The sequence below is a fragment of the Desulfoscipio geothermicus DSM 3669 genome, from assembly GCF_900115975.1.
Taxonomy (GTDB): Bacteria; Bacillota; Desulfotomaculia; order Desulfotomaculales; family Desulfallaceae; genus Desulfoscipio; species Desulfoscipio geothermicus.
This window is the reverse complement of sequence record NZ_FOYM01000001.1, coordinates 230,686-287,603: the sequence shown is the minus strand read 5'-3', so window position 1 is coordinate 287,603 and position 56,918 is coordinate 230,686. Positions and strand designations below refer to the sequence as shown.

At 52.8% G+C, this 56,918-nt stretch carries 56 protein-coding genes, 6 tRNA genes, 2 other RNA genes and 1 riboswitch (1 of these 65 running past the window's edge); of the genes, 40 read left to right on the top strand and 24 right to left on the bottom strand.

The genetic code is table 11. The features are described from left to right. Positions 1-209 carry the 5' end (the start) of a DUF4912 domain-containing protein gene (locus BM299_RS01385; protein ID WP_092481654.1) on the bottom strand. It extends 295 nt beyond the left edge of the window, so 209 of the gene's 504 nt are visible here — the first part of the coding sequence; its start codon is at positions 207-209; its stop codon lies off the left edge, out of view. Positions 210-499: 290 nt separating this feature from the next. Here BM299_RS01385 and glgP point away from each other — a divergent pair, with 290 nt between their 5' ends. Together glgP and BM299_RS01375 are read left to right on the top strand one after the other, a co-directional pair. Further along, on the top strand, positions 500-3,055 hold the full coding sequence (glgP, locus tag BM299_RS01380; RefSeq protein WP_092481653.1) for an alpha-glucan family phosphorylase: 2,556 nt from the start codon (positions 500-502) through the stop codon (positions 3,053-3,055). 182 nt (positions 3,056-3,237) lie between these two features. After that, positions 3,238-3,828 carry a uracil-DNA glycosylase gene (locus BM299_RS01375; RefSeq protein ID WP_092481652.1) on the top strand — a complete coding sequence of 197 codons (591 nt, stop codon included), beginning with the start codon at positions 3,238-3,240 and terminating at the stop codon, positions 3,826-3,828. Between the two features lie 4 nt (positions 3,829-3,832). Here BM299_RS01375 and BM299_RS01370 read toward each other — a convergent pair whose 3' ends face one another. The 7 genes from BM299_RS01370 to BM299_RS01345 form a co-directional block, all read right to left on the bottom strand. After that, complete coding sequence (locus BM299_RS01370) at positions 3,833-4,084, bottom strand: SHOCT domain-containing protein (protein WP_092481651.1); 252 nt, start codon at positions 4,082-4,084, stop codon at positions 3,833-3,835. Between the two features lie 31 nt (positions 4,085-4,115). Beyond that, on the bottom strand, positions 4,116-4,538 hold the full coding sequence (locus tag BM299_RS01365) for a putative ABC transporter permease (RefSeq protein WP_245779592.1): 423 nt from the start codon (positions 4,536-4,538) through the stop codon (positions 4,116-4,118). 133 nt (positions 4,539-4,671) lie between these two features. Beyond that, a complete protein-coding gene (locus tag BM299_RS19165) occupies positions 4,672-4,848 on the bottom strand; it encodes a hypothetical protein (protein WP_165608126.1) in 177 nt (58 codons plus the stop codon). Positions 4,849-4,962: 114 nt separating this feature from the next. Then, the gene (locus BM299_RS01360) at positions 4,963-5,205 is read right to left on the bottom strand and encodes a hypothetical protein (protein WP_092481650.1); all 243 of its coding nucleotides are present in this window, start codon (positions 5,203-5,205) and stop codon (positions 4,963-4,965) included. A gap of 140 nt (positions 5,206-5,345) precedes the next feature. Then, a complete protein-coding gene (locus BM299_RS19035; RefSeq protein ID WP_131820591.1) occupies positions 5,346-6,218 on the bottom strand; it encodes a hypothetical protein in 873 nt (290 codons plus the stop codon). A gap of 137 nt (positions 6,219-6,355) precedes the next feature. Next, complete coding sequence (locus BM299_RS01350; RefSeq protein WP_092481648.1) at positions 6,356-7,942, bottom strand: ABC transporter substrate-binding protein; 1,587 nt, start codon at positions 7,940-7,942, stop codon at positions 6,356-6,358. A gap of 448 nt (positions 7,943-8,390) precedes the next feature. After that, positions 8,391-9,086 (bottom strand): PspA/IM30 family protein, encoded by a 696-nt coding sequence (locus BM299_RS01345; protein ID WP_165608125.1) that lies wholly within the window; start codon positions 9,084-9,086, stop codon positions 8,391-8,393. 163 nt (positions 9,087-9,249) lie between these two features. Between BM299_RS01345 and BM299_RS01340 the strand changes: the two genes are divergently transcribed. Further along, on the top strand, positions 9,250-10,107 hold the full coding sequence (locus tag BM299_RS01340; RefSeq protein ID WP_092481646.1) for a TIM barrel protein: 858 nt from the start codon (positions 9,250-9,252) through the stop codon (positions 10,105-10,107). Between the two features lie 41 nt (positions 10,108-10,148). Here the strand turns inward: BM299_RS01340 and BM299_RS01335 are convergent, their stop codons facing one another. After that, on the bottom strand, positions 10,149-10,619 hold the full coding sequence (locus BM299_RS01335) for a general stress protein (protein WP_092481645.1): 471 nt from the start codon (positions 10,617-10,619) through the stop codon (positions 10,149-10,151). A 180-nt stretch (positions 10,620-10,799) separates the two neighbouring features. On the opposite strand from BM299_RS01335, the gene BM299_RS01330 reads away from it, so the two are divergent. The 13 genes from BM299_RS01330 to BM299_RS01270 all read left to right on the top strand — a co-directional run bounded on the left by BM299_RS01330 (position 10,800) and on the right by BM299_RS01270 (position 17,897). Then, complete coding sequence (locus BM299_RS01330; protein WP_092481644.1) at positions 10,800-11,258, top strand: pyruvoyl-dependent arginine decarboxylase; 459 nt, start codon at positions 10,800-10,802, stop codon at positions 11,256-11,258. A gap of 30 nt (positions 11,259-11,288) precedes the next feature. Next, positions 11,289-12,119, top strand: coding sequence for a polyamine aminopropyltransferase (speE, locus tag BM299_RS01325; protein WP_092481643.1), 831 nt, complete (start codon positions 11,289-11,291; stop codon positions 12,117-12,119). Positions 12,120-12,132: 13 nt separating this feature from the next. Then, a complete protein-coding gene (gene speB / locus BM299_RS01320) occupies positions 12,133-13,008 on the top strand; it encodes an agmatinase (protein WP_092481642.1) in 876 nt (291 codons plus the stop codon). A gap of 130 nt (positions 13,009-13,138) precedes the next feature. Beyond that, positions 13,139-13,215, top strand: a tRNA-Asp gene (locus BM299_RS01315). Positions 13,216-13,221: 6 nt separating this feature from the next. Next, positions 13,222-13,297: transfer RNA gene (locus BM299_RS01310), tRNA-Phe, on the top strand. Between the two features lie 20 nt (positions 13,298-13,317). Beyond that, a tRNA-Gly gene (locus BM299_RS01305) sits at positions 13,318-13,392 on the top strand. A gap of 267 nt (positions 13,393-13,659) precedes the next feature. Continuing rightward, on the top strand, positions 13,660-14,988 hold the full coding sequence (locus tag BM299_RS01300; RefSeq protein WP_092481641.1) for a S8 family peptidase: 1,329 nt from the start codon (positions 13,660-13,662) through the stop codon (positions 14,986-14,988). Positions 14,989-15,044: 56 nt separating this feature from the next. Further along, a tRNA-Cys gene (locus BM299_RS01295) sits at positions 15,045-15,119 on the top strand. 92 nt (positions 15,120-15,211) lie between these two features. Then, positions 15,212-15,299: riboswitch (cyclic di-GMP riboswitch) on the top strand. A gap of 211 nt (positions 15,300-15,510) precedes the next feature. Next, complete coding sequence (locus tag BM299_RS01290) at positions 15,511-15,879, top strand: DnaJ family domain-containing protein (RefSeq protein ID WP_092481640.1); 369 nt, start codon at positions 15,511-15,513, stop codon at positions 15,877-15,879. Then, the gene (locus tag BM299_RS20150) at positions 15,880-15,987 is read left to right on the top strand and encodes a DUF1848 family protein (RefSeq protein ID WP_092481682.1); all 108 of its coding nucleotides are present in this window, start codon (positions 15,880-15,882) and stop codon (positions 15,985-15,987) included. Between the two features lie 511 nt (positions 15,988-16,498). Next, positions 16,499-16,717 (top strand): hypothetical protein, encoded by a 219-nt coding sequence (locus BM299_RS01280; protein WP_092481639.1) that lies wholly within the window; start codon positions 16,499-16,501, stop codon positions 16,715-16,717. A gap of 178 nt (positions 16,718-16,895) precedes the next feature. Continuing rightward, positions 16,896-17,198 carry a late competence development ComFB family protein gene (locus BM299_RS01275; RefSeq protein ID WP_165608124.1) on the top strand — a complete coding sequence of 101 codons (303 nt, stop codon included), beginning with the start codon at positions 16,896-16,898 and terminating at the stop codon, positions 17,196-17,198. Positions 17,199-17,450: 252 nt separating this feature from the next. Next, positions 17,451-17,897, top strand: a complete 447-nt coding sequence (locus tag BM299_RS01270; protein ID WP_092481637.1) for a LysM peptidoglycan-binding domain-containing protein — start codon at positions 17,451-17,453, stop codon at positions 17,895-17,897. 275 nt (positions 17,898-18,172) lie between these two features. Here BM299_RS01270 and BM299_RS01265 read toward each other — a convergent pair whose 3' ends face one another. Continuing rightward, positions 18,173-20,407: an alpha-amylase family glycosyl hydrolase gene (locus BM299_RS01265; RefSeq protein WP_092481636.1), complete on the bottom strand. Its 2,235-nt coding sequence runs from the start codon at positions 20,405-20,407 to the stop codon at positions 18,173-18,175. Between the two features lie 201 nt (positions 20,408-20,608). Between BM299_RS01265 and BM299_RS01260 the strand changes: the two genes are divergently transcribed. Together BM299_RS01260 and BM299_RS01255 are read left to right on the top strand one after the other, a co-directional pair. Further along, a tRNA-Asp gene (locus BM299_RS01260) sits at positions 20,609-20,685 on the top strand. A 5-nt stretch (positions 20,686-20,690) separates the two neighbouring features. Continuing rightward, a tRNA-Gly gene (locus tag BM299_RS01255) sits at positions 20,691-20,765 on the top strand. A 228-nt stretch (positions 20,766-20,993) separates the two neighbouring features. Here the strand turns inward: BM299_RS01255 and BM299_RS01250 are convergent. Further along, positions 20,994-21,416 (bottom strand): YaaR family protein, encoded by a 423-nt coding sequence (locus BM299_RS01250; protein ID WP_165608123.1) that lies wholly within the window; start codon positions 21,414-21,416, stop codon positions 20,994-20,996. A gap of 159 nt (positions 21,417-21,575) precedes the next feature. Between BM299_RS01250 and BM299_RS01245 the strand changes: the two genes are divergently transcribed. The 3 genes from BM299_RS01245 (at position 21,576) to BM299_RS01235 (ending at position 24,075) form a co-directional block, all read left to right on the top strand. Further along, complete coding sequence (locus BM299_RS01245) at positions 21,576-22,337, top strand: patatin-like phospholipase family protein (protein ID WP_165608122.1); 762 nt, start codon at positions 21,576-21,578, stop codon at positions 22,335-22,337. Positions 22,338-22,424: 87 nt separating this feature from the next. Continuing rightward, the gene (locus BM299_RS01240; protein ID WP_092481633.1) at positions 22,425-23,576 is read left to right on the top strand and encodes a THUMP domain-containing class I SAM-dependent RNA methyltransferase; all 1,152 of its coding nucleotides are present in this window, start codon (positions 22,425-22,427) and stop codon (positions 23,574-23,576) included. 67 nt (positions 23,577-23,643) lie between these two features. Then, positions 23,644-24,075, top strand: coding sequence for a peptidylprolyl isomerase (locus BM299_RS01235; RefSeq protein ID WP_245779591.1), 432 nt, complete (start codon positions 23,644-23,646; stop codon positions 24,073-24,075). Positions 24,076-24,184: 109 nt separating this feature from the next. Here the strand turns inward: BM299_RS01235 and BM299_RS01230 are convergent, their stop codons facing one another. Next, on the bottom strand, positions 24,185-24,472 hold the full coding sequence (locus BM299_RS01230) for a hypothetical protein (protein WP_092481631.1): 288 nt from the start codon (positions 24,470-24,472) through the stop codon (positions 24,185-24,187). A gap of 78 nt (positions 24,473-24,550) precedes the next feature. On the opposite strand from BM299_RS01230, the gene BM299_RS01225 reads away from it, so the two are divergent. Both BM299_RS01225 and BM299_RS01220 read left to right on the top strand, forming a co-directional pair. Then, a complete protein-coding gene (locus tag BM299_RS01225) occupies positions 24,551-25,138 on the top strand; it encodes a hypothetical protein (RefSeq protein ID WP_092481630.1) in 588 nt (195 codons plus the stop codon). 317 nt (positions 25,139-25,455) lie between these two features. Beyond that, positions 25,456-25,719, top strand: a complete 264-nt coding sequence (locus tag BM299_RS01220) for a hypothetical protein (RefSeq protein ID WP_092481629.1) — start codon at positions 25,456-25,458, stop codon at positions 25,717-25,719. Between the two features lie 62 nt (positions 25,720-25,781). Here BM299_RS01220 and BM299_RS19160 read toward each other — a convergent pair whose 3' ends face one another. Both BM299_RS19160 and BM299_RS01215 read right to left on the bottom strand, forming a co-directional pair. After that, positions 25,782-25,925: a hypothetical protein gene (locus tag BM299_RS19160; RefSeq protein ID WP_165608121.1), complete on the bottom strand. Its 144-nt coding sequence runs from the start codon at positions 25,923-25,925 to the stop codon at positions 25,782-25,784. Between the two features lie 23 nt (positions 25,926-25,948). Beyond that, a complete protein-coding gene (locus BM299_RS01215) occupies positions 25,949-26,815 on the bottom strand; it encodes a Gmad2 immunoglobulin-like domain-containing protein (protein WP_092481628.1) in 867 nt (288 codons plus the stop codon). 279 nt (positions 26,816-27,094) lie between these two features. Here BM299_RS01215 and BM299_RS01210 point away from each other — a divergent pair, with 279 nt between their 5' ends. Continuing rightward, positions 27,095-28,342 carry a methyl-accepting chemotaxis protein gene (locus BM299_RS01210; protein ID WP_092481627.1) on the top strand — a complete coding sequence of 416 codons (1,248 nt, stop codon included), beginning with the start codon at positions 27,095-27,097 and terminating at the stop codon, positions 28,340-28,342. Positions 28,343-28,470: 128 nt separating this feature from the next. Here BM299_RS01210 and BM299_RS19155 read toward each other — a convergent pair whose 3' ends face one another. Then, positions 28,471-28,635 carry a hypothetical protein gene (locus BM299_RS19155; RefSeq protein WP_165608120.1) on the bottom strand — a complete coding sequence of 55 codons (165 nt, stop codon included), beginning with the start codon at positions 28,633-28,635 and terminating at the stop codon, positions 28,471-28,473. Positions 28,636-28,790: 155 nt separating this feature from the next. Between BM299_RS19155 and rnpB the strand changes: the two genes are divergently transcribed. The 8 genes from rnpB (at position 28,791) to BM299_RS01170 (ending at position 40,057) form a co-directional block, all read left to right on the top strand. Next, an RNA gene (rnpB, locus tag BM299_RS01205) (RNase P RNA component class B) lies at positions 28,791-29,137 on the top strand. A gap of 108 nt (positions 29,138-29,245) precedes the next feature. Next, a non-coding RNA gene (gene ssrS, locus BM299_RS01200) (6S RNA) lies at positions 29,246-29,428 on the top strand. A gap of 110 nt (positions 29,429-29,538) precedes the next feature. Next, positions 29,539-33,018: a helicase-exonuclease AddAB subunit AddB gene (gene addB, locus BM299_RS01195; protein WP_092481626.1), complete on the top strand. Its 3,480-nt coding sequence runs from the start codon at positions 29,539-29,541 to the stop codon at positions 33,016-33,018. Further along, positions 33,011-36,751 (top strand): helicase-exonuclease AddAB subunit AddA, encoded by a 3,741-nt coding sequence (addA, locus tag BM299_RS01190; protein ID WP_092481625.1) that lies wholly within the window; start codon positions 33,011-33,013, stop codon positions 36,749-36,751. Before addB ends, addA begins: the two co-directional genes overlap by 8 nt. 276 nt (positions 36,752-37,027) lie before the next feature. Then, complete coding sequence (locus BM299_RS01185) at positions 37,028-37,348, top strand: SCP2 sterol-binding domain-containing protein (RefSeq protein ID WP_245779590.1); 321 nt, start codon at positions 37,028-37,030, stop codon at positions 37,346-37,348. Positions 37,349-37,712: 364 nt separating this feature from the next. Next, entirely contained in the window at positions 37,713-38,276 is a 564-nt protein-coding gene (locus BM299_RS01180; protein ID WP_245779589.1) for a carbon starvation CstA family protein, read from the top strand. A gap of 190 nt (positions 38,277-38,466) precedes the next feature. Beyond that, entirely contained in the window at positions 38,467-39,633 is a 1,167-nt protein-coding gene (locus tag BM299_RS01175) for a CaiB/BaiF CoA transferase family protein (RefSeq protein WP_092481623.1), read from the top strand. A gap of 166 nt (positions 39,634-39,799) precedes the next feature. Further along, positions 39,800-40,057 carry a DUF3243 domain-containing protein gene (locus BM299_RS01170; RefSeq protein ID WP_092481622.1) on the top strand — a complete coding sequence of 86 codons (258 nt, stop codon included), beginning with the start codon at positions 39,800-39,802 and terminating at the stop codon, positions 40,055-40,057. Here BM299_RS01170 and BM299_RS01165 read toward each other — a convergent pair whose 3' ends face one another. The 3 genes from BM299_RS01165 to BM299_RS01155 form a co-directional block, all read right to left on the bottom strand. Next, entirely contained in the window at positions 40,058-40,597 is a 540-nt protein-coding gene (locus BM299_RS01165; RefSeq protein WP_092481621.1) for a hypothetical protein, read from the bottom strand. It abuts the gene before it with no gap. Continuing rightward, positions 40,581-41,837, bottom strand: coding sequence for an HD-GYP domain-containing protein (locus BM299_RS01160; protein WP_245779588.1), 1,257 nt, complete (start codon positions 41,835-41,837; stop codon positions 40,581-40,583). Before BM299_RS01160 ends, BM299_RS01165 begins: the two co-directional genes overlap by 17 nt. Positions 41,838-41,911: 74 nt before the next feature. Next, positions 41,912-44,212, bottom strand: a complete 2,301-nt coding sequence (locus BM299_RS01155; RefSeq protein ID WP_245779587.1) for a DNA translocase FtsK — start codon at positions 44,210-44,212, stop codon at positions 41,912-41,914. Between the two features lie 221 nt (positions 44,213-44,433). Between BM299_RS01155 and BM299_RS01150 the strand changes: the two genes are divergently transcribed. Next, positions 44,434-45,477 (top strand): HD domain-containing phosphohydrolase, encoded by a 1,044-nt coding sequence (locus tag BM299_RS01150; protein WP_092481620.1) that lies wholly within the window; start codon positions 44,434-44,436, stop codon positions 45,475-45,477. A 16-nt stretch (positions 45,478-45,493) separates the two neighbouring features. Here the strand turns inward: BM299_RS01150 and BM299_RS01145 are convergent, their stop codons facing one another. Then, the gene (locus tag BM299_RS01145) at positions 45,494-47,533 is read right to left on the bottom strand and encodes a cell division protein FtsA (protein ID WP_092481619.1); all 2,040 of its coding nucleotides are present in this window, start codon (positions 47,531-47,533) and stop codon (positions 45,494-45,496) included. Between the two features lie 187 nt (positions 47,534-47,720). On the opposite strand from BM299_RS01145, the gene BM299_RS01140 reads away from it, so the two are divergent. The 5 genes from BM299_RS01140 (at position 47,721) to BM299_RS19815 (ending at position 50,680) form a co-directional block, all read left to right on the top strand. After that, positions 47,721-48,119, top strand: coding sequence for a DUF2680 domain-containing protein (locus BM299_RS01140; protein WP_092481618.1), 399 nt, complete (start codon positions 47,721-47,723; stop codon positions 48,117-48,119). A gap of 308 nt (positions 48,120-48,427) precedes the next feature. Next, positions 48,428-48,787, top strand: coding sequence for an ABC transporter permease (locus BM299_RS01135; protein ID WP_245779586.1), 360 nt, complete (start codon positions 48,428-48,430; stop codon positions 48,785-48,787). Between the two features lie 97 nt (positions 48,788-48,884). Further along, positions 48,885-49,334: a MarR family transcriptional regulator gene (locus tag BM299_RS01130; protein ID WP_092481617.1), complete on the top strand. Its 450-nt coding sequence runs from the start codon at positions 48,885-48,887 to the stop codon at positions 49,332-49,334. 3 nt (positions 49,335-49,337) lie between these two features. Then, on the top strand, positions 49,338-50,183 hold the full coding sequence (locus tag BM299_RS19820; protein ID WP_220427518.1) for an MATE family efflux transporter: 846 nt from the start codon (positions 49,338-49,340) through the stop codon (positions 50,181-50,183). Continuing rightward, a complete protein-coding gene (locus BM299_RS19815; RefSeq protein ID WP_220427519.1) occupies positions 50,183-50,680 on the top strand; it encodes an MATE family efflux transporter in 498 nt (165 codons plus the stop codon). Before BM299_RS19820 ends, BM299_RS19815 begins: the two co-directional genes overlap by 1 nt. Before the next feature lie 246 nt (positions 50,681-50,926). On the opposite strand, the gene BM299_RS01120 is transcribed toward BM299_RS19815, so the two are convergent. After that, complete coding sequence (locus tag BM299_RS01120) at positions 50,927-51,280, bottom strand: hypothetical protein (protein ID WP_092481616.1); 354 nt, start codon at positions 51,278-51,280, stop codon at positions 50,927-50,929. 89 nt (positions 51,281-51,369) lie between these two features. Here BM299_RS01120 and BM299_RS01115 point away from each other — a divergent pair, with 89 nt between their 5' ends. Then, positions 51,370-52,500 (top strand): S1C family serine protease, encoded by a 1,131-nt coding sequence (locus tag BM299_RS01115; RefSeq protein WP_092481615.1) that lies wholly within the window; start codon positions 51,370-51,372, stop codon positions 52,498-52,500. A 153-nt stretch (positions 52,501-52,653) separates the two neighbouring features. On the opposite strand, the gene BM299_RS18805 is transcribed toward BM299_RS01115, so the two are convergent. The 3 genes from BM299_RS18805 to lgt all read right to left on the bottom strand — a co-directional run bounded on the left by BM299_RS18805 (position 52,654) and on the right by lgt (position 55,198). Continuing rightward, positions 52,654-52,752 carry a MetS family NSS transporter small subunit gene (locus BM299_RS18805; protein ID WP_114340110.1) on the bottom strand — a complete coding sequence of 33 codons (99 nt, stop codon included), beginning with the start codon at positions 52,750-52,752 and terminating at the stop codon, positions 52,654-52,656. A gap of 35 nt (positions 52,753-52,787) precedes the next feature. Next, positions 52,788-54,275 carry a sodium-dependent transporter gene (locus BM299_RS01110; RefSeq protein WP_092481614.1) on the bottom strand — a complete coding sequence of 496 codons (1,488 nt, stop codon included), beginning with the start codon at positions 54,273-54,275 and terminating at the stop codon, positions 52,788-52,790. Positions 54,276-54,424: 149 nt separating this feature from the next. Next, positions 54,425-55,198, bottom strand: coding sequence for a prolipoprotein diacylglyceryl transferase (lgt, locus tag BM299_RS01105; RefSeq protein ID WP_092481613.1), 774 nt, complete (start codon positions 55,196-55,198; stop codon positions 54,425-54,427). On the opposite strand from lgt, the gene BM299_RS01100 reads away from it, so the two are divergent. After that, a complete protein-coding gene (locus BM299_RS01100) occupies positions 55,180-55,380 on the top strand; it encodes a hypothetical protein (protein ID WP_092481612.1) in 201 nt (66 codons plus the stop codon). The genes lgt and BM299_RS01100 overlap by 19 nt on opposite strands. Before the next feature lie 112 nt (positions 55,381-55,492). Here the strand turns inward: BM299_RS01100 and spoIIP are convergent, their stop codons facing one another. Continuing rightward, entirely contained in the window at positions 55,493-56,707 is a 1,215-nt protein-coding gene (gene spoIIP / locus BM299_RS01095; protein WP_092481611.1) for a stage II sporulation protein P, read from the bottom strand. Positions 56,708-56,918 lie beyond the last annotated feature (211 nt).

Genomic DNA, 56,918 nt, shown 5'->3' with positions numbered 1-56,918 from the left:
CTGCGTATCAATCGTGGTTCGCATTCTTCACTTACACTGGACGGCACATCATAGAGATTTAAAACGAGAATGCATTGTTGCAGGGCTTTCCACTGTCCAAAGGCAAGCTCCCAGTAAAGGTGAACGGTTGTCGGGTTGACCGCCATCATATTCATAATATTTTCGTCATACCATTGCGGCAATTCCAGCCGGTCGATGTAATGAAGCATGAATACTGACCCCTTTCTTTTTACTTGGCAGTATTATATTAATATAATATTATAAATTGAAGTAGAATTGGAAAAAAATGTTTAAAAATTTTATAAAATTTCCTTGGAATACAAATTAATTTATTGATGGAACTATTTACTTTGTTATATTATAATAAATAGTGAATAATATCACAACCGGTTGGTTGAGCAAATTTAATTTTCTATAATTTTTTTATGGATGGGGCTCTTATTTTAAGCATTTTTTGTTTGCCCGCTGATATTATTTAATTTAACGGGGGTGTATTTTAATGTATGCGTTTCGTACGATATCTGTTATTCCGCGCTTGCCGGATTCTATCGGTCGACTCAGGGAATTGGCATATAACCTCTGGTTCAGTTGGAATGATAAGGCCACGGGCCTTTTCCGGTCCATTAATGCCGAATTGTGGGAGGAAGTTTACCACAACCCGGTGCAATTCTTATTACGGGTTGACGAATCCGAGTTGAAAACGGCGGCGGGAAATGAACAATTTTTAAAGCAATACAGTGAGGTCATTGCTGATTTCGATCACTACATGCAGAGTAAAACCTGGTATGACAGGCAAAACTGCCAAAATAACGGGAATAACCATTTGATTGCTTACTTTTCGGCTGAATTCGGGCTGCATGAAGCGCACCCCACCTACTCGGGCGGGCTGGGCCTGTTAGCCGGTGATCATTGCAAAACGGCCAGCGATTTGGGGCTGCCCTTTGTGGGCGTGGGATTGCTCTACAAGCACGGTTATTTCACTCAGCGCATAAACCGGGAAGGACGGCAGAAAGCTCATTACCAGTATCAAAATTTTGATGAAATGCCCATAACTTTGGTGACGGATGAAGGCGGGCATGACCTGGTGGTGGCCGTGGAACTGCCGGGCCGCCGGGTACATGCCCGGGTATGGCGCATGCAGGTGGGTCGGGTCAGTATTTTTTTCCTGGATGCCAATATAACCGCCAACAGCCTTGAAGACCGGGAACTCACGGGGCAGCTTTACGGGGGCAACCGGGATACCCGCATCAGCCAGGAAATACTTTTGGGTATGGGCGGGGTTCGTGCACTGCGGGCCATGGGTATTCACCCCACTGTATGGCACATTAACGAAGGGCACGCCGCTTTTCTCATGGTGGAACGGCTGCGGGAACTGGTGGAGGAAGAGGGCCTCTCGCCGGGTTCCGCCCTGGAGGCGCTGCGGGCGGATACCCTGTTTACCACCCATACCCCCGTGCCCGCCGGGCATGATGTTTTCAGTCTGGAAATGGTGGACCGGTATTTCGGGCACCTGTATAAGCAACTGGGCATGAGCCGGGAGCAGTTTAACGCGCTGGCTCATGACCGCGAGCGGAACGGGTTCAACATGACCATGCTGGCCCTGGGCGCCAGCGGTTTTTGCAACGGGGTCAGCCGGTTGCACGGGGGGGTGTCCCGGACTATGTTCGGGCATCTGTACCCCGGAATACCGGGTGAGGAAGTCCCCATCGGGCATGTGACCAACGGCGCGCATACCCTCACCTGGCTGGCGCCGGAAATGCGCAGTTTGTTTGACAAATACCTGGGATCGCAATGGAGCAGCAACATTTCCCGGGCAGCGGTCTGGGATAAAGTAAATAATATTCCCGACCGGGAACTGTGGGAAGTGCATGTTGGCCGCAAGGAAAAAATGCTGCGATTTGTGCGTGGGCGGCTGGTCAAGCAGAGGATGCGCAACCAGGAAACAGTGAACCGGATAAATGAAGTGGGAAGCTATTTAAGACCCGATGTGTTGACCATCGGCTTCGCCCGCCGGTTTGCGACCTATAAACGGGCCGGGTTGCTGTTCCGGGACAGGGACCGGCTGGATGCTTTGGTCAATAACCCCAAACGCCCGGTGCAGTTTATTTTTGCGGGCAAGGCCCACCCGGCGGACAAACCGGGGCAGGAGTTAATCAAGTTGATAAACGATATCGCAGGGGATGACCGCTTTCAGGGTAAGGTTATTTTTATCGAAGATTATGATATTAATGTTTCCCGTTACCTGCTGCAGGGTGTGGATGTCTGGCTCAACACCCCCCGCCGGCCAATGGAAGCCAGCGGCACCAGCGGCATGAAAGCCGCTGTCAACGGCGTTTTGAACTGCAGCGTCCTGGACGGCTGGTGGCCCGAAGGTTATAACGGGCAAAACGGGTTTGCCGTGGGTGCGGACTGGGATTTCCCCGATGAGGAAAGCAACGACCGTTATGATTTTCATTCACTATACACCCTGCTGGAGGAAGTAATTGTACCCGCTTACTATGACCAGGCGGCCGGTGTGCCCAGGAAATGGGTGCGCCGGATGAGGGAGGCCGTCAAAACCATTGTTCCGCGGTTCAGCACCGAACGGATGGTGCTGGAATACGCTGACAAATACTATTTGCGGGCCATGGAAAGAAATAAAATTTTCAGCGCCGATGCATACCGGGTGGCCGGGGAACTGTACGAGCTTAAACAGTTTTTGCGGGAAAACTGGCATCATGTGAAAATTACCGGCGTGACTACCAACGGCGCCGAAAGCATGCATTTGGGTGAAGAAATGTCGGTGCGCGCGGTCGTGGAGTTGGGCCCCATCCCCAGGGAAAATGTTCGGGTGGAAATTGCTTACGGAGAGGCATACGAGCGGGGCCTGCGCCATATTGAAACCGTGCCCCTGGCTATTGATGCCGGTGCCGGTGACAATGGCGGTCATGTATATACGGGAAGCGTTGTTTTGCCCCAGGGTATTTTTGGTTATACGGTACGCGTGCGCCCTTACAGCCCGCATTTCGCCCACAAATTTGAGTTGCCTCTGGTGTGCTGGGCGCCGGTTTTTTAGTGGTTGGCGGCCGATGGTTGGTAAGACACTGAAATGCGCGCAAAAAGGGACTGGCTCCATTTTCGCTCTTTGAAAATGGTGCCTGTCCCCTTTTTATTTTTTGTTGACACGGATATCTTATAGTGATAATTTTTATCTGGAATTGTCTAAAATCATTTCTGCAAACTAGGGATGAAGTGCTTATGAAGGAGCAGGCGTTAAACCAATTATATGCGCGGGTCACGGGCTGTTGCTGCGATTGCCCCGGGGAGCGGGAAGGCGCCGGGTTGGTCAGGGACCGCAGCAACCCGGACGTGGGGATTGTATTATTGGGGGAGGCCCCGGGCGGTGAGGAAATTAAAAAAGGAGTGCCCTTTGCGGGGCAGGCCGGCCGCAAACTGGTTGATTACCTGGCGCTGGCCGGCCTGACCCGGGCGGATGTTTTTATAATCAATTCAGTCAAGTGCCGGCCTACCAAAAACAACGACCGGGCCAACCGCAAACCCAATGCCTGTGAAATAAAAGCATGCGCCCATTGGCTGGACGAGGAACTTGCCATACTTTCGCCCGTGACAGTGGTGACCCTGGGTGATGTGGCCCTGAAAAAGTTCGGCGGCAACGCCGTACGCATCGGCAACTATCACGGTCAGCCGCTGGTATGGGGAGAATTGACGGTTTTTCCTATGTACCACCCGGCGGCGGCCATTTACCGGCGGGCCCTGGAAGACGTGATAGCGGAGGATTTTGCCAAGTTGGGACGCTGGTTGCAGCGCAAAAAATTAAAGGGGGCGTAATCCCTTACTCATTTTTTAGTTCTTCCTTCATGGATAAAAATTCTTCCCGGTTAATTTCCCCGGCGGCATAGCGTTTTTTTAATACATCCATGGCGGAATAATGCTGCTCTAAATCGCCCGGGGTATTTTGTCGCCTGATCAGCCAGTATATGAAGTAAATTATTCCACCTATAACCAGCAGCCATAAGAGCATGGAAATTATCATACCGCCCCAGCCCCACCCCCAGCCACCTCCGGGTCCGTAAAACATGTGCATTTCGGCTAGTCCTCCTTTTGCCGCTTTTTCTTCAGGAAGCAGAAAAGTCAATTTTCGTAAACAGGTCGTGAATCCTTTCAAACAGCAGTCCGGCCATAAACCATAACGGGGCCATGTCCAGGCGGATCAAATTGGCCACCTGCCACCCGTCCCGGTAAATCCACGGGCTGGTGCCCATAAGCCAGCGAATTAACCCGCCGGTGGTGAGTTCCACCGCCCATATTACCAGCACCCAGGTCAGGCCCCGAAGATACCAGTGCAGGGGGCGCATTAATTCGTGCAGCGGTTCGAGGAAAACGGCCAGCCCGTAAATGGGAAACATCCAGAGATAGGTGTGGGCGATCAACCTGGGGTTGCCGCTAAGGCCGGACATGATACCGGTAAACAACACTTCCATGTTCCAGCCTAAAAGGCCGTAAATTGCAAACCGGGTAAGTACATTGCGCATAACCATATTGTGCGCCCGCCGGGAAAGGTTATGCGAGGAATTTTTATCACCACAGCCCATTCCATATTAAAAGCGACAAGCCCCGAACGGCGGTCTTGTCGCTTTATGACCGGGCACCGGCACGCTCGCCGGTGCCCGGTCATTGTTGTTGTTCGGTTTTGAGCGCGGGCCTGAACATATCAAGGATGCCAAGAAGTATGTGGGCCAGACCGAAACCCAGGATACCCGCTCCCCAGTATCCGCCTACGTACCATCCGATCAGGGCGACAATTACCCCCAGGCCGGCCACAATCCAGCTGGTTGTTGCTCCTTGCAAATGAATCGCCTCCTGTGCGTTGAGATTCGTTACTATCCTTTCCCGGCAATTTTTTATTTATACAATGAGGTATACTCAAAAAAATAACGTCCGGTGGCTGCCGGACGGTGGCTATCAGGAAATCTTTTGCAGGTTTTCTTGCTGTCGCTGCTTTTTATTGAAGGCTTCTTCCGCATAATCGGTGGAGATCAGGTATAAGTTTACCCATAAATCGTGTTCGTTGTTTTTTCCTTCCAGCTCAGAGGCCAGTACCTTGAATTTTTTTTCCACGCGATCTTTAAAAGAAGAAAACTCAACCAGTAAATCCACGACCTCGCGTTGACTGTAAGATGCTCCGTCCTTAAGAATTTTGGCCAAAATCTTTCACCTCCCGGAGGCTGGTTTACCATATTATAATTCATGTGGTAAATAATGTTAAGGGGGGTTAAATGTCTATTTCTCCGGGATAAAGTTGAGAAAAAACAAAAGGCCCCGTTTGGGGCCCTCGGAACTGGTATTTATTCAAACTGGTTCTCAGGATTCGGTTGTATTGACTGGTTCATGCGGTTGGCCAGGGCCTGCTGGGCTTGCTGGCTGGCAATTTGGTTTTGCATGTAACCCTGGTTTTGGGTTTGGTTCTGGAACTGGCCGCCGTAGCCCAGTGCGTTGTTGGCGCCATAACCGAATGTGGTGTTGGCCAGACCCTGTCCGCCAAAACCGCCGAAGGATTGGCCAAGGTTTTGATTCATGCGGTTGGCCAGGGCTTGCTGAGCCTGCTGGCTGGCCAGCTGGTTTGCCGTATAACTTTGTGCGTAATTCTGGTTTTGCTGTTGGTTTTGGAACTGGTTCTGGAACTGGTTGCCAAAAGCCTGCGCGTAATTCATTTGGCCCGGCGCGGCGTAACCGCCCAAGGACTGGTTATAGTTCTGAGCGTAGCCCATCTGCGTGGGCGCATAAGAAGTTGCGAATTGGCCGGCGCCAAAACGCTGCTGCGCCGGCATTGCGGAAATGTAGTTGGGCTGGTAATATTGGGTTGTTCCGTATATGCCGGTGGTTTGTCCGGGAGCAAACTGGGTGCCGAAGGTGCCGAACTGCTGCCCGTAACCGCCGGCACCGGTTGTTTGCGGGAAGATGTTCTGCCCGGTGGTGATGGTTTGGGTCAACTGCTGAGCCGTGCTGCTTACAGTGTTGAGGTCGTTGTTGATCCGGTTGCAGATTTGCTGAATGCGCTGCAGTTGTTGGGTGGCGTTGACTTCATGCTGCTGCAGGCGCTGCAACTGTGCGGAGTTGCTTTGCTCGAACTGCTGCAGCTGTGATGTCATCTGGGAAATGTTATTGATCTCCTGGCGCATTCTCTGGATTTGCTGTTGCAGTTGGAAAATTTGATCCATTGACGTACCCCCTTGGAATTATTTTGGTTTAATAGGCTCAGGCATATTATGTTCCATATTTCTGCAATTATAATTGGAAATTAGTTGAAATTTAGTTTTCCAGGGCCGGATGTTCCCTGCATGCGTTCAGATCCTTATTAATTTTTGGTTACCATGTGTAAGAACGGCCGGTTGTCGGGGTTGAGCAGGAAACCCCGCACCCGGGGCGTGGTGGCGGCGTAGTGCAGGCTGTGGTTGAGCACTATCCACGGCACATCCCGGTTGATTATTTCCTGGGCCCGGCTGTAGATTTCCCGCCGGGTGCGGGGATCAGTGGTATTGCGTCCGGCGGCTAGCAGTGTATCCAATTCGGCGTTCTGATAGCGGGTTATGTTCAGCCCGTTTTTAATTTGGCTTGTGGCCAGCAGGGTGTATAAAAAATCATCCGGGTCGCCGTTGTCGCTGATCCAGCCGTACAGGAAGGCGTCGCCCTGCCGCTCGGCCAGCGCTTTTTTGAATTTATCCCAGGGGTACGACCGCACCTGCATATTAATGCCCTGTTCGGCCAGAGACCGGGCCAGGGCTTCGGCCAGGGCCTTGCCGCCTCCGGGGCTGTAGGGACGTGCTCCGGCATAGGTGATCAGGGTAAAGGAAAAACCCTTTTCATAACCGGCCGCCTGTAAAAGCCGGGCGGCCTCTCGGGGGGCGTACCCGGCCTGGGTTAAACCCGCGTTGTAACCCGGTACCGGCGGTGGCAGAGGACCCAGGGCGGGGCGTATTTCCTGCGGCCAGAGCCGGTTGAAGACGGCTTCCTTGTTTAAGGCCAGGGCTACGGCCCGGCGTACGGCGGGCCGGTCAAAGGGCTTGCGGTCGGTGTAAAAACCGAGATAGCTGATATCCAGGCCGGTGGCCCGGAAAACGGGGTACCCTTTAATTCTCAGCCGGGCTGTACTGTTGAATGCAAGGTCCAGGGCAATGTCGCTTTTGCCGTCAAGCAGCATTTGTACCCTTTGTTCGCTGTCGGGAATCGTTAAAAACAGTATTTCTTTGGCGGTGGGAGGATGACCCCAGTAATCCTCATGGGCCCGTAACATGATACCCCCCTCTTTTACCCCTACCCAGGCAAAAGGCCCGGTGCCCACCGGGTGATCGCCGAAATCCCTGCCGTATTTACGTACCGCCGTAGGGCTGACCACCGGCGCCGCCATGGGCATGGCCAGGTTATGCAAAAACGGGGCGTACGGGTATTTCAAGTGAAATTTGACGGTATGCCGGCCGGCGGTTTCCACTTTGGCCAGCGGGGTATACACGAAATCCGCATAGCTGGTTTTTTTGCCGTGGCTTTGGGTTAATTGTCTTTCCACGCTGAACTTAACCGCTGTGGAATCAAATGGCGTGCCGTCATGGAAACTAACATTCCGGCGTAGGTTAAAAGTCCATACCAGACCGTCTTCGGAAACCGACCAGGACTCGGCCAGGCAGGGCTCAACTGTAACAGAACCCGGCTTGAACCGCACCAGGCCTTCAAAAATATTGGCGATCACACGGGCTGAACCGGTGTCGGCGGCCATGGCCGGGTCCAGCGTTTCCACTACCGGTTCCTGGGTGACGATGATGCGATCACCGGTGGTCCGGGGGGCGACCGCCGGTGTGTCGCCGGGCAGCGGATGCTTTTTTTGCCCCAAAACAGCCAGGGTTACCAGGCAGAGCAGGAATATCAAAAGCATGTTATATGGTTTGGACATGTTATAGACCTCCCTTTTTATTAGCTCTATAAACAAATACTGTAAAAATTGGTAATTATCCTCTTTTGAGAATATAAAAAACAAACAGGGGACAGCAAAAAAGGGGACTGGCTCCTTTTTCGCTTTTTGAAAAAGGTGCCTGTCCCCTTTTTTGCCTGGCACCGGTAAAAGTGGACAGTAAAAGGGGGACAGGCACCGATTCACACTTCAAATATTATATCCTGGCCATCAGCGGAAAGGGGACACACCTCTTCGAGGAATGTCCCCAATGTATGGCCGGGACAAAGGAATGAAGTACTGAAATGCGCGCAATAAGGGAACTGAATAAAGCGCGCCTTTCTTGCAAAACGAATCGGAGCCAGTCCCCTTTTTGTTAAGTTAATTAAGCAAAAATGAAACGATCAAGTATTTAAAGAAGGTTTTGTTCATGAAATTTAGAAGTAATAAATTAACACTGGGTATTGCCGGGACGTTCCAGTTCTCTTTTCAAGGCGGCCAATTCCCGGCGAGCTTGCTTGTCTGCCACAACCTTTTGCAGTTCCCGTTCTATTTCATCATCTCTGTCGTGGATATTGATTGTGTTTCCGGCCACACCGGGTTGTTTGATCCCGGCGGTTTGGGCTTGAATTTGTTCTACAGCCAGGTGGATTTCATTAATGCCGGGCATAATAGCGGATATCAGGCGTTTGATTTCCCGGCGTTCAATGGCGGTGGGGCGGTTAAGCCGGAACATTTTCTGTTGAGTGCGGAAATTTTCCAAATCGGCCGCTAATTTGCTGATGCCCTTAACCAATTCCTGCCTGTTATGCTGCAGGGCGGCAATCGATTCTTCCAATTTGCTTAACTGAAGTTGGGTTTCCTGTTTTTGTTGCAGGAGGGTCAGCGCCAATTTTTCTTTATTCTGTACCAGATATTGCCGGGCGCGGTTTTCCATTTCGCTTGCTTCATATCTGAGATGCGCGGCCTGCGCCTGAAGACGTTCGCATGAGGCATCGACTTCTTTAAGGTGACGCCGGGCGTTATGCAGCGTTTCCACCTGCTGCTGGTACGAGCTTTCCATCAAGGACCGGGGATCTTCCAGGGTTTCCAGCAGCCGGTTGACAGTGTTTTTAAATGTCCTGAACAGGTTGGTAAAAAAGCGCATGGGCCATCCCTTCCCGGTTTTTTTTTGCTTTAGGAAATTATATCGCATGCCCCTATTGGTGAAAACCGGTAAAATATGATTATAGGTTTGTTACTTCCGGTGCCGGGGTTATGCGGCACGGTGGTCTATTATGAAAGTCATATATAAGATTGGGGGTTAACTTATGCAGGCACGGTTCGGCCCGGCGGGGAATTCCGAATCTTTTTATGCGACGGGCCACAAGTCATCCCTGGATATGCCCGCCTGGCTGGCGGAGATGGGATTGAACGCTTACGAATACCAATGCGTGCGGGGGGTGCATTTAAAGGAAGCCACGGCACGTAAGCTGGGGGAGTTGGCCCAAATGCATAACGTGGCTTTGAGCATTCACGGGCCCTATTATATCAGCCTGGGCACCACCGACCCGGGAATCAGGGAAAAAACCCGCAAACATTTCATTGACGCACTTTGGGCGGCCCGGTGGATGGGGGCGCGACCGGTGGTTTTTCACCCGGGCGGCAAGATTGGGGGTGACCGCGCCGATGCCCTGCGCCGGGCGAAGGAACACCTGGCGGAACTTCTGGATATAGCGGAAGCCGAGGGGCTGGGCGATATCCCGGTGGCGCCGGAAACCATGGGCAAACAAGCGCAACTGGGCGACCTGGATGAGATACTGGAACTTTGCACCCTGGGGGAAAGGGTTGTTCCCGCGGTGGACTTCGGTCACCTGCACGCCGCCGGGGCGGGGGCTCTGACGGATGCAGAAAAATTCGCCGGGGTGCTGGACCGGGTTGAAGCCGTACTCGGCGTGGAAGCCGTGCGGCGCTTGCATATTCACTTCAGCCCGATTGAATTTACGCGGGCGGGGGAGCGGCGGCACCGCACCACCTTGGACGAGGGCTACGGCCCTGATTTTGCCCTGCTGGCCGGGCTGATGCTGGAGCGGGACATGGCATCCACGGTGATCTGCGAGTCCGCGGGGCGCCAGGCGGAGGACGCGCTGGTTTTTAAGCAGATATACGAAAAAATGGCGGGCAGTTAAAAGGGCACCCTTTGGGGTGCCCTTTTAAGCAGCGATTTTGCTTAATGCGTCTCCACATCCTGCGCACCATGGCGCCGTAGGGTGTCGGCGGCGTCATTAATCCGGTTGTCGTCGGCCTGGACGGTTACCAGGATGCTGCCCTGTTTAACTTTTTCTTCGTAATATTTGCTACGGTCCTGGGGGATGCCGTAATCCACCAGCCCTCCGGCAATTCCACCGGCAGCGGCGCCGGAAAGCAAACCGGCAATGGGGCCGGCGGCTATCAGCGGGCCGATCCCGGGAATAGCCAGGGCGCCGGCGCCCACCGCCAGCCCGGCCAGCCCGCCCAGGACTCCGCCTGTGGTGGTGCCGGTGGTGAGGTTGTTATCGTTCATGGTGGTAAACTGGTTCTTTTGCCGGTCGTCATCGCGGGCGACGATTGATATATCCTTGTCAAAACCTTTCTGGCGCAGTTCCGCAACCGCCTTTTCCGCCGCATCCCGGTTCGGGAAAGTGCTGATTACCTTTTTCATGCTTTAACAAACCTCCTTTTAAACAATATCGTTCTTTAATTTGTCACGCTCGTGGGCGGTCTATACGCAGGTTGCAAAAATTAACGATTAATGTAAAATTATATTGTTTATTTTTTGCCAGGTTTTGATATAATAAGGTTTGTTATTTAGCAAATTCAGCATTGGAAGGGGATTATAGCCATGTTACCTACCCCAAAAAAGTTTTTTTTAACAGCCGCGGCCGCCGAAGGTCACAGTGAACTTACCGCGTTTGATAACGCTTTGCTGGCCGGCAAGATAGGCAATATTAATCTGCTCAAAGTAAGCAGCATATTACCTCCCAGTGCGGAATACGATCCGGACCTGGTTATTCCCCCCGGATCCCTGGTGCCTACCGCTTACGGGTTTATATGCAGTGATGTGCCGGGCGAATTGATTGCTGCCGCAGTGGGCGTGGGGTTTTCCGCCGATACTTTCGGCGTGATTATGGAATTTGCCGGGCGGTGCAGCCGCGAGGAAGCAGCGGCCAAGATCGAGTCGATGCTCCGGGAAGCTTTTGATTCCCGGGGGATGGAACTGAAGGAAACCAAAATAGCCGCTGTAGAGCACCGCGTGGAAAAGGTTGGCTGCGCGCTGGCCGCCGTTCCGATGTTTTATTGATTAACTGTCATTTGGCGAGGAGTGATATAATTGGAGGTATGGTTCACAGAAGATCAAACTAAAAACTTGCGCATCAGCTGCCGGGTCCGGGAGGTATTGTTTAGCGGCGAATCTCCCTTTCAAAAGGTAGCCGTTTTGGATACCCTGGAGTTCGGGCGTATGCTTACCTTGGATAATGTAATTCAAACCAATATCAAGGATGAGTTTGTCTACCATGAAATGATTACCCACGTGGGTTTGAACACGCACGCCGACCCCAAAAAAGTGCTGGTGATCGGCGGTGGGGACGGCGGCACCGTGCGGGAAATCGTCAAACACAAGGGAGTCGAGAAAGTCGTTCACGTGGAGATTGACCAGATGGTCATCGATGTGGCCAAGAAGTTTTTCCCCGAACTGAGCGTGGGCTTCAATGATCCCCGTGTGGAAATACTGGTGGATGACGGCATCAAGCACGTCAAGGAAAATAAACATACCTATGATATGATCATTGTGGATTCCACCGACCCGGTGGGTCCGGCGGTGGGGCTGTTCAGCGAGGAGTTTTACCGCAGTGTTTACGAAGCCCTGCGGGAAGACGGCCTGTTTGTGGCCCAGACCGAATCGCCTTTCTTCAACAGTGATTTAATCACCCGGGTTACGTCCACTATCAGCGGCATATTCCCCGTCACCCGGCTGTTCCAGGCCGTGGTGCCCACCTATCCGGGAGGATACTGGACTTTCACCATGGGTTCCAAAAAATATGATCCGCTGGCGGTGGATACGGAAAAAATCTCGGCACTGGATACCAAATGGTATTCGCCGGAGATTCACCGCACAGCGTTTGTACTGCAACCCTTTGTAAAGGAACTGCTGCCGAAATAAATGGGTGTGCATTATGCATGAATTAGTAGAACGATACGGAGGATTCATGGGCGCCTGCGACGACTACCGGGCGGCCGATCTGGTGCTGCTCGGCGCTCCCATGGATTTTACCGTCAGCTTTCGTCCCGGTACCCGCTCGGGTCCCCGGCGCATCCGGGAGGTTTCCGAGGGAATCGAGGAGTACAGCCCGTATTTGGACCGGGATTTGGCCGATTATTGTTATTACGACGCCGGTGACGTGGTAATGCCCTTCGGGCATGTGCAAGAGAGCCTGCAACGTCTGGAAAAAACGGTGGCCGTGCTGCTGGGGGACGGTAAATTTCCGCTGGTTCTGGGCGGCGAGCACCTCGTCAGCCTGGCGCCTGTAAGGCAAGCGGCTGCCAGGCATCCCGATCTGGCGGTGCTGCATTTTGACGCCCATGCCGACCTGCGCGGGGATTACCTGGGGGAAAGATTGTCCCATGCCACGGTAATGCGCCGGGTGGCGGAGGTGGTGGGAGCCCGAAACGTGTACCAGTTCGGTATCCGTTCCGGCACCGGGGAAGAGTTTGCCTTTGGCCGTGAGAATACCCGTTTTTACCCCTTTGAAGTGCTGACTCCCCTGCGGGAAGTCGTGCCACTGCTGCAGGGACGCCCGGTATATGTTACCCTGGACATTGATGTGGTGGATCCCGCCTTTGCACCGGGCACGGGCACGCCTGAGCCCGGTGGGTGCAGCGCCGCTGAAATAGTACAGGCGTTGCACCTGCTGCAGGGGCTAAACGTAGTGGGAATGGACCTGGTAGAGGTGTGCCCGGTCTATGACCAGTCCGACCGCACCGCCCTTCTGGCGGCCAAACTGGTGCGGGAGGCCGTTTTGCTGTTTGGTAAACCAGTTTCTCAAAAGTAACAGGCAGATGAAAAAGGGATAAAAAATTTTAATACGGGGTTAAAATTCCATTTGACATAAAAGCGATTTTTTTGTATACTTAACATTGTCAGCTGGCCGGGGACGTAAAAACCGGCCCGTTACAAGGCGCGGAGCTGTGGTGTAGCGGTCTAACATGCCGGCCTGTCACGCCGGAGATCGCGGGTTCGATTCCCGTCAGCTCCGCCAGTTAATGCCACGGTAGCTCAGTCGGTAGAGCAGAGGACTGAAAATCCTCGTGTCGGCGGTTCGATTCCGTCCCGTGGCACCAATTTAATATCCAGATTGTGTGCGGAAGTGGCTCAGTGGTAGAGCATCGCCTTGCCAAGGCGAGGGTCGCGGGTTCGAATCCCGTCTTCCGCTCCATTTTATTTTAACCTATTTGTTGTAGGTTATTTTTATTGTTAAGCCGTACCAAAAAGGGAACTGGCTCCGGTAAAAGGGGAAAAAAAGGGGACAGGCACCTTTTTCGCATTTTGAAAAAGGTGCCTGTCCCCTTTTTTTCCTGAATCGGAGCCAGTTCCTTTTTACGGTCTGTCTCCTGTTTACTTTTTTATTTTAAACAAAATCCAAATTCTGTAACCAATCAAGTCCTGATGGAATAACATGTAAAACAAAGGGGAGGGATAATCCATGTTATTCCATCAGGTAAAATGGTTGCGGGTCCAGAGGGGCAAACTTTGTCCCGTCTTAAAAAAAAGAGTGCTCGCTGATTATAAGCCGGTAAAATACGTTCCGTGTTTCTTGCAGGGCCTGCTGAAAAAGGTTAAGAGAAATTGGCGTAAACACCCGGTTATCGTGCAATTTGATGGCGTGCAGGGCAATAGCGGGGAACTAAGTTTGCTGTCCAGCGTCCTGAGATTGCGGGTTAAAAGGCATTTAGGTATTATTAACGCGGTGGCTGCCGAACTTAATTCGCAACAAGTGGAACAGGTTGTCAAGCATCCTTCCGTGGTCAGGGTCTGGTATGACAGGGAGGTGCGGGCCCTGTTGAATGTAGCTTCGCCAACGGTGGGCGCGTCCGATCTCTGGCAACTGCCGAATGGTCGGGGGATAACCGGTGACGGTGTATCTATTGCGGTTATTGACACCGGCATCTACCCGCACGAGGATCTACAAGGGCGAATTAAATATTTTAAAGATTTTGTGCAGAATAAAACAGAACCCTACGACGACAACGGGCACGGGACCCACGTAGCGGGCTGTGCGGCCGGTGACGGCAGCAGGTCCGAGGGCCAATTTTGCGGCGCAGCTCCGGGCGCGGGTCTGGTGGGCCTGAAGGTGCTGGATAAATATGGTTCCGGTAGTCTTTCCACTGTTATAGAAGCCGTGCAGTGGTGCCGGGATAACAAGGATGAATTCAATATTAGAGTCGCCAACCTCTCATTAGGGAGCGCTGCCGCCCAGTCATACAAGGAAGACCCGCTGTGCATGGCGGTGGAGGAACTCTGGCGCGCCGGGGTGGTAGTCTGCGCGGCTGCGGGGAACGACGGTCCCACTGAAAAAACTATCAATACACCGGGAATCGACCCCCTTGTAATCACTGTGGGAGCGTCCAATGATTTTAACACTGTGGAGATACGCGATGACGAAGTGGCTGAATTTTCCAGCCAGGGGCCCACCATTGACGAACTGATCAAGCCGGACTTATTGACGCCGGGCGAAAATATCATTTCCCTGCGGGTGCCCGGGTCGCTGCTGGATAAAAAGAACAACTCATCCCGTTATAACAACTACTATACTGTTTTATCGGGCACTTCCATGGCTACGCCGATTTGCAGCGGTGTGGCAGCGCTGCTTTGGGAAGCGGAGCCTGATGCTACTCCCGACCTGGTGAAAGAAAAGCTTGTCAGTACCTGCCGGTCACTGGGTGATTACCCGCCCAACGTCCAGGGAGCGGGGCTGGTAGATGCCAATGAGGCGGTGAAATTGCTGTTGCCCACCCAGTATTTACCCTCTTGACGGGCGCAAGGTAATTTGATATTATTGTTAATGCGATGTGGCGAACGCATCATTTCGGCGACATAGCCAAGTGGTAAGGCAGAGGACTGCAAATCCTTTATTCCCCGGTTCAAATCCGGGTGTCGCCTCCATTCAATATACAAACTGGCAATCCATTAGGGTTGCCAGTTTGTATTTTTGTGGTCTTGAACGGGTCAGTAAAGAAGCTTATCATTGCCATTTTTACCATTAAAGGCAAACCTGTCGAAAGATAGGGACGCAAAGCCACGGGTCCAAAGCAGGAGCACTGCAATGACAGCCGGGTTACCGAAGATACACGCATAACTGAAGCAGATGGCCTACCCTGTATTTACGCGCGGGGTGGGCTTTTTTGTTTTTTCCGCCCAGCTCAACTGGCATAAAAATTTTTCGAGGAGTGATACAATGCGCAATTTTGCGCGATAATGGTAAAGACGTAGGAAATATATATTTCTTAAGCGAAATATACTTACAAATAAATTATATTGGGAGCGGGGAAGCTTGATGGATATTGTGGCCCTGATCGCGGAGAATAAAATTCGTGAGGCCATGCAAAAAGGCGAATTTAATAACCTTGAAGGAAAGGGTAAACCATTAAAACCTGATGACCTGTCCGGTGTGCCGGAAAACCTACGCGTGCCTTATAAAATACTAAAAAATGCCGGTATGCTGCCCCAGGAACTGGAGATGGAAAAGGAGATTGTCTCTTTAAGAAGGTTGATTAATTGTTGTTATGATAAACAGGAAAAAGACGTATTAACAAAAAAGCTTAATGAAAAAACTTTAAGATTTAATATGCTTATGGAAAAGAGAGGCAGGAGCTTAGCATTAAATCTTTATGAGGACAAAATTTACAAACGGCTGGAAGGCTAGATATTTTATTCAATTGGCCAGCGGGAACTATGCGGATACACCAAAAGCCTTGATATAGGGTGGTACAATATGCGCTGCCCGTCTGGTTGCCTGTATTGTTACGCTTGATAACTTAACTTTTTCATGTAAAATTGTTCTGTAAGTAAAATATGGTGATTGCAACTGTAATTAGATTAAATTATCCCCTTTCCCTTTCAAGTAATATATTTATTTATTATATTGGATTATTTTTTTTATATAAATTGTCCATAACAATATTGCAAGCGAAATTTCCAAGTAGTATAATATTTAACATCAAAAGTTTCCTGGCATCTCCCCCGAAAGTACGGGGGTTTTTCTTTTTTTATGCACATACTAAGTTTTAATTTCGCTACAGATAGACACGCTTGTTCTTTACAACAGTAATACTATATGTTACAATTTTAACATCCAATAATTAAAATTTTTTTCACTAGTCCCGTCCTCGTGGACTTTTTTTTTGTTTTAGTAAGTGATCATTTAATAAGACTGGCAGGGGTAATGTGGCTATAGTCCTATATATTTGAGACTATTTGAAGATTTACAACCGCTGTAATAAATAGTAAGAATATAATATATTTTACGACTTTTGGTGATCGAAATGAAATTGGAAGAAATTTACAAATATTTAATTTTAGATGGATATCCCCCTGAAGAAGTCGAATATGTAATTTTGGAAGTTCTCCAATATAAAAGGCCAAATTCGCTTTCCGATGCGGATTTAAGGATCCTAATCAATATGTTGCAAGAAAAAAACAGGAGAGTTGGATCTGCCGATACAGATTGGTTTTCTTTAACAAATAAGTTATGGGCCATTTAATTAAATAATGAGAAGATCATTCCCGGTCCCGTGACCGGGTTTTGTTTTTTTAATTTACATAAATAAAACAGGACTTTGGTCCTATTTAAATGGGTATTAGGTGCAGTTGTAAGTAAGACTTAGGGGCTTTAAAATATAATATGTAGATATGACAATATATTGGAGAGTAAATTATATTATGCCCGTTATCAATTATACTGAGATTGCAGTGAAAAATGTTATAAATAACTTGTTGCAAACATTTAGTGAAGCAAAGAATTTTTGTGATTGTGAAATATGTCGTTCCAGGGCTCTGGCAAAAGCTTTAAATGAGTTGAGTCCTGAATATGTTGCTTCCGATGCTGAATTTATGGCTGCCAAGGCTAAATATCAAAGACCTGCCGAATATGCTACTTTGATAGCTATTGTAATGGATTCTATCAGGAAGGTCTTGTCAGAGAAGAATCATAATATGCCACCGTTAACATTGCATAGGCAGTAATAATTGTTTTAACGTTAAATGGGAAACGCCCCTGATTTAGGGGCGTTTCCCATTATGAGAAGGAGGCGTGCAGTGATATCTTAGTATTTACATATATAGTTTAACAGATAACAACCTTTATTTCAGTCATTTGAATGACATTATGTATTTTTGTCTGCCGTCTTGCAGCCGGGAACTGCCGACCGACCGGGCAAGTGAGATGCCGGGCTGTTTATGGTATAATACACTCACAAGTTTAATTGGGAGCAAAATATGAAAATTAGCGCTTATGAGGGCAAGGTTGTTAAGGAGATAGAGGAATCAATAAATAAAAATAAGAAATTGCATTGGAAAGCAATATTATATCTAAGTGCAGGGGTTGTATTTATATTTTTATTGCTGACCGCTTGGAATGCTCATCAAGAAACGGTTATCCTAAAAACAACGGTAAACAGCCTTAAGGCGGAAAACAATGTGCTAAAGAAGGAAAATATTACTCTTAAAGAGGAGTTGAGAAGTTACCGAACAAAAAAAGAGACGTCACAAAACAAATATATTTATTATGAGATAAAACAGAACGACACCCTGGGGTCAATATCTTTGCATTATTACGGGACGGAGATTTATGCTGCAAAATTGGCTGAGATGAACGGTTTGACTGTCAATTCCACACTGCGTGTGGGGCAAGTTATTAAAGTACCCAAAAAGCCTGATAAATAGTGTACACGCATGGCATTTTATATTATGTGTAAAAAATAAAGCCCGTTTATACGGGCTAACAGAACTTGGCATAATGGCTGTTATTATTTTACTATAACCAGTTGATTTACTGCAACAAGTTTCAACAAAAATTATGCATAGTCTCCAATTACAGCCTCATTCCCACAAGCCCGGAAACGGTAGGGGATGAAAAGGCGCGGGGCCGGGTGCTGTATTTCCCGGCAGCGGGAAGCATCCGGCCCTGTAATGAGCTATTTTCAGAATAAGGTTTATCTTTACGCCGGGGCGTGCTTGTAAATGAATCCGCTGTAAGGCGGCAGCACAAAATTGCCCATTACCCCGTTTTCGGTGATAATGCTGTCCGGGTCATCGGGGTTTTTGCTGCCCGTTGGGGGCAGGTCGTTGACGTGGTCGATGTCGGCAAGTTTGACCCACCGCCCCGGGGTGTGAAAATCCACCTCCACGGGCACGTCGTGGCCTTCGAAATTGAGCATGATAAGCAGTTCTTCAGCGGGTACCCGGTCGTCCTTTACCCGCCAGCCTATGACCCTTCTCCGTCCGCCCCGGTTTTCCGGCATCCAGGGGGCGACAATCCAGGTGAATTTGCCTTCGGCGGCGGGGTTGTAGCCGCTGAGCCTGAGCGCGCCATACCTTTTCCTTAAATTAATCAACCCCTTCGTCCAGTTGTAGAACCGGTTGGTATTCTCATCATATTTGTGCCACGGCACCTTGATCCGGTTGCGCTCCCGCTCGATGCCAAATTCCTGCCCCATGTAAATCATCGGCTGTCCCAGGGCCACCATGGTGGCCATCAAGCCAAGCCGGGCTTTCTTTCTTTTGATCTCCGGGTCCTGCAGGTGCTCCCCGCCGGTGCCCACTTCATACTGCACGCTGTTTTCGTCGTGACTTTCGCAATAGTTGATGACGTTGTTGGTATGGGCCGCAAAGCTGTCCTTGCTGAAATAAAAAGCTGTGCCCATATCCTCTGCCGTGTTGTCAACGCCTTCAAATGTTCCTTCGCGCAGCAGTGCTTTTACTTTATCGTGGAAGATGTTGGACCACTGGGCATACCCGTTGTACCCTTCCAGGTTCAGGTCCTGTTCGTTGGGCAAGTTTTCGGCAATTAAAATCACATCGGGCTTAAATCCCTTGTCCTTTATCTCGTGGGCGATGCGGTGCAACAGCTTGTGGTTTAAAAAGTAGCTGTGGGTGGCGTCAAAGCGGAACCCATCGACATGATACTCCTTGATGAACATTTTACAGGAGTCGATGAGCATGTTGTCCACTTCATCCTTGCCCGTGGCCACCTTGTTGCCCCACATGGTCTTGCCTGCAAAGTATAAACCACCTTCTCCGGAGCCGTCGTCGATCAGGTTCCACAGGGGGTTGAAGTCGTTGGAAGTATGGTTGAACACCTGGTCCATCAGCACCGCCAGCCCGTGCCGGTGGGCTTCGTTAACCATTTCACGGAAATCATCGGGGGTGCCGAAATCCTTTTCCACCGACATAAAGGTGCAGGGCTCATAGCCCAGGCCCTGTTTCATGGGCACCTCCGCCGTGGGCATCAGCGCCAGGGCAGTAACGCCCAACTCTTTAAAGAAACCGCTTTTGATACGGTGGGTCACTCCTTTGAAAGTCCCTTGCAGGGGTTCGGGTATATCGGGGTCGTTATCGGTGAAGCCGTAAATATTAAGTTCGTACAGAATCAAATCTTTGACGTCGGGTGTTTTCCAGTCCTGGTCGGTCCACTTGAATTTGGTGGGGTCCACCACCACGGAATTGCGGTACTTGTAATCGTCACTGAACAGCCTGGTATACGGGTCGGCTACGTACCGCTCGGTCTCGGTGGAGCCGCCCTGAATATAAAACTTGTATTCCACGGGGGATTGGTTTTCCGGCTTGATTCTGGCCAGCCAGATATTGGGTTGGTAATAAAACCCTCGGTGCAGTTCCATTTCAATAAATTTATCCTTCCGGGGACCGGGGTGCCCGGGGCACTGCCAGTCGTTGAAGTTGCCCGCCAGGTACACCCTGGCCGCGTACGGGTGAAAAAAACCGAATAAAATGGAACCGTCGGTCAACAGGTTGGCCCCCAGCATGGACGGCATTCCTAAGCCGGAAACATCCGTGGTGGGGAAATAAAAATTGTCCTTGTACACCAGGTTGCTGATGAACCGGTGGTAGTCCTTGACATCGCCATTGGGCTCGGCCGGGCGGACATTGTAGACGTGGTGCCGGTTGGCCATTGTCCACACCTCTTCACCCAGGTGGGCGTGAAAGGTCCGGCTGAAACGGTCGTCTTCCCAGCGGACGTCCTCGCCCTTGCCGTCCTTGAAGATAAAGTTGAAACTGCTGCGGTTGTAGGACAAATCGAAGTAGATGCCGAAATCATCCTTACCGCCGGGGGTTACCTCCCTTTCCAGGGTCGCCCCGTCGCTGACCCATACCCACATCACCGGCTCTAAAAAGCCGTTCTTGTTATCGTAATGAATTCTTGCTTTATGGCGCATAGTACATCTCCCTGCGTATTTTTTGTGCTTATTTTTTGCTTTATTACTGTTTATATGCATCGCCCTTTCCATCGAGGCCCGGTCGAAACAGTACATGCTCAAACATTTGCCCAAAAATGATGAAAATTTGCAGAAAAAAACCTGTTGACAATTTCACATGCAATAAGTATACTTAATGTTGTCGCTGTTGCGATACGATGCGGAGCTGTGGTGTAGCGGTCTAACATGCCGGCCTGTCACGCCGGAGATCGCGGGTTCGATTCCCGTCAGCTCCGCCACACATGCGGAAGTGGCTCAGTGGTAGAGCATCGCCTTGCCAAGGCGAGGGTCGCGGGTTCGAATCCCGTCTTCCGCTCCATTTTATGTAAAATCTTCCCCCTCAACTCATACATCTATTAATCAACTTGCTGTAAAGAAGGGTTGTAGCGCATTATGCGTGGCAACCCTTCTTTTTTGTTGTCGAGGAAAGCACGCAAAAAGGGGAATGGCAAAAAAGGGGACAGGCTCCTTTTTCGCTTTTTGAAGAAGGTGCCTGTCCCCTTTTTTGCCGGTCTCCTTTTGTTTTTTTCTTACGGCAAACGGGATTTTAGGAATGCAGGTCAATTAACAGCCCGGTGATACCGTCGATTCTTCTGGCAATGGCAATGGTGTTTTTTTGTTCCTCCAGCAGTTCCCTGGTTAATTCCTCCAGTTCTTTATTGACAATCTCCACCCTGGAGAGCACTCCCTGGTAACCGTGGGCATGGGAGACGGAATAACAATGACCCAGGACAAATTTTAAAAAATCAGCGATGTATTGCTTGTAAACATTTACATCCACCACGCTCAAAGTTTCCTTGACCCGCTCACCCGCGTCCTTGATCTTTTTAATCATTTGATTAACCTGGTATTCCTGCTGCTGTTTTTTAGTCATGTCCAGCATGGTGGAAAAATCTTTGCTTTTATTTATTTTGGCCGGTGTGGCGGTTAGCTTTCCCCCGATGTTTTTACCGGTAGAAGATATTTTCACTTTCATCCCTCAAACAATTAAAATTAATTATGTTACTATTATACAGCAAAGTGCCGGTTGTTCGGTAAAACCTTTATTCCCGGGATATATCATTACCCCGGCAGGAAAGATGTGCCAGGCGGCGAAGATAAAATATAGATCAGTCCGGAGGTGAAGCCGGTGGCGGTAAATAAAAAAGTGGGGCTGGCCCTGGGCGGCGGGGCGGCCCTGGGGGCTGCACACATCGGCGTATTGCGTTGTCTCGAGGAAAAGGGCTTTGAAATTACTCACATTGCCGGTACCAGTATCGGGGCCCTGGTGGGGGGTGCCTATGCCTGTGGTGTATCTACCGCCGAGCTGACCAAATTTGCCCGTCGGGCCAGGTGGACCAAGTTGACGCGCCTGTCCATTCCCCGCATGAGCCTGTTTGCCAACAACCGGTTGCGCGATAGCATCCTGCGCCTGGTGGGCGACCGGAAAGTTAATGAAACGCTGATTCCCTTCGCCGCCGTGGCGACCAGCTTGGAAACCGGTGAACAGGTGGTTCAGAGGGAGGGTTCGCTCACTGACGCCATACTGGCGAGCTGTGCCATCCCCGGCATTTTTGAGCCGGTGGAAATTGACGGCGATCTGCTGTGCGACGGTGGCATAGCCAACCAGGTGCCCGATGATATCGTATGGGATATGGGCGCGGGGCAGGTTATTGCCGTGGACTTGATTTCCAATGTAGCGGGGCGGGAACGGCCGGAAAATATTTTCGGGGTAATATACAAGTCACTGAACATATTAATGAAACGTACCATTTTTTATAACGAAAATACAATGGTAATTACCATTCCCACCGCCGGTTTTTCCACGGTGGACCTCAATAATTACCGCGCCCTGATCAGGAACGGATACCAGGCCGCGGAGAAAGCATTGGCCAAAATGTGGCCGGAGTAAGGCGGCGGGTTATGCCGGATTGCCCTTTGTTTTGGCTGGCATGCTTAGCGCGGCGCTCATGGGGCAAACTATGAAGGGTGAGAGTTTATGACAACATATGAACTGATAGCTACAGCCACTTTCGGCCTGGAGGCGGTGGTGGCCCGGGAGGTAAAAGACCTGGGTTACCGGGATGTAACGGTGGAAAACGGCAAGGTTACCTTTAGCGCCGACGCGGGTGCCATTTGCCGGGCCAATCTCTGGCTCCGGACGGCGGACAGGGTGCGCCTGAAAGTTGGGGAGTTCCGGGCCACCACCTTTGAGGAGTTGTTTGAAAATACCAGGGCACTGCCCTGGCCGGAGTTGGTCCCTGGCGATGCCGCTTTTCCCGTAGAAGGCAAGTCTGTTAAGTCCAAGCTGTTCAGCGTGCCAGATTGCCAGGCGATAGTGAAAAAAGCCGTTGTGGAGAGTATGAAGCGCAAGTATAAAAAGCAGTGGTTTGAGGAACAGGGGCCTGTGTATAAAATAGAGGTTGCTTTATTAAAGGATGTGGCCACCTTGACCATTGACACCAGCGGAGCGGGGTTGCATAAAAGGGGGTACCGGGAACAGGCCAGCGAGGCCCCGCTTAAGGAAACGCTGGCCGCAGCGCTTATTTTGTTATCGCGCTGGCAACCGGACACTGTTTTACTGGATCCTTTCTGCGGTTCCGGGACCATCCCCATCGAGGCGGCGTTGATCGGACAAAATATTGCTCCGGGCATGAATCGCGAGTTTGTTTCTGAAAGCTGGCCCACCGTTCCGAAAAATTTATGGCGTCAGGCCCGAAAAGAGACCCATGACCTGGCGAATTACGAGCAGCCCTTGCATATTATGGGCACGGACATAGATGACAGGGTGCTGAAGATCGCCAGATATAACGCCCGCGAAGCGGGGGTGGGCGAATATATTCACTTTCAAAGAATGCCGGTCGCCGAGATTCAATCCAGCAAAAAATACGGTAAAATCATTTGCAACCCGCCCTACGGGGAGCGGCTGGGCGAATTGCGGGAAGTGGAAAGGCTTTACCGGGAAATGGGCCGGGTCTTTAACAGGCTTGACACCTGGTCTTTCTATATCCTCACCGCTCACCCGCAATTTGAAAAACTATTCGGTCGGTCGGCCACCAAAAAAAGAAAGCTCTACAACGGGCGCATCAAGGTTGATTATTACCAGTATTATGGCCCCAGGCCGCCCCGAAAAAGGGCGGAAGAGCCCTGAAGGTTATATTGTTAAACAGCCGCGGGCAGTATACACTTAGGTATATAAAAACATGGGGAGTGATAAATTGGCAACCAGGAAAATATTGATCAGCACCGGCAAGGGAAATATATCCCTTGAAGTATATCCCGAAAAAATGCCTGTAACGGTGGAAAACTTTTTGAAGCTGACCAATGACGGATTCTACAACGGGCTGACCTTTCACCGGGTAGAACACTGGGTGGTGCAGGGTGGCGACCCCCGGGGCAACGGGACCGGCGGTCCCGGTTGGACCATAAAGCTGGAAACACACCCCGACCTGAAAAATGTTCGGGGCGCGGTGGCCATGGCCAGGGCGGCGCACCCGGATTCCGCGGGTTCACAGTTTTATATATTAAAGAAAGACGCAAGCTGGCTTGACGGGCAATACGCGGTTTTCGGCCGGGTTACGGAGGGTATGGACGTGGTTGATAATCTGGAAATAGGTGACAAAATGGATAAAGTGCAAGCGGTTGATTAAAAAAAAAGGGACAGGCTCCGGTAAAAGGGGGACAGGCACCGATTCACAGAACGAATCGGTGCCAGTCCCCTTTTACCGGAGCCAGTCCCCTTTTTTCTTTTTGGGAGTGCTACATAAATTTAGCGGCCAGGGCCACCATTAAACTGGTGACGGCGATGAATGTTCCCACGGAAAACTTCACGGTCCATTGGATGGCCCGGTCAACCTTGCCGCCCATGGCATCCAACCGCTGGTTCAGGGAAAGGTACTCCTGGTGCCGTTCTCTGTTGGCCGCCAGCACTTTGAGCATGGAGCGCTCCAAATTGTCCGTTATTTTTTGTTCTATGGTATTTAAATGTTGACGTAACTCATTGAGCTCGCGGTCCAGCTTTTCCATATACTTGGCTTCCCAGTCCATTTTTTTCACCTTCCAGCTTTATATTTATAATATATGTGATAAAGGGAAAAAAGTAGCCGAAAGGAGTTATAATGATTCATGCGGGGAAAAATCATCCTTTTATATTTCGTAATTATGCTGGTTCTGGCGGGGTGTTCGCTGTACAATGCGCAACCGGCCGAAAAGGAAGCGGCCAAGCAGCAAAAACAACCTACCCGGAGTCGTCCGGAAGTGGGGAGCATGCAGGTGGCCGAACCGGTGCCCGGGCAAAAAGAAAACCCGGTGCTTGCGCCTGCGGATTACACAAAAATCGTGACTGGGATCAGCCAAGCGGTGGATGTGTTCGTGGACAGTCTGCTGGTTAACGATTTAAAAAACGCCACCGCTTGCCTGTACGGACTGGATGAAGAGGGCGGCGCCTTAACCCTGGAGGAATTGCAGCGCCAGGTGGAGTTGCTGCACCCGGTCCAATGGCAGGTGACAAGCTGTCGCCCGGCTGGGCGGGAAGGGATGCTGGCGGCCCTTTCCTTCACCCTGCCGGACGGTACGGTGTGCCAAACCGGTTTTTTCAGCGTGCGCAGCGACGGCAACCTGTGGACCATCCATTATAATTCATTTACGGATTCCTTCAACGCCATGGCCCGGCATTTACTGGACCGGAGTGAACCGACGCTGTCAGAGGAATGACAAACTTATGTCGCTGTAAAGACAGCGTAACCGCTGTATTTATGGCAAAATTTTATACAAGGTTATTCCTGGTTAAAACATATACCTCTTTTCTCAATCCCCCGCGTTTTTACCGGGGGTTAATTTTTTTAAAATAATATGTTGGGAGCATAAGTTGTCCGGGTATGAGCAATACTATAAATACTGCAGCGAGCAGTAACCAGCCTCCTAAATCTCTTTCAGCAACCCCGCCGGTCAGGCGGGTATTTTTTTTGGCTGTATTATGGGCAGGATTTTTGCCGTCACAAGGGAATTAATAAATGTAAGGGGGTTGGCCCATGACGGAAAAAGAAAGAAAAATGCGGCAGCCGGTGCGGATCACCCTGGCTATGGCTCTGTGGGCACTCATTTTATGGTTTCTCACGCTGGGACATCCCGGGCTGCAGCCGGTGGCAAAAGCCATACTGATAATTTTCGTGCTGCCCATGGGGCTGGTAGAATGGCTCAAGTACAAAGGTGCGGTCAGCGATACCAGGGCGGGGGTGGCCAAGGTGCTGGCCATGGTTGGTGCGGCTCTACTCTGGTATTTTAGTTATCGTTAAAAAATAAAGGGGACGTTGCTTTTTTCGAAAAGCGAAAAAAGCAACGTCCCCTTTTTCCCTTATTACAGTATCGTGTAGGTTCCCGCAGCTGCAGTCAAGGCTACTGCCATGCTGATTATAATCCAAAGCAAGTCTTTTTTTACCCGCCGTACCAGCACCTGGGTGTTTCTTACATTGCTGTTCATGCTATTGCTCATTTCTGACATTTCCCAATGCACCTCCTGTTTAATTAGGGCCATCGCACCGGAATGGATACTACATCCCGGGGGCTACCATCCTTGGGATCGGTCCAGAATACTTCCAGGGTTCCCTCACCGGAGGACGGGGGCTTAAACTTCAAACTCATCTCAAAATCGCCCCGCTCGGGCGCCCCCGCTGATGCGGTGGTAAAACTCTTGACCAGGACGTTGCCGCCGCCGTCCAGCAGCCGGGCGTTTACCGTACCTTTAAACACCCGGGCGCTGCCCTTGACCAAAAGCGGTACGCCGGTTACCTGGTGGGGCGAGGGGTGGGTGACCCAGATGGCGGGCTTATATACCATGGACAAATCTCTGGTAAACGGCTGGTTGTACAGACCAACGTGTCCCCACCAATCCTTTACCCGGCCGTCCGTTTTCCCTTCCACCTGAAAAGCTACTTTTTCTATGTTGGGAAATTCGGTCAGGGTATTTACAATACTCTGAATGCCCAGCGCTTCACCCTCCGAGCCGACATTGAAATTGTTCAGCACCGCCTCGGAAAAGTTTACCGTGGCCAGGCCCTTGTCGATATTAATGCCCAAAACTTCGGTGCCGGCGGGCAGAATGCTTTTTTCGTCATTAATCAGTTCCTGCAGGGCTGCTTCGGCGACCTGTTTGGTATTGGGCACCGCGTGTACTTCCCGTACCAGATAGGTTTGGTCAGCGGTGAATTCCACGAAGTAAAGGGCCAGGTTTATGTCGGACGGCGTTTGTTTTTCCGGCTTGTTGTCATTGGAGACGTTGGTTTTTTTATTATTGTTGTTTGCCGGTCCTTCAGCATTGGAACAGCCCACTACAAGCATTGCCAACAGCAGCAACACAGAAAGCGCGGCCAGCAACTGTTTCCGGTAACGCATATCATGCACCTCTTTTGTATAAACAGTCTTTATAAGTATATCATTTATACATTAATATTTCCATATAGATAAGCTGTGGTATAAAGCATAATGTTTTGAAAAATCTTTTCGACAACTTTTTTTTATTTTTTCGAGTAAAAACAAACCAAGCTGCAAATGTTCTGCAGGAAAAATATTGATTTTGTCAAATATACCTTTATGTTAAATGCATACGGGTTTATATGTATTCATGTCTAATGCAAATGAATGATTAATCATTCAAAAAGGAGATGAGCTGATATGAAAATGTCCGTAGTCACTCGTTCTGCCATTATAGTTTTTGTTATGTTGCTGTTTTTTTTCAGTGTTGGTGGGTATATGGTCCACCAGTTCAATAATTTCGGCAGCGGGGCGGCCCGGTACAGCCGGCAGGTTCTGCAGGATTTGGACCGGGCGGGCATTGAACCGGTGTTGCGGCAAAATTTGGAGCAGCAGTTGGGGGATTACAACTCACAAATTGCCCGGGTCAAAACAAATATCTATATTATGATTGGCGTTGCAATGGTTTTAGCTGTCATCGCCGTTTCAGGGGCCGCCGCCATGATCACCGGCCGCATGCGTAAAATCGGCGAAGTGTCCGGCGATATATCCGCCGGCGACCTTACTAAAAGGATTGACATGGATACCGACGACGCCCTGGGTAAAACCGCCCGGGGATTGAACGAGCTGGTGCGTAACTTGCAAGAAATGGTGCGGTGCCTGAAGGACGACGCACAGCAGCTGGCCGAATACAGCGAGCAGCTTTCCGGTGTCAGCGAGGAGGTGAGCGCCGCCATTACCGAAGTGGCCACGCACAGTGACCAGCTGGCGGTGGCGGTGGAAAAGCAGGCGAATAATTCCGCCACAGCGGTGGAAGCCTCGAAAAAAGCCCGGACTGCCGCTGAAGAAGGGTACGCCGTGGTGCGGGGTACCGTGGACGACATGAAGGTGATAGAAAGTACGGTGCAGGAAACCATGGCCGTTTTTCAAAAACTCAATGCCAACTCCCGGCAGGTGGAACAAATACTGGAAACAATTACCGGCATTGCCGATCAGACCAACCTTTTGGCGTTGAACGCAGCCATCGAAGCCGCCCGGGCCGGGGAACAGGGGCGAGGGTTCGCCGTGGTGGCTGAAGAGGTGCGCAAGCTGGCCGAGCAATCCTCTGTCGCCGCCGGGGACATTACGGTGATCGTGCGGCAGGTTGATGAGGACACAGCCAGGGCCAGTGAGGCCATGCAAAAGGTGGTGCGCCTGGTTGGGGAGGGCGTGGGTAAATCCGGGTTGGCCGGAGATCGACTGGAGGATATAGTGCGAGAAATCGCCATTACCGCGCAAATGATCCAGGATATGTCGGCTTCCATTGAGCAAACGCGGAACAGTACTGTAAGTATGGCCGCCGCCAGCCAGCAGACCAGCGCCGCCATAGAGGAAGTTACCGGCTCGGCGCAGCAGCTCGCCAAAATGGCCGGTGAATTCAAGGAACTAACCGCGCGGTATACCGTTTAGTATACTTTTCCTTTCCGGGTGTAAGGCATCAAAAGGAGGGGGAACAGCGCTTCCCAAGCACGGCACAAATTTCTAAAAAACAACCCCGGCGTTACGCGCGCCGGGGTTTTAAATGCACTTGCACAAAATCAATCATAGGGAATATATTGATGATGGTCGGTTACCTTCCCTGTAGCGTAGTATTCCAGGTTTTTAAGCGCTTTTTTGATGGGATTGGCAAAAATGCCGGCTACCAGGCCCGTGAAAGTCAGAACACCCAACCCGATATAAAAAGCTGTCCAATACTTTTCCATAATAAATCCTCCTCTCCAGCCCACCAGTCGTTTGATTAAAATTTATCATTTTACCGGCTGGTTAGTCAATGTCTTTCACTTGGAATACATTACATTTGCACAGGGTCGGCAAATGGTTTATAATAACGTAATGTGACAATTGAACAAAATCAGAGTACGACGGGCAGTCGCTGTCGCCCGGTAAAGACCGGGGCGGTAGAGGAAAGTCGAGACACGCACTCCGGGCGCTCTGGAGGCGCTATGGTGTAGTACGGTGCCCGGCGCAAGCCGGGGCAGGGCGACCTGACGACGGCAAAAGAAACCCACCGGGTTTCGAGTAGCCATAAAGTGCCACAGAAACGAGGTCATCGGGTAACCGATGAGTGCAAGGGTAAACTCCACCAGCGTGCAACCCAAATAGGCAGCCTTTGAGCTGCGGGTAGGGGCACCCCCGTGAGGGGGAGGCGAACCTTTATGGTTGGCCTAGATAGATGACTGCTAAAACAGAATCTCGCTTACGGTCGTACTCTGATTTTTACAATAACAGCTAACCTATAATTAAAAATTATGCAAATAATCAATAAAAATTATTTTAGCATCTTGCTAAAATCGATCATTTATGAGATTATATAAGTGCCTACTTGGTACGTAACCCCTTGTTTTTTTAACCTACACATGTAATACGGGAGCAACTGATCCGAGTGTCTATGTCAGGCCGCTGCATCGGGCGGAAGGCAGAAGCATTCGGTCGGGCACCCACCTGGGAGAGGTGGGTTGATAAAAAACTGGTGGGTGACGGCCTGGTGGGAAAAGCCGTTTTAATGGCCCTTCGCAGATTGCGGGGGCCTTTTATTTTTTATTGATTGTTTGTATCATGTACATATAGCCAATATTATGAAATAAGGATTTTGGGGGGGTACTGGCTTGTATTTAAGGTTTATAACGGGCCGCGCGGGGTCCGGAAAGACATCTTGCTGCCTGCGGGAAATCTGTGCCGAACTGCACAAACAACCCCTGGGCGCGCCCTTGATTTTACTGGTACCCGAACAGGCTTCCTTTCAAACCGAAAACGCCCTGGCCCGGGCCGCCGGCTCCGGGGGCTACATGCGCGCCCAGGTGCTGGGATTTCGCCGCCTGGCCTACCGGGTGCTGCAGGAAACGGGCGGAGTTACCCGGGCACCGGTGGGGGAAATGGGCAAGCGTATGATTATCCGCCGGCTGCTGGAAAGAAGGGCGGGGGAACTGCGTATATTTGGCCGGGCGGCGGACCTGCCGGGATTTGTGGACAAGCTGGCCCGGGCGTTGGGGGAAATGAAAACTTACCGTGTCGCCCCCCTTGACTTGCAGTGTTGCTTGGAGGAACTGCAAAGGGCGGGGGAAAGGGGCCTGTTGGCGGATAAACTGCGGGATTTGCAGGCTGTTTTTACCGACTTGACGGAGTTTTTGCAGGGCCGGTTTGTTGATCCCGACGATTACCTGACCCTGGCGGCGGAAAAAATCAAATCTTCCACCTGGCTGCGCGAGGCCCGCGTCTGGGTGGACGGGTTCACCGGGTTCACCCCCCGGGAATATGCCGTTTTGCTGGAACTGATGCGGCATACCGGCGGGGTTAATGTCACCTTGTGTTTGGGGCATGATTTTTTAAGCGGTAAAATACTGCCGGAAACCGACCCTTTTTACCCGGTCTGGGAAACGTATGCCGAACTGCTCCAAATGGCCGGGCAGGAGCGCCTGCCGGTATACCGGTCGCCCGTGCCGGACGATGACGTTCCCCGGCGGTTCAGCGCCCCGGACCTGGCTTACCTGGAGGAGCACTTGTTTAATCACCGTGCCGCCGCCGTTCCCGCCGGGGAGGGGATCAGCATTATGGCGGCCGCCGACCGCCGGGCCGAGGTGGAGGGTCTGGCCCGGGAGATAACCCGCCTGTGTCGTGACCGGGGCTACCGCTGGCGGGATGTGGTGGTGCTGCTGCGGGATGTGGAACTGTACGCCGATCTGATCGACGCCGTGTTCACCGACCATGACATTCCGTTTTTCCTGGACCGGAAGCGCGCGGTGATGCACCACCCGCTGGTGGAACTGCTCCGGGCCGCCCTGGAGGTGGTGGTGGAAGACTGGTCGTTTGACCCGGTGTTCCGTTGTCTGAAAACCGATCTCTTCCCGGTTAGCCGGGAGGAGGTTGATCTGCTGGAGAACTATGTCCTGGCGCACGGCATCCGGGGCAGCCGCTGGATTGACGGCAAGCCCTGGGAATACCGCCGCCGGCTGACCCTGGAAGAAGACTCCCCGGCATCGGACCGGGAAATGCGGGAACTGGAACAGCTCAACAGCATCAGGGCCGCCGCCGCGGAGGCCCTGGCCGGCCTGCACCAACGCCTGCGGGAGAGCGGCACTGTCAAGGAATATACCGTGGCGCTGTACGGATTGCTGGAGGAACTGGCCGTTCCGAAACAATTGGAGCGCTGGAGCGAACTGGCCCGGGAGGAAGGCCGGCTGGAAGCGGCCCGGGAGCACGCGCAGGTCTGGGAGGCAGTGGTGGCCCTGCTGGACGAGGTAGTAGAGGCGCTGGGCGAGGAGGAGCTGTCCCTGCGCCAGTATGCCCGTATCCTGGAGGCGGGCCTGGCGGCCATCCGTCTGGGCTTGATTCCGCCGGGGCTGGACCAGGTGGTGGTGGGGTCGCTGGACCGCTCCCGCAGCCCGGAGGTCAGGGCCGCCTTTATTCCCGGGGTCAATGAGGGGGTGCTGCCGGCCCGGGTTTTTGAACAGGGCATTTTTACCGAGGCGGAGCGGGAGCAGCTGCAGCTTTCCGGCCTGAAACTGGCCCCGGGGGTGCGGCGACGGGTTTTTGACGAACAGTATGTTGTTTATACGGCCATGACCCGGGCCGGTGAGCGGTTGGTGCTGTCTTACCCCCTGGCCGATGAAGAGGGGCGGGCGCTGAAACCCTCCCCGGTGCTGCACCGGGTGCGGGAACTTTTCCCGGAGCTGGCGGAGGGATTTTGGTCCCAGGAACCGGGTTTGCCGGGAGAAAACAACCTGGAATTCATCACCCACCCCGGCCGGTGTCTTACCCACCTGGCCGGCCGCCTGCGTGACGCCGCGGTCGGGCGGGAGATTGATCCGGTGTGGTGGCATGTTTACAACTGGTTCGCCCGGGAAAATAACAGCCCTCTCTTTGACCGGGTGGTGGACAGCCTGTTTTTCAGCAACCGGGAGGGGCGCCTGCCCCGGGATATCAGCCGGCGGCTTTACGGACGGCCGCTTTCCACCAGCGTGTCCGGCCTGGAAAAGTTCCGGTCCTGCCCTTACGCCCATTTTCTGGCCCAGGGCCTGCGGCTGCGGGAACGGGCGGTGCACCGGCTGGCGGCGCCGGATACGGGGCAATTCCTGCATGCCGCCCTCAAACTGTTTGCCGAACATTTGGAGGAAAGGGGCCTGGACTGGGGCCGGTTGGGCCGCAGCCAGTGCCGGGAACTGGCCGGGGAGGTGGTTGATCTTCTGGCCCCGCGGCTGCAGAGTGAAATTCTGCTGAGTTCCGCCCGGCACCGTTATTTAACCGGTAAACTAAAACGGATCGTGCAGCGCTCGGCGCTGGTGCTGGCCGAGCACGCCCGGCGCGGCCGTTTTCGCCCGGTGGGGCTGGAACTGGCCTTTGGCCGGGAAGATGACCCATTGCCCGGCGTGGTGTTCACCCTGGCTGACGGCAGCGAGATGGTCTTAACCGGCCGCATTGACCGCATTGACGCGGTGGAGCATGACGGCGAGATATACCTGCGGGTGATCGATTACAAGTCCGGGGCGGCCTCATTGAGGCTGAGCGACGTCTGGCACGGGCTGAAGCTGCAATTGCTTACATACCTGGAGGTGGCACTGCGTTATTCCCGGGAACTGGTAAATGAGGAAGGATTGCCCGGGGCGGTGCTGTATTTTCGTATTGATGAACCACTGATTAAAACCGAAGGCGGTGTGCCGGCGGACGAGGAAATTGAGCGTCAGGTGCTCAAGGAATTGAAAATGAAGGGTCTGGTGCTGGCGGACCCCGATTTGGTGCGGAAAATGGACGGCCGGGCCGGAGCCGCTTCCGACCTGCTGCCCGTGGGTTTCAAAAAAGACGGAGGCTTTTCCGCCCGCTCTGCGGTGCTGGACCGGGAGCAGTTCGACCTGTTGCGGGCATATCTGAGACGCCAGCTGGCCGGCGCCGGCAGTGAAATCATGGCCGGTGTTAAAGACATCAGTCCCTACCGGCAAGGGAATTTCCGGTACTGTCGCCACTGCCGGTTCAAGGCGGTGTGCCGGTTTGACCCGCTGCTGCCGGAAAATGTTTTTCGGGTTATCGCGCCGGAAAAGGACGCCGATATCTGGCGGCGCATCAAGGAACAGCTGGGGGTGGGGGACGATGACTAAAGAGTGGACCAGGGAACAAGCGGACGCCATTAGCGGCCGGGACCGCCGGCTGCTGGTGGCGGCTGCGGCGGGCGCGGGCAAAACCGCCGTGCTGGTGGAGCGGATTATCAGGCGCATTACCGAACCGGCCGGTCCCGTAGACGTGGACCGCCTGCTGGTGGTCACTTTCACGGCCGCCGCGGCGGCGGAAATGCGGGAACGCATCGGCCTGGCCATTACCCGGGCCCTGGAGATTGACCCGGGGTCGGGCCTGTTGCGCCGCCAGCTGGCCCTGCTGCAGCGGGCCAACATCAGCACCATTCACTCCTTTTGCCTGGAAATTGTCCGGCAGCATTTCTACCGTCTGGAACTGGACCCGGTATTCCGGGTGGCGGACGAGACCGAAGCCGCCCTGCTGCAGTTGGATGTGCTGGAGGATGTCTTCGAGCGCCGGTTTGCCGCCGGGGATCAACATTTCCTGGCCCTGGCGGACTGTTACGGGGGCCGCCGGGACGACGCCGGGTTGCAGGACCTGGTCCTGGAGCTGTTCCGGTTTTCGCGCAGCACTCCCGACCCCGCAGGCTGGCTGCAGAAGCTGCCTGTGATGTTTGATTTAACCGGGGAAGAGGCTGTTGATGACTTGCCCTGGTTCCGGATTTTAAAGACCGGCATCAGCCGGGAACTGGCCGGCATCCGGGGTATGCTGGAACAGGCCGTCCGGTTGGTCGAACGCCCCGGGGGGCCGGCGCCTTACCATGCCACCCTGCGGCAGGATCTGGCGCTGCTGGATGACCTGTCCCGTGCCTGCGCCGCCGGGTGGGACAAGCTGTACAGGCAGTTTGTCAATGTAGGGTTTGCCAGGCTGGCAAGCTGCAAAAAGGGCGAAACTGACGAGGAACTGAAAAAACTGGCCAAAAAAATGCGTGACGGGGCCAAAGAGCGGATAATTAAGATGCAGCAGCGTTATTTCAGCCGCTCCCCGGCGGAATTACTGGGCGACCTGCATGCCCTGGCCCCGCTGATGGGTGTGCTGGCGGGCCTGGTGACAGAGTTTGCCGCCTGTTACCGGCAGGCCAAACTGGACCGGGGAATAGTGGATTTCAGCGACCTGGAGCATTACGCGTTGCAGGTACTGCTGGATGTAGAAGATGCCGCCGGGGGCGCGGCGCGACCGTCCCCCGTGGCGCTGGAGCTGCGGAACCGGTTTGCTGAAATACTGGTGGACGAGTATCAGGATATCAACGCCGTGCAGGAAGCCATCATCAACCTGGTCGCCGGGCCGGAGGACGAGGCCGGGCCGGGTCTGTTCATGGTGGGCGATGTCAAGCAGAGCATTTACCGCTTCCGGCTGGCCGAGCCCGGGCTTTTCATGGCCAAGTATCAAGGATTTGCCGCCGGAACCGGCGCGGGCAGGTTGATCAACCTGGCCCGAAATTTCCGCAGCCGCCGGCCGGTGGTGGATGCGGTCAACTATATTTTTCGCCAGGTGATGAGCCCGGATGTGGGTGAAATGGCTTATGATGAAAAGGCCGAACTGGTCTGCGGCGCCCGCTACCCGGACTTGCCGGGGGACGCTTGGGCGGCGGGGACTGCGGAACTGCACTTGATTGAGACGGGCGAAGGACCCGGGGCGCCGGCTGACGAGACAGCCGGTACCGGCGAAGAGGCGGACGCGGCGTCTGAAGCGGAAGAAGACCTGGATGCCGTGCAGGTGGAGGCCCGCACGGTGGCGCAGCGGATCAGCAAGCTGCTGGAGGACGGCTACCCGGTGTTTGACCGCGAGCGGGGACAGTACCGCCCGGCCGCGTACCGGGATGTGGTGGTGCTTTTAAGGGCCACCACCGGGCGGGCCAATATTTTTGTGGAGGAGTTCGGCAGGCTTGGCGTGCCGGCTTACGCCGACCTGAACACGGGGTATTTTGAGGCCGTGGAAGTGGAAACGGTGTTATCCCTGCTGAAGATAATCGACAACCCGCGCCAGGACGTGCCCCTGGCCGCCGTGTTGCGCTCGCCCATGGCGGGTTTTAATTCCGATGAACTGGCCCAAATCAGGCTGTGCGTCAGCAGGGGGGATTTTTACGATGCCGTGGTCATGGCCGCGCTGGAGGGGCCGGAAGAACTGGCCGGGCGCCTGGCCCGGTTTCTGCAGCGTTTGGAGCGGTGGCGCACCAGGGCGCGCCAGGGCGGCCTGGCCGAGCTGATCTGGCTGTTATACCGGGAAACGGGTTATTACGATTTCGTGGGCGGCCTGCCGGGGGGCGGCCAGCGCCAGGCCAACCTCCGAGCGCTTTATCACCGGGCCCGGCAGTACGAGTCAACTACCTACCGGGGGCTTTTCCGCTTCTTGCGCTTTATTGAGCGCATCCGGGAAAACGACGGCGATATGGGTGCGGCCCGCGCCCTGGGGGAAAACGAGAACCTGGTGCGGATCATGAGCATCCACAAGAGCAAAGGCCTGGAATTTCCCATAGTCATCGTGGCCGGCCTGGGTAAACGGTTCAACCTCATGGACCTGAACAAAAACGTGCTCATGCACCGGGACCTGGGTCTGGGCCCCCAGTTGGTGGACCCGGAAAAGCGCGTAACTTTCCCCACCGTGGCCAAGCTGGCCGTGCGGGAAAAACTGCGGGCCGAGGCATTGGCGGAGGAAATGCGGGTGCTGTATGTGGCCATGACCAGGGCGCGGGAAAAGCTGATCCTGGTGGGGGCGGTGCGCAAATTGCGCGAGTGCGCCGCCCGCTGGTGCAGTGCGGTGGAAATACGGGAACGGGAACTGCCGGCGTGGCTGACTGCCGGTGCAGCCCATTACCTGGACTGGCTGGTGCCGGCCCTGGCCCGGCACCGGGACGGGGCACCGCTCCGGGAGTTGGCCGGAGCGGGCGAGCCGCCGGCGGCAGCAGCCGGTGACGCTTCGGCCTGGCGGGTGTATTTGTGGGACGGCGCCGCCCGGCAGCGGGAAAAGGAAGACCGGCCGGCCTTCAAGTATATGGAATACTTGCGCCGGCGGGAACCGGTGCCGGCAGGCGGCCCGCCGGCGGGCCGGGTGCGTGAGTGCCTGACCTGGCGCTACCCGCACCGGCATCTGCAGGGCCTGGCGGCCCGGGAAACGGTAACCGGTTTGAAAAAACCGGCGTCCCCGGACGGCGGGCCGGGCCCGGTGGAACTGCCGCGGGACTTCCGCATCAGCATGGCGGCCAGGCCCGCGTTTGCCCAAAAACTGCACGGGCTAACCGCCGCCGAGCGGGGGCAGGCCCTGCACCTGGCGTTGCAGCTTTTGGACCTGCGGGGGCGGCTGGACGAAGACGGCATCAGGGACCAACTGGCCGCCATGGTGCTCCGGGAGCAGATCAGCCGGGAGCATGCCGCGGCGGTGGACCCGCAAGCGGTGGCCGCCTTTTTCCGCAGCCCGCTGGGTCAAAGGCTGCTGCGGAGTAAGCGGGTATACCGCGAACTGCCGTTTACACTGGCCGTGCCTGCGGAACAGGTTTACCCCCATGTTGAAAGACTGACCGGCAGCGGGGAAACCGTGCTGGTGCAGGGGATAATCGACTGCCTGGCGGAGGAAGGGGACGGATTACTGCTGGTGGACTACAAAACAGACCGTTACGCCCCGGACACCCTCACCCAAACGGCCGGGCGCTACCGGGACCAGTTGGAACTGTACGCCCGGGCGGCGCAAGACATCACCGGCCGCCGGGTGATTGCTGCATACCTGTATATGTTTTACGGTGGTGATACAGTATCCTTTAATTGAAAACTAAGGTGACAGGCACCGGTTTATACGACGAATCGGTGTCTGTCACCATAAAAACCGGAGCTGCCGTAGGTGGCGGCTCTTTTTATGGTATAAGCTAAATACGGAGATATTGACAAGCTCACTGTTTTTGCAATACACTAAGGAAAATACATAAGAAGTTATTTAAAATGAATGAAAGTTCATTCATTTTTAAGGTGTGTAATGAATCAATGCTTAACTTAGGGGCATAATTTTATGCTTTAGAATATTATGTAAAAAAGGAGGCATTTTATCATGAGTTTGCAGGAAATTATGGCGGGGTTGCAGCAAAAAATGAACGCGGACCCGACAAAAATGGCGGGCGTGACGGCTACCTACCAGTTCAACTTGTCCGGTGACGGCGGCGGCAGTTACAACGTTGTTTTTAATGACGGAACGGCCCAAATAAATGAAGGTGTTGCGGATAATCCCAATATAATCATCTCCATGGAAGCCGCTGATTTTCAGGACCTGGTGTCAGGCAAGCTGGATGCAATGGGGGCGTTTATGACAGGCAAGTTAAAGGTTGAGGGCGATATGTCACTGGCCATGCGCCTGCAGGCGCTGTTTGGTTAATAGATGCAATGCCGGAGGGTTCGTCTTCCGGCATATTTTTTGATAACCTGAAACCCTTTTGTGAGGGTAGTTATTCCATCGGTATGTTATTATTAACGGCTTACTTAAGCCGTTTTTTTCTTAATAAATTTACGATAGAATAAGGGAACTGTATTATGCGCGCCTTTCTTATTTTGTCCCGGATGACATCTTGATACCGGTTCGTTCAAGCATAAAGCAAGGTGAGTGATAAGCGCCAAAAAAGGATTCCTGGCAGCGATATTTTTCAGGTAAGCAAGGAATTATATTCATCAGAGGTGAGTAGCTTCAATGTCCTGGTTTTTGTTGATTTCCATGGCCCAGCGTATGGGATTTATTGTAGCCATTGCCTTTTTGCTTACTCGCCGGCCCGGCCGGTGTTGTAAAAGATGTGGCCACCACCATGTTGGGGGCCGTGGGCGGTACCCTGGCGGTGCTGGGTGTGATTGTTCTGCCAATTACCTCCGGCGACACCGCATTCCGCAGCGCCCGGATGTTGATCACCGATTTCATGCAAATTACACAAAAGCCGCTGGATAAACGCCTGTTGATTGCCGTTCCGTTGTTCAGCGTCGGCTTCCTGCTGACCAGAATTGATTTTAACTTCCTGTGGCGCTATTTTGCCTGGGCCAACCGGACTACGGCCATGATTATGTTGTGGGCGGCAGCGGTTTACCTTGTACAAAGCAGAAAACTGCACTGGGTGGCCTCAATCCCCGCTGCTTTCATGACCGTCGTAACCTTTACTTATATTTTAATGGCACCGGAAGGTTTCCAATTGGCCACCGGTATTGCTTACCCGCTGGGTTTTGCGCTGGCGTTGATTCCCATCGGCCTGTTCGTAAGAAAGGTTATTGGTCAATCCGGGTCCGATCAAGGGCAACCTTTGCCGCATACAGTGAAGAACTAATGAAAACCCCGGGCCGCCGGTAGCGGTTCGGGGTTTTTTGCACCGGGTTTGTCAACGGGCCGGAAACCGACAATTTTAGTGGCCCAGATATCTAAGTATTACCCTGAGCATGGGAAGCCATTGCAGGAACAGCAATATAATGCGACGAATATTCAAAAAATAAAATTAATTTACAAAAGCAGGTGATGGAGTGCTTAAGGGTATTCGTGTTCTTGACCTGTCCCGGTTGCTGCCGGGACCGTACGCCACCATGTTGCTGGGTGACCTGGGGGCGGAAGTGATTAAAATCGAAGAGCCGGGTGTCGGAGATTATATGCGCCATTTCCACCCGCAGGTTGACGGAGTCAGCGTATTTTTTTTGGCGGTGAACCGGAATAAAAAAAGTATTACTCTAAACTTGAAAAAGGAGCGGGGGAAGGAAATTTTCCTGGCCCTGGCCCGGCGGGCCAACGTTATCATTGAGGGTTTCCGGCCGGGGGTGATGGACGCCCTGGGCCTGGGATATGAGAGCGCCCGGCAGGTCAACCCCGGCATAGTGTACTGTTCCCTTTCGGGTTACGGCCAGGACGGGCCCTACCGTGACCGGGCGGGGCACGATATAAACTACCTGTCCGTCAGCGGGGTGCTGGGCATTACCGGGGTCCGGGACGCCCAGCCCGTGGTACCGGGGGTGCAGGTGGCCGATCTCACCGGCGGCATGTTCGCCGTAATCGGTATATTGTCGGCGCTATGGCAAAAACAGCGGGAAGGCCGGGGGGCTTACCTGGATTTATCCATGACCGACGGTTTGTTTTCCATGATGTCCGTCCACCTGGCCAATTTAATAGCCACCGGGACACCGGCGGTGCGGGGGGATATGATGCTTTCCGGCCGGTTGACCTGCTATAACGTATACCGCACCCGGGATGACGGTTATATGGCGCTGGGCGCCCTGGAAGACAAGTTTTGGAAAAATTTTTGCGCAGCCCTGGAGCGGGAGGACCTGGTGCCGGGACACCTTTCTCCCGCAACGGAAGATAACCCGGTATACCGGGAAGTCAGGGAAATCTTTCTTTCCCGCACGATGGAGGAATGGCGCGGGTTTGCGGAACATGTGGACTGCTGCCTGACACCGGTGGACAATGCGCAGGATGTGATTGACGGGGATTATGCCCGCGGGCGAGGGCTGTTTATAGACGTGCCGCACCCGGGCGGCGGGACGCTGCGCCAGGTGCGCAATCCCCTGGTTTTCCCGGGCGTACGGGAGCAAGAGCCGCTGCCTCCGCCCGCCCCGGGCCAGCATAACGAAGCGGTCTACGGCGCGCTGGGATTAAATGAAGAAGAACTTGCCGGCCTCAAACGGGACGGAATAATATAACCCGGGCTGATACCAACCCTGAACCAATCCAGTTTAGTAATGTATTGGTTTAGGGTTTTTTTTCATAAATTGACTTATAACCAGGAATAAAAAGCAATAACCGTTAACCGGTTTCAGGCATAATTTTACCTTCGGTCAGAAAAAATAACTTTGGAGGTGTATTAGGGTGGAATTGAGCGTATCGTGGCACCAGTGGAAAAAAATGCTGCACCAGGCGGTAAACGTCGCCGAGTTTGTCGGGGTGTCCGATGAGCATATCAATGAGCTGGCCTGCCGTATTGGAGATTTTCTGGCGAATAAAATAGATCCCGGCAACCGCGAGCAGAGGTTGCTGAACGAGTTGTGGAATGAGGCCGGGGAAGACGAAAAAAAAGTGCTTACCCGGCTTATCATCAGGATGGTGGATAAAACGGAGAGTATATAGTTAGCCTTCTACCACCCTGAGGGGTAAATTTTTTTCTTCCCGGTACCGGGAATCTTCTTCTACCAAATCCCGGATGCGCCTGTCGCCGAGCATGATTTGCCAGGCCAGCCTTGTGGCGTGGATAAACTTTTCTTGCAGCGGTACATCCCCGGCAATCAGCGGGCAGGTGTAGGGCAAGTCCAGGGTTTCATAAATCAACAGCATGGTCCCGTCCCGCTGCAGGTGGGGCGCCAGGGGGAAAAAACGGCAGGCCAGGGGGCGCGACTCCCTGGGGCAGGGGGCGGTGCAGCGGACAAAGTAAACGGGCGCGGGCCAGGATGCGGGAAAACACTGTTCAGCCGGGTCCTGGGCCTCCCAATTCAACCAGTTTTCCCGGCGGGTGAACATTGCTTCTTCACCCGGGAACAGGTAAATGCCCAGCTCGTTGTGGCGGCCGGGCCGGCAGCAAATGCTGCCGCACAGCGTCCCGCAATCCTTCGGCAGCGGTGTGACGCCGGCGGTGAGGTTATACAATTTATTATAATCATTTAATGTCAGCATCAGGTGGTCTCCTTAGTCCCTCCGAAGCTTTATCTTTTAAAGATACGGCCTCCTGGTAATGACTTGCCAACAACTGCACAACATCCCCGTCAATGCTTCCCCCGTCAACCATATCGCCCAATATTTTTTCTACTTTATGCCTGGGCATTCCTTTTCTGTAAGGGCGATCTTCCACCAGGGCGCTGAATATGTCGGCCACGGCCATGATCCGGGAACCCGGGGGCAGTTCTTCCCCCCGCAGGTGAAACGGGTAACCCTGGCCGTTCAGCTTTTCATGGTGATAGGAGGCCCACTGGTTTATCTCTTCAAAGCCGTCGATTAATCCCAGTATCTGGTAAGTAACGTAAGTATGACGTTTAATGATGTTAAATTCCTGTTTGCTAAGCCCGGCGGGTTTTTCCAGAACCTCTTCCGGCACGCTCAACTTGCCCAGGTCATGCAGCAAGCCCGCTACGTACATATTTTTTTGTTGCACAGGGTCAAAACCCGCCCGGCGGGCCAAAAGGGCGGCGACCTCCGCTACTAACCGGGAGTGCCGGTAAGTGAACGGGTTTTTGCCGTCAATAATTTCCGCAAAGATGCGGCTGATCCCGATTATTTCATCCTGGCCCGTGACCAGGGGACAGGTGCGCAGCCGTTTGCTGAGATGAATATCGATGAATTCAGATGTAAGATCCAGCCAGAGACTTTCTTTACGGGCCACCTGCAGGAAAATATCCACCAGGTCCGGGTCAAACATGGTTCCGGCCCGGGCGCTGATTTTTTGCATGATTTGCTCCCGGTGGTCCAGGATGTTGCCGGGTTGGTGACTAAGCACGTCCACCCGATCGGCCAGGAAGATAATGCGGCTGAACAGCGGGATGGCGTTGCCCGCCAGCCCGGACGGATTTTGGCCGTCCCAGCGGTCATGGTGGTGCAGCACTATTTCGGACAGCGGGGCCAGGATTTGCAGGTTATGCAGCAGGGCGGCCCCTTTTTGGCAGTGCTCCCAGGGGTTTTGCACCTCGAATTTTTCCAGGTTGGCCTTTTCCCGGAAGGTGCTGGTGCCGGCGTCGTGGATCACGGCGCTGCAGTAAAGGAGCGGGAGGTCGCTTTCCTCCAGCTGCATTTCCCGGGCTATATAGGACGCGATCAGGGCCACCCGTTGGTGGTGGCGCATCAGACCGTTACGCTGGTAGTCCATGGCCAGGGACAGGGAGCGCAGTAATTTATACAGTTGAATTTTCGGTGCCGTGCTCACAAAAAATTACCTCCTGCCGGTGGGAGTAACAACAAAGGGGCTTTTGCGGCGGGTCATAAAAACTGCAGCGTGGTTTAAGACGCTGCAGTTTTGGCTTCCGGCGCGGTTTCTTGGTTTTCGAACACCTGCTGGTACTGCTCCATGGTCATCAACACCGCCCGGGGCTTGCTGCCTTCGAAGCCGCCCACGATGCCCCGCCTCTCCATGATGTCCACCAGCCGCGCCGCCCGGGCGTAACCGACGTGCAGGCGGCGCTGCAGCATGGATATGGACGCCGTGCCGCTTTCGATAAATATCCTGGCGGCCTGGGGCAGCAACTCGTCGGTGTCTTCGGTTTCCACCGAATCGCCTTCGGGCTGCTCCTGCAGCACGGCCTCGTTGTAAACCGGCCGGGCCTGGTCTTTGAGGAAGTCAACCAATTTTTCTACGTCCTGATCCGAAAGGTAGGCGCCCTGTACCCGCACCGGCTTGGCGGCGCCCACCGGGTAAAACAACATGTCCCCCTTGCCCAGCAGCTTTTCCGCGCCGCCCATGTCCAGGATGGTCCGGGAATCAGTCTGGCTGGAAACCGCGAAAGAAATGCGGGAGGGGATATTGGCCTTAATTAAGCCGGTGATTACATCCACCGACGGTCGCTGGGTGGCCACCACCAGGTGGATGCCCGCCGCCCGGGCCATCTGGGCCAGACGGCAGATGGCGTCCTCCACGTCCGCCGGGGCCACCATCATCAGGTCGGCCAGCTCGTCGATGATCACCACGATATACGGCAGGGGGTTCTGGCCGGGCTCGTGTTCAAATTCGCCGAACAGGGCGTTGTAACGGGTGATGTCCCGGACGCCCGCCGCGGCGAACAAATCGTAGCGGGATTCCATTTCCCGTACTGCCCAGCGCAGTGCTCCGGCGGCCTTTTTGGCGTTGGTGACCACCGGACTGACCAGGTGCGGGATGCCGTTGTAGTTAGCCAGTTCCACCATTTTCGGGTCAACCATTAAAAATTTGACTTCGTCGGGCGTAGACTTGAAAAGAATACTACAGATCAAGGTGTTTATGCACACGCTCTTGCCGGAACCGGTGGCCCCGGCGATTAGCAGGTGCGGCATCTTGGCCAGGTCCGCCGTAACCGGGGAACCGGCAATATCCTTGCCCAGGGCGATGGTTAGGCGGGACGATGAGCCGGCAAATTCTTTGCTCTCCAGCAATTCCCGCAGCGAAACCGCTGCGATTTCTCCGTTGGGAATTTCAATCCCCACGGCTGCCTTGCCCGGGATGGGCGCCTCAATGCGCACCCCGGCGGAAGCCATGCCCAGGGCGATATCATCCGCCAGGCTGACAATTTTACTGACCTTGATGCCGGGCGGCGGCTGCAGTTCGTACCTGGTTATGGAGGGTCCTACCGCCACGTGGGTTACCCGGGCTTTAATGCCGAAGCTCTCCAATATTTGTTCCAGTGTTTTGATTCTTTTGTTGATATCTTTGCCGGCCTGGTTTTCCCCCGATGACTGCAAAGGGGTCAGCAGTGTCACCGGGGGCAGGTGATATTCCTTCTCGCCCGTCCCGGTGGTGATTTTCAGCAGTGGGGGAGCCTCGTCGGGCTCCTCGTTTGCCGTTTCCGGATGTTTTTCCTTTGCCGCGCCGGGCCGGTCAGCATGATCAACCGGCGCCACTGTGGGCCGGGCCAGCTCAATTACCGGCTGATCAATATCTCCGGGCAGGGCCGTGAGGTCGCTTTGACCCGGTGGTTCGCCGGTTTTTTCTTTCGGGTTTTTTTTACACCGCCCGCGCGAGCGGGAAGTATCTTCTTCCACAAAGAGGAAATTAATGATCATATGCCACAGACGGAATACGGCTGACTTCAACCATTTCCACACGGTTGCCAGCAAGTCCTTCAGGGACCCGCCGGTACAGAGGGTTACACCTGCGAGGGTCAGGAAAACCAGCAGTATGGAGGTGCCTATGGTGCCGAAACAATATTTGCTGGCGTAACCCAAAGCGGCGCCCAATAGCCCCCCGCCCTGTCCCGCCAATCCGGCGGTAAATGACTGTGCCAGCGGGATCTGCCGGTGTAAAAACATTTCCAGGCTGCCGAACAGGATAAAAAAACCCCAAAAGCGGGCATTGACCCGCCACTTGCCCCGGAGCATCAGTTTGATGCCCGTGGGAATCAGTAATAACAAAAAGACAATATAACCGGAGCCGGTCATTATGCGCAAACCTTTTTTTATCAATAATCCCACAGTGCCGATGGCCCCGACGGTACTGGTGAAAACAGTGGTCAGGCCGATCAGGGACAGCGCGATAAGGGCCAGTCCGGCGATGTCGAACACAAAACCGGGACTGCCGGTTCTGGGCGGCTTATTTTTCGCGGTTTTTGTCAATTTAAGTTCTCCCCCTGGAGTATTTTCGGGAAAATTCTCATACCAGCAGCTTACCATAAAATGGTCATCAGGGCAAGGTTGGCGCACCGTGGACATATATGTAAAAAAATCAAATAAAACTAAGAGGATTTTGTTTTTTTTCTGTTGAATGATATTATAAATCTCGGGTTGTGGAAAAATCATTAAACTTACCGCCCAGATAGAACCAGAGGTGTAATTTATTGATAACCGAAGCGGGCAATCGCATAAATGAATTCATGGTTCTCGAGGACCTGCAAAAGTTGATCATATCGGCTTCACCATCCGGCGTGCTGGTGGTGGACAATGACGGAGTGATAGTCGGTTATAATGAAAACCTGAAGCGGCACTACGCCGTCCGTAATTTAGAGCTGATCAACAGAAAGTTGACGGACGTTTTTTTTCAAGGTAGGAAGAAAGACCGGCAGGGCAACTACCTCGACCCCCTGCTGGAAACCCTGGAAACGGGCCGGCCTTTGGTCAAGGAGATTGAGTTGCGGACCAACCAGGTTACCAGGGGAGCCGTTTGCCGTGTCTGGACCGGTCTGTTGCGGGACCGGGACGGCAGCATCATCGGTGCGTGCGGGGTTTATTATGACTTGACGCCATACCGGCAAACAAAGAGGGAACTGGAAAAAATAAATCGCATGCTGGGGGAAGCTAATTCCCAGTTGATCAACCAGCACATGGAAACCATCAGGGCCTTTGCCAACGCCATCGCCGCCCGGGACAACTACACGCGCTGGCATTCGGAAAAGGTGGCTGAATACGCCCAGCAAATCTGTTTCAACCTGGGGTTGGATGCGGAAGTGGCCAATATGGCTTATCTGTGCGGGTTGTTACATGACGTGGGTAAAATAGGGGTGCCCGAGGCTATTCTTACCAAGCCCGGTCGCCTTACCGGGGCAGAGTTCGAGATAATAAAAAAACACCCGGATATAGGTGTGAAGATTCTTGGTTCGATGCAAAACATGAAGGAAATATTGCGGGTCATCAGGCATCACCACGAACGCTACGACGGCAACGGTTATCCCGGCAAGCTGAAAAAAGACCAGATTCCGCTGTTAAGCAGGGTACTGGCGGTGGCGGATTCCTTTGACGCCATGACTTCGGACCGCAGTTACCGCAAGGCGTTTCCCATGGAAAAGGCCATTCGGGAAATAAAGCGCAATGCCGGTACACAGTTTGACCCGCAGGTGGTGCAATCCTTTTTGGAACTGGTACAGGAACAGCATATCGGCAAATAATAAGACAGGCTGCTTATCATGAAAGGCAACCTGTCTTTTCTTCATTTTGATCCCAGTAAATGTCGATGCGGTCGCCGTCCCGGACGGGATCGGTGTACTGGGCCCTTTTACCGTTGATTGTCATAACCAGCATGCCCCGGGGTTTGCTGGTATCTATGTCAATGTAATTAAAAACATCGACAAAAATGGCTTTTGGCACCGGCAGGTTGATTTCTTTTCCGTTGACGGTCAATGTTATGCCGGGTATGTTGCCTTTGCTGCCTGTGGGGGGCGGCTGGTCGTCTTTTTCCAGGGGCGTAATCGCCAGTATTTCCACATTGTCTCCGTTGTTCAGTGCGTCTTGGGCCGTGGCCCGGCGCCCGTTGATCATAACTTGGCGGCTGGCGGGGTTGATCCCGCAAAGGCCGGCGATTTTCTCCACCGTGGGGGTTTGTGTGATAACCAGGCGGTCGCCGGTTTGCAGCCCTGTGGCGGGGTCGGCTTCTCGCCCGTTCAGCAGGGGACGCGCCGTCCATTCCACGTTCCGGCCGTTTAACTGGATGATAAGTTTTCTTTGCTCCGGTAGAAAATCAGCCACCCGGGCACAAGCGTCCGGTCCGGGGACGGCCTTGATGACCAGGATTTCGTCACCGTCCTGCACGGTACTTTGTAAATTGGCTTCCTGCCCGTTAAGCAGTATGCGGGCCGGCTGTCCCAGGCCGCCGAACACGGTATGCGGCTGGTCATTTAAGAAGAATTTCAGGTCCCGGCCGTTTTTGGCAATCAGGTGGCGGGGATCGTACTTTATCAGCCCCAGGGCCTGGGACACGGTGATGTTCCTGGAATTAAAGAGTTTATAACCGCGGCCGTTTATCTTGACCTGCATAAATTCATAGCCCAACCTGGTCAGGGCCACCGTGGCGATACCCACCACCGTCACCCCTTCCGGGCCGGCCAGCAAATCATTGTTTTCGTGAACTAAATTTTGCACAAAGCTTCTGTCCCGGATCACCACCCGCCCATTATCCAGCTGTAAGCGTTCGGCCAGTTTTTCAGTTAAGGCGGGAATCCGGGCTCCGCCGCCGATGCAAAAAACAGACTTGGGCGGTGTGCCGCCGTTTAATTCCAGAATGCAGGCGCCGATGGCATCGGCCAGCCTGTCCAGGACCGGGTCGATAACCTGTATTAACTTTTCCCGGGGAACCGTGCCGGTCACGCCGATGATGTCCGTATAGGTTATGTTTTCTTCGGAGCCGATCAGGCGCTTGATCTTTTCCGCCTCGTTAAACTCCACCAGCAAGTTTTCAACGATGGGTTCGGTGATTTCGTCGCCGGCCTGGGGCACCATGCCGTAGGCAATAATGCTGCCGTCACGGGTGATGGCGATGTCCGAGGTGCCGGCGCCGATATCGACCAGGGCCAGGTTGAGCAGCCGGTAATTTTCCGGGATGGCCACATCAATGGCAGCGATGGGTTCCAGGGTCAGGTGGACGGGTTCCAGGTTAACCCGGTGTAAAACGGCATACAGACTGTTGACCACGGTTGTCGGCAGGAATGTGGCCACTATCTCAGCGCCTATCCGGTCTCCCATGTGTCCCAGGAGGTTGGATACGGGCAGGTCGTCGAGCAGGTAGGTGATCACACAGTGCCCGACGCAGTAATAATCAGGGGCGCCTTCGTCCTCCCGGCCGCGCTCCAGTTCCCGGTGGGCCTGGCGCAGAGCCGCCAGTTCCAGCCCGCGGATGTCCAGAGGTTCGATTTCCCGGTTTATGTCGTGTTCCATTTCCACCCGGCAGCGTACGGTTTTTAGGGAACGGCCGGCCGCGGCCACTGCCACTTTATCCAGCGCCAGGCCGGTTTTGCGCTCCAGGCGGGATTTGACGGCGGTAACCACTTCGGCTACCCTGGGGATATCGTGGATCTGTCCGTCATACATGGCACGTCCCTCGTGTTCGATACATTCCTGGGCGATAATTTTGAAATTTTTCCCCTCCATGCACCCGACAAGGCCGATAACGGTCCTTGTGCCGATGTCCAGGGCAAATATGACATTGTCTGCGCTCTGTGGAACAGTCATAAACAATTTCCTTTCAATAAAGACAATTTTACGAATATGTTGTCATCATTTATCCGGTATATTTAATAAATTATATCTTATAAATTACGTTTCCATCAATAACCACAGTTTTAACATTATCTTAACATTGGCACCGGGTGTTTGCCACATTTACGGGTTAATATAGCAATTAAAGGAGGGATGCATAATGAAAAAAATCATTGTGGCGGTGTTATTGGTTTTGGTGGCCGGCCTGGTGGCCATTCCGGCCTTCGCGGCTTCCACGGACAGCCAGGCGGACAACAGCTGGCTGGAGCAAAGGATGAACTGGTTTGAGCAAAGAATGAACTGGAAGAATGCCTATGTGGACCAGATGGTGCAGAACGGCGTAATCACCGAGGATCAGGGCAAAGTGTGGAAGGAACATTTTGACCAGGTGTATAAATTTCACCAGCAAAACGGTTTTCTTTGCCCGGGCGGCGGCCCCGGCTGGGGAGCCGGCAGGATGGGCGGCGGCTATGGTTACGGGCCCGGTATGGGCATGCGGGGCGGCTTTGGCGGCGGCCCGGGATTCTGGCAGCAGCAGGGCGCAGCCCAAAGCCAATAACGTAAAATTTTTGCATCGATTTGCAGGAAAAAGTAATATTATGTCGAAATAGATATATTGAAATTTCCGCCTAACAATTATCCCCCCTTTTTGGGGGGTCTTTTTTTTGCCGTTTTCATCCCTCTGCTTGTGTCTCGTCTAGTGGCATAGGGGTCTACTCTAAAAATAATATGTTCGGCGCGGGGCGGGTTGTTCCTCGCAAGTGATGTATCGGAGCGCCGGTAACGGGATTTGGCGGTTGCTTTCGGTTGCCGAATTGGTGGGACGAATCGCGCAGAAACCACTGGCATAGCTGGAAGAGAGGATCTGTGTCGGCTTTAAGCAAAAAAGATTTGATTGGCCGAAAGGTATCCGTGCTGGACGAGGCGCTGGCGGACGAAATTTTCGGCTGCTCCGAGCCCGTGGGGAATAAGGTGAGTATCGGCAGCACACCATTCCTGGTGGTGGGTGTGGTGGCCAGGGGCGACTCCATGTTGGGGCCCCAGAATGAAGCCAATGTATATATCCCCATTCGGTCCTGGCAAAACATGTTCGGCACATATGTGAATAACTTGGAAGGAAGCGCTGTTTCCAGGGAAAAGGTGCAGGAAACCATGGACCAGGCCGTAAAGGTGCTGGAACGGCGGCATCGCAGTTCCGCCCAATACGTCAGTTTACATGTAGTATAGTTGCATAAACAACTATTAGTGTTGTATAATTATAATAGTTGCGTCAACAACTAATCATTTTCCCATATTGCTAATTGAAGGCCGGAAGGGGGTAAATATGTCGGAACAAATTAAGTCTGTGGGTAAATGGGTTTCCATTATCGAGCGGTATGGCCAAATGTATTTAGAACGAAAATATCAAAAATATGGCATCGGCCACGGACAGGTAAAATTTTTACTGCTCCTCTATCAAAAAGATGGGGTTTCTCAGGATACCCTTGCCCATCAATTGCGTATGGATAAAGCAACGACTGCACGGGCGATCCAAAAACTCGAATGTGTTGGCTTTGTCAGGCGGCAACCCAGAGAAGAGGACCGGCGAGTAAACCTTGTGTATCTGACTGGAGAAGCAATCAAAATTAAGCAAGAAGTAAAAGCAATCCTAAAAACATGGACTGATGTAATAACAAAGGGGTTTTCCCAGGAGGAAAAAGAGCTGTTATTAGAGATGCTAAAAAGAGTCGCGGATAATGCAGTTGATTATTTTAATGAATTAGAAAGAAGGTAACCGATGAAGCAGCAAAGCACAAGATTAGGGATAGAAAAAATATCTAGTCTAATGATTAATCTATCTGTTCCAGCATTTATCGGCATGTTTGTCATGTCCTTATATAATATTGTTGATGCCATATTTGTAGCGAGAGGGGTTGGCACATTAGGAGTAGCAGCTTTATCCATTGCCTTTCCTATTCAAATGATTATGGGTGCATTAGCCGGTACATTTGGCATTGGTGGAGCTTCTATTATTTCGCGTCGCTTGGGAGCTAATGCGCTAGGGGAAGCAAATAGGGTTTTTAATCATATTATTTGGCTCATCGTGTTCTTTAGTATGCTTATGACTGCCACGGCATTTTTGTTCTTAGAACCATTATTAGTGATATTTGGTGCCACTAAAAACATTTTACCCTATGCTAAAGATTTCTTATCTATTATATTGTTGGGTTCTGTATTCGTAACCTTTGCAATGGCTACCAATAACGTCGTTCGTTCAGAAGGCAATGCGAAGATTGCCATGCTGACCATGGTTATGTCAGCAGTTATTAATATGATCCTTAATCCTATTTTCATCTTCGGTTTAGATATGGGAATAAAAGGCTCAGCCACGGCGACTGTCATTGCACAATTCATTGCTGCAACATGGCTGTTAAAGTATTTTATAGGTGGCAAAAGCTCCCTAACATTAAAATGGATTGGTTTTATACCGGACTTTAAAGTGGTTAAAGAGATTATTTTAATTGGCTTGCCTTCTTTTATTATGATGTCATCCTCCAGCTTGATGGTGGTTTCTGTTAACTGGATGCTGTTGACTTTGGTGGCGAAATTCATATTGCCGTTTTTGGTATTATTAACCGGATAATGGCTTTTGCCTATATGCCTATTGTTGGGATTGTGCAAGGAATGCAGCCGATCATTGGCTATAATTATGGCGCTAAATTACAGGGAAGGGTTACGCAAACCGTCAAACTGGGGTTAGTCGTATCAACTGTCATAGCCTCTATTGTTTGGGTCGTAACGATGGGAATTCCAGAGTTATTGATCAACATTTTCTCTAATGATGATAGTGTACTTGCCAACGGTACGAATGCTCTAAGATTGATTTTCTTGTTAGCACCAATCATCGGCTTTCAAATAGTCACCGGAGGACTTTATCAGGCATTGGGAAAAGCCAAAACATCTTTAATGTTATCGATGTCAAGACAACTTTTGTTCCTTATTCCCATCGTTTTAACACTCCCACATTTATACGGATTGGAAGGCGTTTGGATGTCATTTCCTATTGCAGATGTATTAGCCTTTCTTTTTGCATTGATTATTTTGTTAAAAGACCGAAAAATGCTTTTTTCCAACCTATAATAACACCCGATAAAAAAGCGCGCCCTAAATCAGTTCCCTAAACGCGCGCTTTCCTGTAATCCAGTACGCCAAAGCGCATACCAGAGAACCGGCAGTTCCCACCAGCGGCCCGCCGGCACCTACTATTGCTTCCTGTCATGCCGTTTTGGGCATTTCCTTCATGGCAATGCGGTTGACTACATGTTGACTACATAATGAAGCCTTACGATGAGGAACGAACACCAACAAACAGCAAGTCATCTTATTCTAACCGGAGCCCAGGGCGGCCAGCCATGTTTCTTTTTTAGTCATGATTTCTTCCAGGCGGTCAATGTAAAGCCAGGGGTCCCTGGGGTTGTACCGGTTCAAAAGCAGCCCGTCCGGCAGCAGGTACTTGGAGCCCGCCCCGGCGCCGAGACCGATGACTGTGTGCCGCTCCTCCATGACCATAATGTTGTAAAGGCACTCCCGGCCGGGCAGGGTGTAACTGACATTCTCCTGATGCCCCAGGGTATCTTTGATGTCCGCCACTGTCTCACCCGGCAGTCCGGCGAAAAAAAACTTATTATGTCGTCTATGCCCGGCCGGCACCCGGTGTTTCCGTCCGCCGGAAAGGCGCATAAAAATAGCCCCCCGGTGAAGGTAAACGGGCTGTTTTGGACAAATAATATACAAGGAAAGCAGTATACCATGACAGGAGAGGCCCGATTATGCAGCAAGACCGTGAACCAGGCCGGGACAATCGAGACGGCACCGAAGATGGAGTGAAAAGCATCTCTTCCGGGAATGACCGGTACCGGCAGGAAGAGGAAATCCCGAACCGGGAACCGGGTGGCGGCACCCGCCCTTCCGGCGGCGATAGGGTCGAATCCGGCGCCGGTTCTGTAGAAGGCTCCCGGGAAGATGAATACGGCGACCAATATGACGACGGATTCGACTATTTGGAGGATGACGACGAGTACGAGGATTACGACGAGTACCTGGAAGAAGGCTACGAAGATGACCCGAAAAAGGACTACCCGGAAGACTACGACCTGGAGTACCTGAAACAGTTTGAAGACGAAGAAGATAAAGACGCGGACGAGGCTGAAGAGGGAGACGGGGAGGAGCCGCCGCGCAAGTCAGTGGCGCTGCGCCTGGTGGCCCTGATCACGGTGGTGGCCTTCCTGGGCCTGGCTCTGGCCGCCTCGTGGCCCGTGCTGCAGTTCCCGCTGGCCGAACTGGTGGGCCGGTCGCTGCAGTTGCAAAGGGACATCGACGTCCAACACCTGCAGCAGGCGGTGGTGCAGATCGACGTGATTTCTAAGCGTCCGGGCGCCTCTGTTATGGCCCGGCGCAGTTCGGGCACCGGTTTCAACATCCGGGCCGACGGTCTGGTGGTTACCAACCACCACGTCATCGACAACGCTTTGAACATGACCATAACTTTCCCCGACGGCGGCATCTACCGGGCGGAAAGCTGGTCTTCGAAGCCCGAGTTCGATCTGGCGGTGATTAAACTGGCGGCCCGGGAGGACGCAAAGGAACTGCCGGTGGTGCCCGTGGATTTGGATTACCTGCCGGGCCGGAATGACGACGTGAGAGTGGTCGGCAACCCGCTGGGTTTGAACAACGTGGTGGTGGAGGGCCGGGTGGACGGTTACTTGAGGTTGCGGGACAGGCCGGAGCCGGTGTTTTCCATAGACGCTCCCATTTACCCCGGCAACAGCGGCAGCCCGGTGTTCAACAGGAACGGCGAAGTAATTGGGGTTGTCTTTGCCCGCTACCACGCTGAGGTGGACGGCGAGGAAAAAATATACGGCCTGGCCGTACCCATCAGCGAATTGCAGGTCGAAGTGTAACGCAAAAATAACGCCCTTGACACCTCCTATTGGAAGGCGCAAGGGCTTAAGAGTTTGCTTATTCGTTATCTGAAACTTCGTCAACCTTTGGGAACCGCCTAGTGCGGACCCGCATGCGAGAAGTCGGGGGCTTGCCGCCCCCTCCTGCTCGATTTAGTACCTTTTCCTTAACGCTATACTGATGCACACAATGGTGCCGCCCCAGAGAACTGCCATACCGAACAGCATCATAGCGATTGCGCTACCGGTCATATATTCAACCTCCCCGGATAAAAATAGTTGTGGCGCTAGTCATTGAGCAGTTCGCGGTTGCGCCAGCCGGAGGCCCGTAATATATAGCCGCCCACAATGGTGATGGCGATTACGCTCCAGCCCAGCATGACCACCGCGGAAAGCGGGTAGCCGCCGTAAGGCGCTTTCAGGTCCCCCCACAGGTTGGACAGGGCTACGTAGCCCAGCACCACCGGGGTGATGAATTTCAGGCAGAATACCCACCAGCCGCCCACCTGGAAGTCGGAAATGGGATTGATGTGTTCTTTGATGGAGTTGACGTTGAAGAACCAGGCTATCAATATAACTTCGATCAAACCGCAGAAGGCAATGCCGATCTGGTTGGTGAAGTGGTCCACGATATCCAGGAAATACAGGCCGGCGCCGGTGGCCATATACAGGCTGATCAGGCCGGCTACCAGGCAGTACACCGTAACCACTTTTTTGCGGGGCGCATTCAATTTGTCCATTAATGCGGATATGGCGGCCTCGTTGATGGATATATGCGACGAAAGGCCGGCAAAAACCAGGGACAGGAAGAAGAGCACCCCGAACAACTGCGGCGCGGTGGGCATGTTGGAAATGGCCGTGGGGAAAGCCACGAAGGCCAGACCAACACTGGCGGTGACCACTTCTTCAAAGGGCTTGCCGGAAATTTGCGCCATCCAGCCCACGATGCTAAACACGGCAATACCGGCCAACAGGCTGAAGCCGCAGTTACCCAGTGCGGTGATGAAGCCGTTGTTGACGATGTCGCTTTTCTTGGGCAGGTAACTGGAATAAGCGATCATGATGGCAAAACCGATACTTAAAGTAAAGAAAATTTGCCCGTATGCGGCCACCCAGACCTTGTAATCCAGTATTTTGCTGAAATCGGGCTGGAACAGGTAATTCAGGCCGGAAACAGCCCCGGGCAGAGTCAGGCCGCGCACGGCGATAATAAGGATCATTGCAATAAGAACTGGAATGAAAATTTTGTTGGCCAGTTCGATACCCTTTTTGACCCCGCTGTACAATACAACGAAGTTAATTATCCAGGCAAGCACCAGCGCCGCCAGAATGTATGTCTTGATGCCGCCGAAATCAAAGGCGCCGCCGGACAGGCCGAGGTATTTTTCAAAGAAAAACGCGTTGGCGTCGTCGCCCCAGGCCATATTGAATGAATACCCTACGTAGTTCAGACTCCATGCCACCACGCCCACATAATAAACGGAAATAAAGAAAGCGATAAATACCTGGCCCCAGCCGAGCCACTCAAAGCCGGGACGTGCTTTGGCCAGCGCCAGCGGCGCCGATCCACGAAACTTGTGACCGAGACCGAATTCCAAGATAATCAAGGGAATGCCGGCGGTCAACAGAGCGAAAAAATAGGGGATTAGAAACGCGCCGCCCCCGTTTTCATAAGTCATGTAGGGAAAACGCCAGATGTTCCCCAGGCCGATGGCCGAACCCACAGCTGCCAATACGAATCCCGCTCGCGTGCCCCACTGTTCTCTTTCTAGCACATCGCACAACCTCCTTAAAAAATATTGAATAGAACATCTAAAGTTTCTGCATAAAGAAAGGATTTCCTGCAAATTCCTGTTAATTTTTAATTAAATTGCGTTTTTTTATACATGGCAAGTTTACATAAAACAAAGTTTTATTGCGGAATTTACTTTCTTTGCCGCTGTTGGTTTTGACGCAGGCGGAAAATTCCCGCGATGCCCACCAGTATCAAGGCTATGCTGACTAGTTGGGCCACCCGGAACGGGCCGAGCATCAGGCTGTCCGTGCGCAGGGCCTCGATAAAAAACCGTCCCGTGGAATAAAGGATCAGGTAAAGAAAAGCTATTTCACCCTCGGCTTTTTTACGGGGCCAGCGCCAGACAAGGGTAAGAAATACCGCAAAGTCCCAGATTGACTCATACAGAAAGGTAGGGTGGTAATACCGTCCTTCGATGAACATCTGGTTTTTGATAAACGCCGGGAAAAGGTTGATGAATTGCTCGGTAACCGGTCCACCGTGGGCTTCCTGGTTGATAAAATTGCCCCAGCGCCCGATGGCCTGTCCCAGGATTAAGCTGGGCGCAATGATATCGGCGGTTTTCCAGACGGGAATGCCGTAGCGGTACACGTAAAACAGGCCGGCCAGCAAGCCCCCGGTAATGCCGCCGTGGATGGCCAGCCCGCCATGCCAGATGGCCAGCGCCTCCCAGGGGTTGGCGCGGTAATTTTCCCAGGTAAATATAACATAATAAAGCCTGGCGCCGATAATGGACGCCGGTATAATCAAGGTGATCATATTCAAAATATGGTTGGGATCGATATTATTCTGCTGGGCGCGGCGGTAAGCCAGAAAGATGCCCACCAAAAAAGCGGTGGCCATGATGATGCCGTACCACCTGATTTGCAAGGGGCCAAGACTTATTGCAACAGGGTCGATCATTTCATAAAACCTCCGGTCTTTTGGAAAATGTTATGCTGTTATTACCGTTCTTATATATTTTATCATACCGGGTGGATAAGGATAAATTCAAGAAGGGGAACAAAGAGAGTTTCGGCTATGAATTTGCCAATCCCCTGACCAGGGAATTTGCCGAAGAAAAAAACAAAGAGAAGAAAAAATAAATGTAAAAAGCAAAAAGGGGACAGGCTCCTTTTTCGCTTTTTGAAAAAGGTGCCTGTCCCCTTTTTGCTTTTTAATTCCGGGGCATTTTCAGGCTGTGTCTTATAGTCTTTGTCAGCGAATTTTTCTCTTGTTGAAGTAATCGCGCAATAATTTGGCACCAGAGGCTAATGAGGGGAGTATTTTTTCCATAAGAAAAACACGCAATTGGCGGCTCAGGTCCGCTGTTTTGCCAAGAAAAGCTTCCAACCTTGCGCTTCCCGCCGCCAGGTGGGGTTTAATTCTTTTTACCGGTACTTTTCCGGTTATTTGGCGGGTAAATCTCTCCAGTTCTTCCGGGCCGGCGTTGACGGCGACAAAAACCGCCCCCCCCACCAGTATCAGCATGATTAAAAACACCGCGGTTTTCCACAGCGCCCGCTCTCCGACCGGCTGAATGGCCGTGCCGTCCGGGGGAACATTGAGTCCCAGCACCACCGGTGTGATGTCTGCTAGCAGGGCAATGCCCTCTTCCGCATTTTCCTTATAGTTAGTATAGGTGCCCGCCTCGATGAGCAGGGCGGTGGAAAGCAGGTCCTGGTTATAGTTTCCATGGGCCTTGTAAATCTCCATGACCAGACCCGGGTACTTTTCGTTGGCGTAAGCCATCAATCGCTTGGCGAAATCCAGGTTGGCCTGCATTTTGGGGTTTTGCCGGCCCACGACCAGGCGCAGTTGGGTTACCGGTTCACCGTTTATTCTTTTCCGGTAAAAATCGGGGTCGTCAACCCCGTCCCGGTGAATGTCAAACATGGCCACGGGGGTTTTTTTCAGCAATTTGAAGGCCGTGCGCCGGGAACGGTAGTAGGCGTTCTTGTCGTGCGGGTCATGGGGGGTCTTATCCAGCTTGGTTCTAACTTCTTTTTTTAGCAACTTGTTTTTGAATGACTCCCCGACATCGTAAATGCCCCCGTTAAAGGGAATGGAGGCTCGGCCGTCCGAAGGCACGTAAGATTCGTCGGTGTGCGTATGGTAGATGGCCACCGGGCGTTCGGTCCAATTTTGAGCCGCTGCGGGCACGGCCTGAGTGGAACGGTAAAAATCCATCAGCGCCAGCAGCCTTTTATCCCGGCCCAGGGAAACCGCTTCGGCATATTTTCCCCGGCAGCGGACCACCCGGTAACGGGCGCCGTCAGGCTGGTAAACCTCGTCGCCCGGAAACGGCCGCCTGGAACATTTGGTCACCAGTTCACCGTCGCACATTATTTTATACACCCGGCCGGGCATATGGGCATAGTCATGGTTGTCGTCCCCGGCTGTTGCCGCTGCCGGCCAGAACAAAATCAGCACTAGAAGTATTAAACTACGGTGAATAATTTTTCATCAGCCCTTTTATCTTGTACTTTAAGAGGTTGTTCGAAAAGTCCGCGCGAGATCCACGTCGAATTTCACCTTTAGGACTAAATCCTTGCCATATTTATGGCAAGGGCTAGGGACTAAAGTACAGAAAGGCGCGCACTAAGGGAACTGATTATAGCGCGCCTTTCCAACTGCGTTGGCT

Excerpts from the sequence above, each read along its gene's own strand:
- BM299_RS01240 (WP_092481633.1), top strand. The coding sequence starts at position 22,425 with ATGACAACATATGAACTGATAGCTACAGCCACTTTCGGCCTGGAGGCG.
- BM299_RS01165 (WP_092481621.1), bottom strand. The coding sequence starts at position 40,597 with ATGCTGACATTAAATGATTATAATAAATTGTATAACCTCACCGCCGGC.
- BM299_RS01130 (WP_092481617.1), top strand. The coding sequence starts at position 48,885 with ATGTCGGAACAAATTAAGTCTGTGGGTAAATGGGTTTCCATTATCGAG.
- BM299_RS01375 (WP_092481652.1), top strand. The coding sequence starts at position 3,238 with ATGAAGGAGCAGGCGTTAAACCAATTATATGCGCGGGTCACGGGCTGT.
- BM299_RS01280 (WP_092481639.1), top strand. The coding sequence starts at position 16,499 with ATGAAATTGGAAGAAATTTACAAATATTTAATTTTAGATGGATATCCC.
- BM299_RS01185 (WP_245779590.1), top strand. The coding sequence starts at position 37,028 with ATGAGTTTGCAGGAAATTATGGCGGGGTTGCAGCAAAAAATGAACGCG.
- BM299_RS01370 (WP_092481651.1), bottom strand. The coding sequence starts at position 4,084 with ATGCACATGTTTTACGGACCCGGAGGTGGCTGGGGGTGGGGCTGGGGC.
- BM299_RS18805 (WP_114340110.1), bottom strand. The coding sequence starts at position 52,752 with ATGACCGGTAGCGCAATCGCTATGATGCTGTTCGGTATGGCAGTTCTC.
- BM299_RS01290 (WP_092481640.1), top strand. The coding sequence starts at position 15,511 with ATGGATATTGTGGCCCTGATCGCGGAGAATAAAATTCGTGAGGCCATG.
- BM299_RS01330 (WP_092481644.1), top strand. The coding sequence starts at position 10,800 with ATGTTACCTACCCCAAAAAAGTTTTTTTTAACAGCCGCGGCCGCCGAA.
- BM299_RS01145 (WP_092481619.1), bottom strand. The coding sequence starts at position 47,533 with ATGACTGTTCCACAGAGCGCAGACAATGTCATATTTGCCCTGGACATC.
- BM299_RS01140 (WP_092481618.1), top strand. The coding sequence starts at position 47,721 with ATGAAAAAAATCATTGTGGCGGTGTTATTGGTTTTGGTGGCCGGCCTG.
- BM299_RS01335 (WP_092481645.1), bottom strand. The coding sequence starts at position 10,619 with ATGAAAAAGGTAATCAGCACTTTCCCGAACCGGGATGCGGCGGAAAAG.
- BM299_RS01215 (WP_092481628.1), bottom strand. The coding sequence starts at position 26,815 with ATGCGTTACCGGAAACAGTTGCTGGCCGCGCTTTCTGTGTTGCTGCTG.
- glgP (WP_092481653.1), top strand. The coding sequence starts at position 500 with ATGTATGCGTTTCGTACGATATCTGTTATTCCGCGCTTGCCGGATTCT.
- BM299_RS01300 (WP_092481641.1), top strand. The coding sequence starts at position 13,660 with ATGTTATTCCATCAGGTAAAATGGTTGCGGGTCCAGAGGGGCAAACTT.
- BM299_RS19035 (WP_131820591.1), bottom strand. The coding sequence starts at position 6,218 with ATGGATCAAATTTTCCAACTGCAACAGCAAATCCAGAGAATGCGCCAG.
- BM299_RS19820 (WP_220427518.1), top strand. The coding sequence starts at position 49,338 with ATGAAGCAGCAAAGCACAAGATTAGGGATAGAAAAAATATCTAGTCTA.
- speB (WP_092481642.1), top strand. The coding sequence starts at position 12,133 with ATGCATGAATTAGTAGAACGATACGGAGGATTCATGGGCGCCTGCGAC.
- BM299_RS01225 (WP_092481630.1), top strand. The coding sequence starts at position 24,551 with ATGCGGGGAAAAATCATCCTTTTATATTTCGTAATTATGCTGGTTCTG.
- BM299_RS01270 (WP_092481637.1), top strand. The coding sequence starts at position 17,451 with ATGAAAATTAGCGCTTATGAGGGCAAGGTTGTTAAGGAGATAGAGGAA.
- BM299_RS01365 (WP_245779592.1), bottom strand. The coding sequence starts at position 4,538 with ATGGTTATGCGCAATGTACTTACCCGGTTTGCAATTTACGGCCTTTTA.
- BM299_RS01340 (WP_092481646.1), top strand. The coding sequence starts at position 9,250 with ATGCAGGCACGGTTCGGCCCGGCGGGGAATTCCGAATCTTTTTATGCG.
- BM299_RS01265 (WP_092481636.1), bottom strand. The coding sequence starts at position 20,407 with ATGCGCCATAAAGCAAGAATTCATTACGATAACAAGAACGGCTTTTTA.
- BM299_RS01120 (WP_092481616.1), bottom strand. The coding sequence starts at position 51,280 with ATGCGCCTTTCCGGCGGACGGAAACACCGGGTGCCGGCCGGGCATAGA.
- BM299_RS19815 (WP_220427519.1), top strand. The coding sequence starts at position 50,183 with ATGGCTTTTGCCTATATGCCTATTGTTGGGATTGTGCAAGGAATGCAG.
- BM299_RS01115 (WP_092481615.1), top strand. The coding sequence starts at position 51,370 with ATGCAGCAAGACCGTGAACCAGGCCGGGACAATCGAGACGGCACCGAA.
- BM299_RS01275 (WP_165608124.1), top strand. The coding sequence starts at position 16,896 with ATGCCCGTTATCAATTATACTGAGATTGCAGTGAAAAATGTTATAAAT.
- lgt (WP_092481613.1), bottom strand. The coding sequence starts at position 55,198 with ATGATCGACCCTGTTGCAATAAGTCTTGGCCCCTTGCAAATCAGGTGG.
- BM299_RS01345 (WP_165608125.1), bottom strand. The coding sequence starts at position 9,086 with ATGCGCTTTTTTACCAACCTGTTCAGGACATTTAAAAACACTGTCAAC.
- BM299_RS01220 (WP_092481629.1), top strand. The coding sequence starts at position 25,456 with ATGACGGAAAAAGAAAGAAAAATGCGGCAGCCGGTGCGGATCACCCTG.
- BM299_RS01230 (WP_092481631.1), bottom strand. The coding sequence starts at position 24,472 with ATGGACTGGGAAGCCAAGTATATGGAAAAGCTGGACCGCGAGCTCAAT.
- BM299_RS01210 (WP_092481627.1), top strand. The coding sequence starts at position 27,095 with ATGAAAATGTCCGTAGTCACTCGTTCTGCCATTATAGTTTTTGTTATG.
- BM299_RS19160 (WP_165608121.1), bottom strand. The coding sequence starts at position 25,925 with ATGTCAGAAATGAGCAATAGCATGAACAGCAATGTAAGAAACACCCAG.
- BM299_RS01350 (WP_092481648.1), bottom strand. The coding sequence starts at position 7,942 with ATGTCCAAACCATATAACATGCTTTTGATATTCCTGCTCTGCCTGGTA.
- BM299_RS19155 (WP_165608120.1), bottom strand. The coding sequence starts at position 28,635 with ATGGAAAAGTATTGGACAGCTTTTTATATCGGGTTGGGTGTTCTGACT.
- addA (WP_092481625.1), top strand. The coding sequence starts at position 33,011 with ATGACTAAAGAGTGGACCAGGGAACAAGCGGACGCCATTAGCGGCCGG.